Source organism: Pseudomonas sp. GD03862 (assembly GCF_029840855.1).
Classification (GTDB): Bacteria; Pseudomonadota; Gammaproteobacteria; order Pseudomonadales; family Pseudomonadaceae; genus Aquipseudomonas; species Aquipseudomonas alloputida.
Window position 1 is genome coordinate 1 of the sequence record NZ_JAOCDI010000046.1, and the last position, 46,901, is coordinate 46,901.

At 58.5% G+C, this 46,901-nt stretch carries 40 protein-coding genes and 3 pseudogenes; 27 read left to right on the plus strand and 16 right to left on the minus strand.

The annotated features are described in order from the left end of the window. Window positions 1-1,497: PLP-dependent aminotransferase family protein (locus N5D53_RS23020; protein WP_279840889.1), on the minus strand; the 1,497-nt coding region annotated here is incomplete at its 3' end. 89 nt (window positions 1,498-1,586) lie between these two features. Here N5D53_RS23020 and N5D53_RS23025 point away from each other — a divergent pair. The 3 genes from N5D53_RS23025 to N5D53_RS23035 are packed head-to-tail and all read left to right on the plus strand — an operon-like array spanning window position 1,587 to window position 3,353. Then, window positions 1,587-2,216: an FMN-binding negative transcriptional regulator gene (locus N5D53_RS23025; RefSeq protein ID WP_266023963.1), complete on the plus strand. Its 630-nt coding sequence runs from the start codon at window positions 1,587-1,589 to the stop codon at window positions 2,214-2,216. Between the two features lie 11 nt (window positions 2,217-2,227). Then, window positions 2,228-2,674: a GNAT family N-acetyltransferase gene (locus N5D53_RS23030; RefSeq protein WP_003253286.1), complete on the plus strand. Its 447-nt coding sequence runs from the start codon at window positions 2,228-2,230 to the stop codon at window positions 2,672-2,674. 7 nt (window positions 2,675-2,681) lie between these two features. Then, window positions 2,682-3,353, plus strand: coding sequence for a GNAT family protein (locus N5D53_RS23035; RefSeq protein ID WP_266023965.1), 672 nt, complete (start codon window positions 2,682-2,684; stop codon window positions 3,351-3,353). A 121-nt stretch (window positions 3,354-3,474) separates the two neighbouring features. On the opposite strand, the gene oadA is transcribed toward N5D53_RS23035, so the two are convergent. Together oadA and N5D53_RS23045 are read right to left on the minus strand one after the other, a co-directional pair. After that, entirely contained in the window at window positions 3,475-5,283 is a 1,809-nt protein-coding gene (gene oadA / locus N5D53_RS23040; RefSeq protein ID WP_003253282.1) for a sodium-extruding oxaloacetate decarboxylase subunit alpha, read from the minus strand. Between the two features lie 11 nt (window positions 5,284-5,294). After that, a complete protein-coding gene (locus N5D53_RS23045) occupies window positions 5,295-6,710 on the minus strand; it encodes an acetyl-CoA carboxylase biotin carboxylase subunit (RefSeq protein WP_003253279.1) in 1,416 nt (471 codons plus the stop codon). A gap of 189 nt (window positions 6,711-6,899) precedes the next feature. Here N5D53_RS23045 and N5D53_RS23050 point away from each other — a divergent pair, with 189 nt between their 5' ends. Then, window positions 6,900-7,862, plus strand: a complete 963-nt coding sequence (locus N5D53_RS23050; protein ID WP_010955834.1) for a LysR substrate-binding domain-containing protein — start codon at window positions 6,900-6,902, stop codon at window positions 7,860-7,862. On the opposite strand, the gene N5D53_RS23055 is transcribed toward N5D53_RS23050, so the two are convergent. Beyond that, complete coding sequence (locus N5D53_RS23055) at window positions 7,804-8,022, minus strand: hypothetical protein (protein ID WP_061405728.1); 219 nt, start codon at window positions 8,020-8,022, stop codon at window positions 7,804-7,806. The two genes, N5D53_RS23050 and N5D53_RS23055, sit on opposite strands and share 59 nt — an antisense overlap. A gap of 212 nt (window positions 8,023-8,234) precedes the next feature. Then, window positions 8,235-9,101 carry a transcriptional regulator HexR gene (gene hexR / locus N5D53_RS23060; RefSeq protein WP_003253273.1) on the minus strand — a complete coding sequence of 289 codons (867 nt, stop codon included), beginning with the start codon at window positions 9,099-9,101 and terminating at the stop codon, window positions 8,235-8,237. A 103-nt stretch (window positions 9,102-9,204) separates the two neighbouring features. Between hexR and zwf the strand changes: the two genes are divergently transcribed. The 4 genes from zwf (at window position 9,205) to N5D53_RS23080 (ending at window position 14,556) form a co-directional block, all read left to right on the plus strand. Next, entirely contained in the window at window positions 9,205-10,647 is a 1,443-nt protein-coding gene (gene zwf / locus N5D53_RS23065; RefSeq protein ID WP_104962833.1) for a glucose-6-phosphate dehydrogenase, read from the plus strand. A gap of 214 nt (window positions 10,648-10,861) precedes the next feature. Next, complete coding sequence (gene uvrD / locus N5D53_RS23070; RefSeq protein ID WP_010955837.1) at window positions 10,862-13,048, plus strand: DNA helicase II; 2,187 nt, start codon at window positions 10,862-10,864, stop codon at window positions 13,046-13,048. 132 nt (window positions 13,049-13,180) lie between these two features. Beyond that, window positions 13,181-14,035 carry a TIM44-like domain-containing protein gene (locus N5D53_RS23075; RefSeq protein WP_003253268.1) on the plus strand — a complete coding sequence of 285 codons (855 nt, stop codon included), beginning with the start codon at window positions 13,181-13,183 and terminating at the stop codon, window positions 14,033-14,035. 113 nt (window positions 14,036-14,148) lie between these two features. Continuing rightward, the gene (locus N5D53_RS23080; protein ID WP_010955839.1) at window positions 14,149-14,556 is read left to right on the plus strand and encodes an SMI1/KNR4 family protein; all 408 of its coding nucleotides are present in this window, start codon (window positions 14,149-14,151) and stop codon (window positions 14,554-14,556) included. Window positions 14,557-14,711: 155 nt separating this feature from the next. On the opposite strand, the gene N5D53_RS23085 is transcribed toward N5D53_RS23080, so the two are convergent. After that, window positions 14,712-16,472, minus strand: coding sequence for a cation:proton antiporter (locus tag N5D53_RS23085; RefSeq protein ID WP_104962834.1), 1,761 nt, complete (start codon window positions 16,470-16,472; stop codon window positions 14,712-14,714). A 339-nt stretch (window positions 16,473-16,811) separates the two neighbouring features. Between N5D53_RS23085 and N5D53_RS23090 the strand changes: the two genes are divergently transcribed. Further along, entirely contained in the window at window positions 16,812-17,297 is a 486-nt protein-coding gene (locus N5D53_RS23090) for an acyl-CoA thioesterase (protein ID WP_003253263.1), read from the plus strand. On the opposite strand, the gene pdxY is transcribed toward N5D53_RS23090, so the two are convergent. Further along, window positions 17,294-18,166: a pyridoxal kinase PdxY gene (gene pdxY / locus N5D53_RS23095; RefSeq protein WP_129933598.1), complete on the minus strand. Its 873-nt coding sequence runs from the start codon at window positions 18,164-18,166 to the stop codon at window positions 17,294-17,296. The two genes, N5D53_RS23090 and pdxY, sit on opposite strands and share 4 nt — an antisense overlap. 120 nt (window positions 18,167-18,286) lie before the next feature. On the opposite strand from pdxY, the gene N5D53_RS23100 reads away from it, so the two are divergent. Then, window positions 18,287-18,679 (plus strand): DUF3301 domain-containing protein, encoded by a 393-nt coding sequence (locus N5D53_RS23100; RefSeq protein WP_003253259.1) that lies wholly within the window; start codon window positions 18,287-18,289, stop codon window positions 18,677-18,679. Here N5D53_RS23100 and N5D53_RS23105 read toward each other — a convergent pair. The 3 genes and pseudogenes from N5D53_RS23105 to zigA all read right to left on the minus strand — a co-directional run bounded on the left by N5D53_RS23105 (window position 18,680) and on the right by zigA (window position 21,522). Continuing rightward, window positions 18,680-19,650: pseudogene (locus N5D53_RS23105) on the minus strand (CobW family GTP-binding protein). 40 nt (window positions 19,651-19,690) lie between these two features. Beyond that, window positions 19,691-20,317: a DUF1826 domain-containing protein gene (locus N5D53_RS23110; protein ID WP_279840895.1), complete on the minus strand. Its 627-nt coding sequence runs from the start codon at window positions 20,315-20,317 to the stop codon at window positions 19,691-19,693. Then, entirely contained in the window at window positions 20,314-21,522 is a 1,209-nt protein-coding gene (gene zigA, locus N5D53_RS23115; RefSeq protein ID WP_266023979.1) for a zinc metallochaperone GTPase ZigA, read from the minus strand. Before zigA ends, N5D53_RS23110 begins: the two co-directional genes overlap by 4 nt. Before the next feature lie 114 nt (window positions 21,523-21,636). Between zigA and N5D53_RS23120 the strand changes: the two genes are divergently transcribed. Beyond that, entirely contained in the window at window positions 21,637-22,017 is a 381-nt protein-coding gene (locus N5D53_RS23120) for a glutamine synthetase (protein ID WP_104962837.1), read from the plus strand. Window positions 22,018-22,229: 212 nt separating this feature from the next. On the opposite strand, the gene N5D53_RS23125 is transcribed toward N5D53_RS23120, so the two are convergent. Beyond that, the gene (locus N5D53_RS23125; RefSeq protein ID WP_010955846.1) at window positions 22,230-22,757 is read right to left on the minus strand and encodes a DUF3617 domain-containing protein; all 528 of its coding nucleotides are present in this window, start codon (window positions 22,755-22,757) and stop codon (window positions 22,230-22,232) included. Between the two features lie 132 nt (window positions 22,758-22,889). Between N5D53_RS23125 and cls the strand changes: the two genes are divergently transcribed. Continuing rightward, complete coding sequence (cls, locus tag N5D53_RS23130) at window positions 22,890-24,329, plus strand: cardiolipin synthase (RefSeq protein ID WP_279840896.1); 1,440 nt, start codon at window positions 22,890-22,892, stop codon at window positions 24,327-24,329. An 83-nt stretch (window positions 24,330-24,412) separates the two neighbouring features. On the opposite strand, the gene cfaB is transcribed toward cls, so the two are convergent. Next, on the minus strand, window positions 24,413-25,597 hold the full coding sequence (cfaB, locus tag N5D53_RS23135) for a C17 cyclopropane fatty acid synthase CfaB (RefSeq protein ID WP_070095373.1): 1,185 nt from the start codon (window positions 25,595-25,597) through the stop codon (window positions 24,413-24,415). 207 nt (window positions 25,598-25,804) lie between these two features. On the opposite strand from cfaB, the gene lpdA reads away from it, so the two are divergent. After that, window positions 25,805-27,205: a dihydrolipoyl dehydrogenase gene (gene lpdA, locus N5D53_RS23140; protein ID WP_003253243.1), complete on the plus strand. Its 1,401-nt coding sequence runs from the start codon at window positions 25,805-25,807 to the stop codon at window positions 27,203-27,205. A gap of 111 nt (window positions 27,206-27,316) precedes the next feature. Here lpdA and N5D53_RS23145 read toward each other — a convergent pair whose 3' ends face one another. The 4 genes from N5D53_RS23145 to N5D53_RS23160 all read right to left on the minus strand — a co-directional run bounded on the left by N5D53_RS23145 (window position 27,317) and on the right by N5D53_RS23160 (window position 31,306). After that, window positions 27,317-28,324 (minus strand): transketolase family protein, encoded by a 1,008-nt coding sequence (locus tag N5D53_RS23145; protein ID WP_064491864.1) that lies wholly within the window; start codon window positions 28,322-28,324, stop codon window positions 27,317-27,319. After that, window positions 28,321-29,169 (minus strand): transketolase, encoded by an 849-nt coding sequence (locus N5D53_RS23150; RefSeq protein WP_129931818.1) that lies wholly within the window; start codon window positions 29,167-29,169, stop codon window positions 28,321-28,323. Before N5D53_RS23150 ends, N5D53_RS23145 begins: the two co-directional genes overlap by 4 nt. Before the next feature lie 18 nt (window positions 29,170-29,187). Continuing rightward, window positions 29,188-30,489: an MFS transporter gene (locus N5D53_RS23155; RefSeq protein ID WP_104886886.1), complete on the minus strand. Its 1,302-nt coding sequence runs from the start codon at window positions 30,487-30,489 to the stop codon at window positions 29,188-29,190. Between the two features lie 67 nt (window positions 30,490-30,556). Continuing rightward, window positions 30,557-31,306 carry an SDR family NAD(P)-dependent oxidoreductase gene (locus N5D53_RS23160; RefSeq protein ID WP_014754902.1) on the minus strand — a complete coding sequence of 250 codons (750 nt, stop codon included), beginning with the start codon at window positions 31,304-31,306 and terminating at the stop codon, window positions 30,557-30,559. Window positions 31,307-31,501: 195 nt separating this feature from the next. Between N5D53_RS23160 and N5D53_RS23165 the strand changes: the two genes are divergently transcribed. The 14 genes and pseudogenes from N5D53_RS23165 to N5D53_RS23230 form a co-directional block, all read left to right on the plus strand. After that, the gene (locus N5D53_RS23165; RefSeq protein ID WP_029380745.1) at window positions 31,502-32,419 is read left to right on the plus strand and encodes a LysR substrate-binding domain-containing protein; all 918 of its coding nucleotides are present in this window, start codon (window positions 31,502-31,504) and stop codon (window positions 32,417-32,419) included. Between the two features lie 944 nt (window positions 32,420-33,363). Continuing rightward, window positions 33,364-34,690, plus strand: a pseudogene (locus tag N5D53_RS23170) (IS110 family transposase). Window positions 34,691-34,865: 175 nt separating this feature from the next. Next, the gene (locus tag N5D53_RS23175; RefSeq protein ID WP_088512629.1) at window positions 34,866-35,048 is read left to right on the plus strand and encodes a hypothetical protein; all 183 of its coding nucleotides are present in this window, start codon (window positions 34,866-34,868) and stop codon (window positions 35,046-35,048) included. Between the two features lie 29 nt (window positions 35,049-35,077). Continuing rightward, window positions 35,078-35,995: an ABC transporter permease subunit gene (locus N5D53_RS23180; RefSeq protein WP_190869809.1), complete on the plus strand. Its 918-nt coding sequence runs from the start codon at window positions 35,078-35,080 to the stop codon at window positions 35,993-35,995. Between the two features lie 37 nt (window positions 35,996-36,032). Continuing rightward, window positions 36,033-36,860 (plus strand): helix-turn-helix transcriptional regulator, encoded by an 828-nt coding sequence (locus N5D53_RS23185; protein ID WP_088512631.1) that lies wholly within the window; start codon window positions 36,033-36,035, stop codon window positions 36,858-36,860. Between the two features lie 216 nt (window positions 36,861-37,076). After that, window positions 37,077-38,621, plus strand: coding sequence for an ABC transporter substrate-binding protein (locus tag N5D53_RS23190; RefSeq protein WP_088512632.1), 1,545 nt, complete (start codon window positions 37,077-37,079; stop codon window positions 38,619-38,621). Window positions 38,622-38,793: 172 nt separating this feature from the next. Continuing rightward, the gene (locus N5D53_RS23195; protein WP_088512633.1) at window positions 38,794-39,810 is read left to right on the plus strand and encodes an ABC transporter permease; all 1,017 of its coding nucleotides are present in this window, start codon (window positions 38,794-38,796) and stop codon (window positions 39,808-39,810) included. Then, the gene (locus tag N5D53_RS23200) at window positions 39,807-40,691 is read left to right on the plus strand and encodes an ABC transporter permease (RefSeq protein WP_088512634.1); all 885 of its coding nucleotides are present in this window, start codon (window positions 39,807-39,809) and stop codon (window positions 40,689-40,691) included. The genes N5D53_RS23195 and N5D53_RS23200 overlap by 4 nt, the downstream gene beginning before the upstream one ends. After that, window positions 40,691-41,722: an ABC transporter ATP-binding protein gene (locus tag N5D53_RS23205; protein ID WP_088512635.1), complete on the plus strand. Its 1,032-nt coding sequence runs from the start codon at window positions 40,691-40,693 to the stop codon at window positions 41,720-41,722. Before N5D53_RS23200 ends, N5D53_RS23205 begins: the two co-directional genes overlap by 1 nt. A 24-nt stretch (window positions 41,723-41,746) precedes the next feature. Next, window positions 41,747-42,703: an oligopeptide/dipeptide ABC transporter ATP-binding protein gene (locus N5D53_RS23210; RefSeq protein WP_088512636.1), complete on the plus strand. Its 957-nt coding sequence runs from the start codon at window positions 41,747-41,749 to the stop codon at window positions 42,701-42,703. 5 nt (window positions 42,704-42,708) lie between these two features. Next, the gene (locus tag N5D53_RS23215) at window positions 42,709-43,947 is read left to right on the plus strand and encodes a serine hydrolase (protein ID WP_088512637.1); all 1,239 of its coding nucleotides are present in this window, start codon (window positions 42,709-42,711) and stop codon (window positions 43,945-43,947) included. Between the two features lie 247 nt (window positions 43,948-44,194). After that, complete coding sequence (locus N5D53_RS23220) at window positions 44,195-45,376, plus strand: hypothetical protein (protein ID WP_088512638.1); 1,182 nt, start codon at window positions 44,195-44,197, stop codon at window positions 45,374-45,376. 140 nt (window positions 45,377-45,516) lie between these two features. Next, entirely contained in the window at window positions 45,517-46,140 is a 624-nt protein-coding gene (locus N5D53_RS23225; protein ID WP_207238204.1) for a trimeric intracellular cation channel family protein, read from the plus strand. Window positions 46,141-46,574: 434 nt separating this feature from the next. After that, window positions 46,575-46,901: pseudogene (locus N5D53_RS23230) on the plus strand (arsenical-resistance protein); the annotation flags it as partial.

A 46,901-nucleotide genomic window follows, 5' to 3' on the forward strand; every position in this document is an offset into this window, starting at 1 on the left:
GGCTTCGGCTATCTCGCCCTCCGGCACCGCCGCGAAGCCCAGCACCAGCCCCGCCCGCTTATCCACAGGCACCTCGCAGTCCGCCAACCAGAAATTGCTCAGTGGCGTCACTTCCACTCCCACCGCCTCAGCCTTGGCCACCAACTCCTGCTCCCGAGCAAAGTTATCCACATTTACCTTCACATGCAGCCCAGCCGCCACTTCCGGCATTGCACCCAACCCCGGAATATCCACAGGCCAACCGGCCTTGAGCACATCGCGCCGCTTCAACGCCGCCTTGCGCATACGGCGGATATGCCGCTGAAAATGGCCACGGGCCATGAACTCGGCCATCACGCACTGGCTGCTGACCTCCGAATGCCGCACCGCTATAGCTCTGCCCTGGCTGAAGGCCTGCACCAGTTTCGACGGAAGCACCAGGTAGCCCAGACGCAACGCCGGGAAGGCGATCTTGCCGAAGGTGCCGACATACAGCACCCGCCCGTGCCGGTCGAGCGCTGCCAGCGGGGCGAGCGGCGCACCGCTGTAGCGATACTCGCCGTCGTAGTCGTCCTCGATGATCCAGCCGTCACTGCGTTCGGCCCAGGCCAGCAATGCCAGGCGACGTGCAAGGCTCATGGTCACCCCGGTCGGGTATTGGTGTGCAGGCGTGACATAGGTCAGTCGGCAATCGGTCAACTGATCCAGCCGGCCGCAGTCCAGCCCGTCTTCATCCACAGGCACGCCACACACCCGGCCGCCCGCAAGTGTGAAGGCATGAGCGGCCGCCCGATAGCCTGGGTTTTCCACAGCCACACCGTCGCCCGGTTGCAGCAGCAGCTGTGCACAAAGGCTGATGGCCTGCTGCGCACCGCTTGTGATCACAATTTGTTCAGCCGTACAGCTCAGCCCCCGCGAGCGGCGTAGATAGGCCGCTATCAGATCGCGCAAAGCCGGCTCGCCAGCGGGGTCACCATAGCCCAGTTGTGCAGGCGATGGGTTGCGCCAGAAACCCGCCTGTAGCTTGGCCCAGACGTCAAACGGGAACAGGTCGAATGCTGGAATACCAACGCGAAAAGCACGCGGCGCACCGCTTCTGGGCGGTGGCAAATGGTTGTTTTTCAGGCGCTGCAGAGGCGCGCTGAAAAGCCTCCCGCTGGATAAATCCTCAGTATTTTCTTCACGAAATGTGGATAAACCTGTTGATAAGCCCAGGGATAACCCTGTGGATACTTGTGTGGACAGTTTTGGCAGCCGGCTAACGTAGGTGCCATCACCGACCCGGCTTTCGATGAAGCCCTCGGCATACAGTTGATCGTAGGCGCGCACCACGCTGTTGCGTGAAAGCGCCAACATGGCAGCCAAGTCGCGCGTAGCCGGCAGACGAGTACCACTGCTCAGGCGCCCATCCAGTACCCGCGCTCGCAACGCCTGATATAGCTGCTGGCTAAGCCCGCGGCTGCGATCCAGGGCGATCCCGGCAGGGTCGAAAGGCAGTATGAGGGGCGACTCGCGCATGATATTGGACCTATGAAAACAGGCATTAATGGATCTTACCCAGAACCAATAGCCTGCCTAGGATGGAACCATTCGACAAGGATCCTGCCATGTACAACAGTAAGCCGCATCAGGAACACGACCTCACCCGCTTGCACCAGCACATGCTAGACACCCGCTTGGCCGTTCTGGTCAGCCAGGGCGAACAGGGCCTTCTGGCCACGCACCTGCCGGTGCTGGTCGATACCGCCGAGGGCGATTTCGGCACTGTGTATGCCCACCTGGCCCGGGCCAACCGCCAATGGCAAGACCTGCAGCACGGCGGTGAAGCACTGCTGGTATTCCCCGGCGCCGATGCCTATGTCAGCCCCGGCTATTACCCAAGCAAGGCCGAAAACCCCAAGGTGGTGCCGACCTGGAACTACCTGGCGGTGCACGCTTATGGCCCGGCCGAAGTTATCCATGAGGCCGAGCCGCTACTGGCTATCGTAAGCCGCCTGACCGACCGCCACGAACAGGGTCGCAGCGAACCATGGAAAGTCACCGACGCCCCTGCCGACTACATCGAGGGCATGCTCCGCGCCATCGTCGGCATCCGCCTGCCCATCGCGCGCCTGCAAGGTGCGCGCAAGCTCAGCCAGAACCGCTCCGGGCAAGACATCGCTGGTGTGCGCGAAGGCCTGAGCGCCAGCCCCGATCAACTGGACAATCAACTCGCGGCGCACATGCGCCATCTCTGAAGGAATAGCCCATGCCCAACCTTACTCTGCGCCCTGTCACGGCCCAAGATCACGCAGCCTGGCACGCCCTGTGGCAGGCCTACCTGCACTTCTACGAGACCGAGCTGGCCGATGCCGTCAGCCTGAGCACCTGGCAACGCCTGCTCGACCCCAGCGAGCCAACCCATTCGGCACTGGCCTGGGTCGACGGCAAGGCGGTGGGGATGGTCAACTTCATCTACCATCGTTCCAACTGGAGTATCGAGAATTCCTGCTACCTGCAGGACCTGTATGTGGACAGCACGCAACGTGGCCTGGGCATTGGTCGACAGTTGATCGAGCACGTCTACACCACTGCCAAGGCCGACAACTGCATCAAGGTGCACTGGCTGACCCACGAAACCAACGCCACCGCCATCAGCCTGTACCAGCAGGTTGCCGAGCGCTCGGGCTTCATCCAATTCCGCAAAGGCTTGTAGGCCGCACATGACAGACGCATTGAACTGGAAACCCGCCGCAACCCCCCAGGCCGAGCCCATTGAAGGCCGCTTCATCCGCCTGGAGAAGCTCGATCCAGGTCGCCATGGCGAAGACCTCTGGGAGGCACTGCAGGGGCCGGCCTCCGATCCGGTGCTGTGGGACTACCTGCCCTACGGCCCGTTCGCCGAACGCGTCGCCTTCGACCGCTGGCTGGAAGGCAACGCTGCTGGCCGCGACCCGCTTTTCTACACCGTCATCGACCGCGCCAGTGGCCAGGCCCAAGGCATCCTCAGCCTGATGTCGATCGTGCCTGAACACGGCCGGATCGAGATCGGCCACATTGCCTTCGGTGCCGCCATGCAGCGTACGCCCAAGGGTACCGAGGCGGTGTATCTGCTGGGCAAGCTGGGCTTCGCGCTGGGTAATCGACGGCTGGAGTGGAAGTGCAATAACGCCAATGCCCGCTCCAAACGTGCGGCAGAGCGATTCGGCTTCGTCTACGAAGGGGTGTTCCGCAAGCACCTGGTGGTGAAGGACCATAACCGCGATACGGCGTGGTATTCGATTACCGATGATGAATGGCCGGCGGTGGCTGCCGGGTTTGAGCGGTGGTTGAGTGAAGAGAACCAGCAGCCGGGTGGCCAGGTGGAAAGCCTTGAGATGTGCCGCAAAGGTTGAGCGGTGTGCTGAATCAGCTCTCCCACAAGGGATGCGCGTTGTGAGGTGCGGGTGAGTCCGGCACAAAAAAAGGGGAGCATCCGCTCCCCAGAGGTTAACCACTTGTAGATGAGGGCTTAAATCAGCCCTCGATCTCGATCAGGATCTCACCCGGCGTCACGCGATCACCCTTGGCCACATGGATGGCCACGACCTTACCGGCGATGGCCGCCTGCACTTCGGTTTCCATCTTCATGGCTTCGGTGATCAGGACCGCCTGGCCGGCCTTGACCATGTCACCTTCCTTGACCAACACATCAACGATGTTCCCTGGCATGGTGGTGCTCACGTGGCCAGGGTCGGTCGCTTGCTTGCGCTTGCTGCCGCCACCGCTGACGAACTCGTTGAGTGGCTCGAATACCACTTCCTCCGGCATGCCGTCGATCGACAGATAGAAGTGACGCTTGCCTTCGGCCTTAACGCCCACACCGGTGATGTCGACGCGGTAGGTTTCGCCGTGTACGTCGATGACGAACTCGGTCGGCACGCCTTCACCGCCTGGGGCAGCCACGGCACCGGCTTCCGGAATCGGCAGCAGAACTTCAGGCGTCAAGGTGCCAGCTTCGCGTTCTTCGAGGAACTTGCGGCCAATGTCAGGGAACATGGCAAAGGTCAGCACATCTTCTTCGCAACGGGCCAGGGCACCGATGTCGCTACGCAACTTGGCCATTTCCGGCTTCAGCAGGTCAGCCGGGCGCACATCGATCACTTCTTCGCTGCCGATAGCCTGGCGACGCAGTTGCTCGTTGACCACACCCGGGGCCTTGCCATAGCCACCTTGCAGGTACAGCTTCACCTCATTGGTGATGGTCTTGTAGCGCTCACCCGCCAGCACGTTGAAGAAGGCCTGGGTGCCGACGATCTGCGAGGTCGGGGTGACCAGCGGCGGGAAGCCGAGGTCTTCACGCACACGCGGGATTTCGGCCAGCACTTCGTTCATGCGGTTGAGGGCGCCCTGCTCCTTGAGCTGGTTGGCCAGGTTGGAAATCATGCCGCCCGGTACCTGGTTCACCTGCACCCGGGTGTCCACCGCGGTGAACTCGCTTTCGAACTGGTGGTACTTCTTGCGCACGGCGTAGAAGTACAAGCCGATCTCCTGCAGAAGCTCCAGGTCCAGGCCGGTGTCGAACTCGCTGCCCTTGAGCGCAGCAACCATCGACTCGGTACCCGGATGGCTGGTGCCCCAGGCGAAGCTGGAGATGGCGGTGTCGATGTGGTCCGCGCCATTTTCCACAGCCTTGAGCTGGCACATGGCTGCCAGGCCGGCGGTATCGTGAGAGTGGATGAACACTGGCAGCGACTGTTCAGCCTTCAGCGCCTTGACCAGCTCGCCAGTGGCGAACGGGGTCAACAGGCCAGCCATGTCCTTGATCGCCACCGAGTCGCAACCCATGGCTTCCATCTGCTTGGCCTGGTTCACGAAGGCTTCGATGGTGTGTACCGGGCTGGTGGTGTAAGCGATGGTGCCCTGGGCGTGCTTGCCGGCGGCCTTGACCGCTTCGATGGCCACGCGCAGGTTACGCACGTCGTTCATGGCGTCGAAAATGCGGAACACATCGATGCCGTTGACCGCCGCCTTGGCGACGAAGGCCTTGACCACGTCGTCGCTGTAGTGACGGTAGCCCAACAGGTTCTGGCCGCGCAGCAGCATTTGCAGGCGGGTGTTTGGCAGCGCTGCGCGCAGCTTGCGCAGGCGCTCCCACGGGTCTTCCTTGAGGAAGCGCACGCAGGCGTCGAAGGTTGCACCACCCCAGACTTCCAGCGACCAGTAGCCAACCTTGTCGAGCTTGTCGCAGATCGGCAGCATGTCTTCGGTACGCATGCGGGTAGCCAGCAGGGACTGGTGAGCGTCGCGCAGGATCGTGTCGGTTACGTGAATTTTCTTGGACATTATAGGGTTCCTCACAGGCCTGCGTGGGCGGCGATGGCGGCGGCGATGGCCAGGGCCAGCTCTTCGGGTTTGCGCTTGATCGAGTAGTTGGTCAATTCAGGGTGGCTTTCGACAAAGCTGGTATTGAACTGGCCGCTACGGAATTCCGGATTGCGCAGGATTTCCTGGTAGTACGCGGCGGTGGTCTTCACACCTTGCACGCGCATGTCGTCCAGGGCCCGCAGGCCGCGGTCCATGGCTTCTTCCCAGGTCAACGCCCACACCACCAGTTTCAGGCACATGGAGTCGTAGAACGGTGGAATGGTATAGCCGGTGTAGATCGCCGTGTCGGTGCGCACGCCCGGGCCGCCGGGGGCGTAGTAACGGGTGATCTTGCCGAAGCTGGGCAGGAAGTTGTTTTTCGGGTCTTCAGCATTGATACGGAACTGCAGGGCGTAGCCGCGGTGCTGAATGTCTTCCTGCTTGACCGACAGTGGCAGCCCCGAGGCGATGCGGATCTGCTCACGAACGATGTCGATACCGGTGATTTCCTCGGTAATGGTGTGTTCCACCTGCACCCGGGTGTTCATTTCCATGAAGTACACTTCGCCATCGGCGAGCAGGAACTCCACGGTACCGGCGTTCTCGTAATTCACCGCTTTGGCCGCACGCACCGCCAGGTCGCCGATGTAGGCGCGCTGCTCAGGAGTGAGCTGTGGGCTCGGGGCAATTTCGATGAGCTTCTGGTTACGGCGCTGGATAGAGCAGTCGCGCTCGAACAGGTGCACTACGTTACCGAAGCTGTCACCGAGAATTTGCGCCTCGATGTGCTTAGGGTTGACGATGCATTTCTCCAGGAACACTTCGGCCGAACCGAATGCCTTGGTCGCCTCGGAAATGACCCGTGGGAAGTTCTGTTCCAGTTCTTCGCGGCTATTGCAACGACGAATACCACGGCCGCCACCACCGGAGGTGGCCTTGAGCATCACCGGATAACCGATGCGATCACCTTCGCTCAGGGCTTCATGAATATCGGCAACGTTGCCTTCAGTGCCCGGGGTTACCGGCACACCGGCGGCGATCATGGTGCGGCGCGCTTCGGTCTTGTCGCCCATACGGCGAATCACGTCGGCGGCCGGGCCGATGAACTTGATCCCGCGCTCGGCGCAAATTTCTGCCAGTTCAGCGTTTTCCGAAAGGAAACCGTAGCCTGGGTGCAGGGCATCACAGCCGGTTTCCACAGCCAGGTTCACCAGCTTGCGCGGGTTCAGGTAACCGGCCAGCGGCTCGGCACCGATGCTGTGTGCTTCGTCAGCGCGCTTGACGTGCAAGGCATGCCGGTCGGCGTCGGAAAAGATCGCTACCGAGCGAATGCCCATCTCGGCGCAAGCACGCACGATCCGAACTGCGATTTCACCTCGGTTGGCGATCAGGATTTTTTTTATCACTGGAGTCTTCCCAAAGCCGTAGGAACAGTCGAGCCGGTTCTACCGGTCGGCGCGTGACCAGACGTTGCTGGCCAGTCGCGTATTCACCCTAGCGCTGTAGGTCGATAAACAAAAATCAATATTTGTTAGAGGCTGTATTAGCAAAAGCTTATAGTTGGGTAACAAGGTGTTGCCGAAGAGCAGATTAAAATGCGTAAGTCCTTGATGCGTATGACATTGCGTCAACTCCAGATCTTCAATGAGGTGTGCGATTTGCGGTCGTACAGCCGTGCTGCGGAGGAGATGGCGCTGACGCAACCCGCCGTTAGTCTACAGATCCGTCAGCTTGAAGAGCTGATCGGTCAGCCATTGTTCGAGTACGTGGGCAAGAAGCTCTACCTGACCGAGGCGGCCGAGGCCCTGCAGCGCGCCAGCCACGATATCTTCGGGCGCCTGGAGAGCCTGGACATGCAGCTGTCGGACATGCAGGGCTCACTGCAGGGTCAGCTGAAACTGGCGATCGAGTCCAGTGCCAAGTACTTCGTGCCACACCTGTTCGCCGCCTTCAAGCAGCGTCACCCGGAAGTCAACCTGACCCTGACGGTAGTCAACCGTGCCCAAGCCATCCGCCGCCTTTCCGATAACCGCGACGACCTGATCATCATGTCGATGGTGCCGCAAGACATGGGCCTGGAGTTTCTGCCGTTCCTCAACAACCCGATCGTTGCGGTTGCGCCGCCACAGCATCCGCTGTGCAAGCTGGAGCAGTTGCGCATGCAGGACCTGGAGCCACATACCCTGCTGGTCCGCGAGCAAGGTTCGGGAACACGCAAGGCGTGCGAAGAGTACTTCAAGGACAAGCGCGTGCATTTCGCCCAGACGCTTGAAGTAGCCTCGGCCGATGCCCAGCGCGAATGCGTGATCGCCGGGCTGGGGATCGCCCTGTTGACCCGTCACGCAGTCAACCTGGAATTGGCTACCGGGATGCTGAAGGAATTACCGGTCGAGGAGCTACCGCTGTACCGTAGCTGGTGCGTGGTGCAGGCCAAGGCCAAGCGGCAGTCGCCGGTGGCCTTGGCGTTTCTTGCATTCATACGCGGCGAACGTGCTCTTATCAGCGCGCTTGTTGAACGTTTTTCGGGGAAGTTGCCGCCGACGACTGCCATACCGTGAGTGCTTGCAGCTCGGGGTAGTCCGCCAGGTCGCGGAGCAATTGACGTTGGTCGCAATAGCTCTCGATCGCGCGGCGGTATTCCATACGGCGCTGATCCTTTTCCTGCTGCTTGCGAGCCTTGGCGTTGGGTTGGTACGTACCGTCGAAGTCACGAGCCATTGCCTGTCTCCCAGATAGTATGCGGGAGTTTCAGACTGGCCTTGATGGTTTACCGTTTGGCGGTGTAATGGTGACAGAATCGTGAATTTTCACTGCCTGTACCGGCCTCTTCGCGGGCTTGCCCCGCTCACACAGGAATTGCACCGATTTATAGAAGTGCACAGTACCTGTGGGAGCGGGCAAGCCCGCGAAGACGCCAGTACAGGTTGAATTCAGTCGTCGGTAGCCTTGATCGACTTAGGCGACAGACGCAAGCTGCGCAAGCTGCGTTTCACGCTCTTCAGGTGGTTGACCAGGCTAGGCCCGCGCGCCATGGCAACGCCCATGGCCAGCACGTCGATCACCACCAGGTGGGCAATACGCGAGGTCAGTGGGGTGTAGATCTCGGTGTCTTCATGCACGTCGATCGCCAGGTTGACCGTCGATAGCTCGGCCAGCGGCGTCTGGCTGGGGCACAGGGTAATCAGGTTGGCGCCGCTCTCACGCACCAGGTTGGCAGTGATCAGCAGGTCCTTGGAACGGCCCGACTGGGAAATACACACCGCCACATCGCCCGGTTTCAGGGTAACGGCCGACATCGCTTGCATGTGAGGGTCGGAATACGCTGCCGCGCTGAGCAGCAGGCGGAAGAACTTGTGCTGGGCATCGGCCGCAACCGCACCGGACGCGCCAAAGCCATAGAACTCTACCCGCTGCGCCTGGGCCATGGCGCTCACTGCTTGTTGCAGCGCCTGCGGATCAAGGTGCTCGCGTACTTCCATCAGGGTGTGCAGGGTGGTGTCGAAGATCTTCAGGCTGTAGTCGGCGACCGAATCGTCTTCGTGGATGGCGAACTGACCGAAGCTGGCCCCGGCAGCCAGGCTTTGCGCCAGCTTCAGCTTCAGGTCCTGGAAGCCCGAGCAGCCAATGGCCCGGCAGAAACGCACGATGGTCGGCTCACTGATACCCACGCTGTGCGCCAAATCGGCCATGGAGCTGTGCATGACGGCAGCCGGGTCGAGCAGCACGTGGTCGGCCACTTTCAGTTCCGATTTGCGCAGCAAGTGGCGCGATTGGGCGATATGTTGCAACAGATTCACAGGCGGGACTCGGTTATGATCGGCTTGCCGGGTTGTAGCTTTCTTGTAGTTATACTACATGGACGCCAACCCGCCCAGTTAAACGAACGTGGAGAGTGGTGGTTTGACTATTCCTTGCGACATTCTGGTCTTCGGCGGCACCGGTGATCTGGCCCTGCACAAATTGCTTCCGGCGCTCTACCACCTGTTTCGCGAGGCCCGTCTGAACCCTGCCGTGCGGGTCATCGCACTGGCCAGACGCAACCTGCCACGCATCGACTATCTGAAGCTCGCCGAACGCCATTGTCGGGCACAGATTGCCCGCAGCGACTTCGACGAAGAGGTATGGCGGCGGTTTTCCGCACGGGTCGACTACTTCCCGATGGATGCTTCACAGAGCGCCGACTTCGGCCGCCTGGCACGCTACCTGGGCGAACCCGGTGGGCTGACGCGCATCTTCTACCTGGCCACTGCTCCAAACCTGTTCGTGCCGATTGCCAACCACCTGCGCATTGCCGGACTGGCCGACACCGAAGCGCGCATCGTGCTGGAAAAACCGATCGGCCATTCGCTGGAATCGGCCACAGCCATCAATGAAGCGATTGGCACGGTGTTCGAAGAAAGACAGGTGTTCCGCATCGACCACTACCTGGGCAAGGAAACCGTGCAGAACCTGATGGCCCTGCGTTTTGCCAATGCCCTGCTGGAGCCGGTATGGCGCAACAACCAGGTCGACCATGTCCAGATCAGCGTTTGCGAGACACTGGGCGTAGAAAACCGCGGTGCCTACTACGATCGCGCCGGGGCTATTCGCGACATGCTGCAGAACCACCTGCTGCAACTGCTTTGCCTGGTGGCCATGGAGCCACCCGCGCAGTTCGAGGCCGAAGCGGTACGCGACGAAAAGGTGAAAATCCTGCGCGCCCTCAAGCCGATCACCGGCCAGGATGTGCAGGACAAGACGGTACGCGGCCAGTATGGTGCCGGGCGTATCGGCGGCCAGGAAGTGCCGGCCTACTACTTTGAAAAGGACGTCGACAACGACAGCGATACCGAAACTTTCGTGGCCATCGAGGCGCACATCGACAACTGGCGCTGGGCGGGCGTGCCTTTCTATCTGCGCACCGGCAAACGCATGGCGCGGCGCGCTTCGCAGATCGTCATCCAGTTCAAGCCAGTGCCTCACGAACTGTTCAGCGGCGGCCAGGTCAACCAGTTGCTGATACAGCTGCAACCGGACGAACGCATCAGCCTGCGCATGATGACCAAGAGCCCAGGCAAGGGCATGCGCCTGGAACCCGTGGACCTGGACCTTAATCTGGCCCAGGTGTTCAGCCAGACTCGCCGCTGGGAAGCCTACGAGCGTCTGCTGCTGGATGTGCTCGAAGGTGATTCGACACTGTTCATGCGCCGCGATGAAGTGGAAGCAGCCTGGGCCTGGGTAGATCCAATCATCAAGGGCTGTGAAGAGCACTTCCAGGCGCCCCGCCCCTACCCGGCTGGCAGTTTCGGGCCCGAGCAAGCCAACAGCCTGCTCGCCAGGCATGGCAGGCATTGGCATGGCTGAAAGACCTGCGCGATGGCGCGACCCTCAATCTGAAACAGCAGCAGATGAAGTTCGAAGGTGCGAAATCCATAACGTGAAGGCCATCGCCTGACCATGCCTCAGCCAGCTTGCGCAGGCCGTGACCTGGCCCCGGACCGATGAGCGGGATGCCGCCAGGTGAATATTCATACAGTAGATATTTGCCCCTTACCCGGCATCGCCCTAGAATGGCCCGATGCGCACAGACGACCTCTCTCTCCTGCTGAACTCCCTCAACGATGCCCAACGCCAGGCCGTAGCGGCCACGCTCGGGCGTCAACTGGTGCTTGCCGGCGCCGGTTCCGGTAAAACCCGCGTGCTGGTACACCGCATCGCCTGGCTGATCCAGGTCGAGCAGGCGTCGCCGCACTCGATCCTGTCGGTGACGTTCACCAACAAGGCCGCAGCAGAAATGCGCCAGCGGATCGAGCAACTGCTGGGCATCAACCCGGCAGGCATGTGGGTCGGCACCTTCCACGGCCTGGCCCATCGCCTGTTGCGGGCCCACTGGCAGGAAGCGCGGCTGGTGCAGAACTTCCAGATCCTCGACAGCGACGACCAGCAGCGCCTGATCAAGCGGGTCATGCGCGAGTTGGGCCTGGACGAGCAGAAGTGGCCGGCACGCCAGGCCCAATGGTTCATCAACGGACAGAAAGACGAAGGCCTGCGCCCGCAGCATATCCAGGCGGGGGGCGACCTGTTCCTGGCGACCATGCGCGAGGTCTATACGGCCTACGAGCAGGCTTGCGAGCGCGCCGGTGTCATCGATTTCTCCGAGCTGCTGCTTCGCGCCCTGGACCTGTGGCGTGACCACCCGGGCCTGCTGGAGCACTATCAGCGACGCTTCCGCCACGTGCTGGTGGACGAGTTCCAGGATACCAACGCCGTGCAGTACGCCTGGTTGCGCCTGCTGGCACGCGGTGGCGACAGCCTGATGGCGGTAGGCGATGACGACCAGTCGATCTACGGCTGGCGCGGCGCCAAGATCGAGAACATTCACCAGTACACCGCCGACTTCCCTGACGCCGAAATGATCCGCCTGGAGCAGAACTACCGCTCCACCGGCGGCATCCTCAAGGCGGCCAACGCGCTGATCGCCAACAACAGCGGGCGCCTGGGCAAGGAACTGTGGACCGACATGGGCGAAGGCGAACCACTGACCCTGTACGCGGCCTACAACGAGCACGACGAAGCGCGCTATGTCGTGGAAACCATCGAGAGCCTGGTCAAGCAGGGCAATGCGCGCAACGAGATCGCCATCCTGTACCGTTCCAACGCCCAGTCGCGCGTGCTGGAAGAGGCCCTGCTGCGCGAGCGCATCCCCTACCGCATCTATGGCGGCCAGCGCTTCTTCGAGCGCGCCGAAATCAAGAATGCCATGGCTTACCTGCGCCTGATCGAAGGGCGTGGCAACGATGCCGCTCTGGAGCGGGTGATCAACGTGCCGCCGCGCGGTATTGGCGAAAAAACCGTCGAAGCCATCCGCGAGCACGCCCGCCACAGCCAGCTGTCCATGTGGGAGGCCATGTGCCAGCTGATCGCTGCCAAGGCCCTGAAAGGCCGTGCCGCCAGTGCCCTGGGGGCCTTTATCGAGCTGATCGAGGGGCTGGCTGCCAAGGTTGTGGACATGCCGCTGCATACCATGACCCAGACCACCATCGAACAGTCCGGCCTGATCACCTATCACCAGGAAGAAAAGGGTGAAAAGGGCCAGGCACGGGTAGAAAACCTTGAGGAACTGGTCAGTGCGGCGCGCAACTTCGAGTCCACCGACGAAGACGCCGACCTTTCCCCGCTCTCGGCCTTCCTTGGCCACGCCTCACTCGAAGCTGGCGATACTCAGGCTGACGAGCATGAAGACAGCATCCAGCTGATGACCCTGCACAGCGCCAAAGGCCTTGAGTTCCCATATGTGTTCCTGGTGGGCATGGAAGAAGGCTTGTTCCCGCACAAGATGAGCCTGGAAGAACCCGGCCGCCTGGAAGAGGAACGACGCCTGGCCTATGTAGGCATCACCCGCGCCATGCGCCAGCTAGTCATGACCTATGCCGAAACACGCCGCCTTTATGGCAGCGAGACTTACAACAAGGTGTCGCGTTTCGTACGTGAAATTCCGGCAGGCCTGGTTCAGGAAGTACGCCTGTCCAACAGCGTCAGCCGCCCGTTCGGCGGGGCCAAGACGGCCACCAACAGCAACCTGTTCGCCAATGCCAGCATTCCGCAGACCGCGTTCAACCTTGGCCAGCGTGTGCAGCATGCGGTATTCGGCGAAGGTGTGATCCTCAACTTCGAGGGTTCTGGCGCTCAGGCGCGGGTGCAGGTGAATTTTGCCGAAGGTAGCAAATGGCTGATGCTGGGGTATGCCAAGCTCGAGGCTGTCTAAAGCCCGCAAGGGTCGGGCCTGCCAACTTTGTAACATTCAAGCAAAAGCTCGAAACACTATGTCGCTGGTCATGTGCCCGGGAACCTGTGCACCATGACGCGCGTGCAATCCACAACAGGGGATATCCCACTTATGCAACGTTTTCTTAGCATCGCACTGGCGCTCTGCGTCGGCCTGACGCTGAGCCTGGACGCCAGCGCCAAGCGTTTCGGCGGCGGCAAGAGCTCGGGCTCCGCGCCTATCCACCAGACCCGCCAGGCTACGCCTACCACGCCTGCTGCCGCGCCGACCGCACCTGGCCGTGCACCGGCTGCCGCCAGCGGTGCTTCGCGCTGGTTGGGCCCACTGGCCGGCCTCGCCGCCGGTGGCCTGCTGGCTTCCATGTTCATGGGCGACGGTTTCGAGGGCTTCCAGATCATGGACTTCCTGATCGTGGCGCTCATCGCCTTCCTCGTGTTCCGCTTCATCGCCGCGCGCCGTCGCCAGCAGCAGCCGCAAATGGCTATGCCAGGCCATGCGCCGATGCAGCGTGAGGCTCACGCGCAGCCTGCGCAGCCGTCGATTTTCGGTGGTTCGGCCGCACCTGCTGCCGCAGCCGCACCGGTGATCAACGCGCCGGCCTGGTTCAACGAGCAGAGCTTCCTGGCGGCAGCCCGTAACCACTTCCAGTCGCTGCAGCAGCACTGGGATGCCAATGAAATGGACAAGATCAGCGAGTTCGTTACCCCGCAAATGCTTGAGTTCCTCAAGCGTGAGCGTGCTGAGCTGGGTGATGGCTTCCAGTCTACCTACATCGATAACCTGGAAGTGCAGCTGGACGGTGTCGATGACCGCGCCGACCGCACCGACGCTACCCTGACCTTCCGTGGCGTGTCGAAGAATTCGCGCTTCGACCAGGGCGAAGTGTTCAGCGAAAGCTGGCACATGGTTCGCGCCCAAGGCGAGAACCAGCCTTGGTTGGTAGCCGGTATCCGTCAGAACGGCTAACCGCTGCGTGCTAAACAGAGAACCCCGGGCTTGCCCGGGGTTTTTGCTTTTGCCAAAGTGGGCTACTAGGGTATAAGGCGCAGCGTTGTCATCTAGGTCAGAGGAAGTGAACCGTGGAAGAAGTGATCGAACAACTCCGTGAAGCGAATGAGCCGGTACCGGTGCCCTTGGAGCTTCCCGACGAAGACCAGCTGGTAGAAATCGAAGAGCAGCTGTTCATCAATATTCCATTCGTGTTCAAAGAGTTTCTGCTGACCGTAAGTGATGTGGTTTACGGCTCCCTTGAGCCAGTTACCGTCACTGATCCGCACTCGCACACCTACCTGCCAGATGTGGCCTCCAACGCTTGGGATGCCGGCGTACCGCGCGACCTGATTCCGCTGTGCCAGGACGGCGACAATTACTATTGCGTGGAAGAAGATGGCACCGTGGTGCTGTGGGATGCCGAAGAGGAAGGTGTCGGCGAAGACAGTTGGGAATCGGTGTGGCACTGGGCGCGAGATGTTTGGCTGGAGAGCTGATCGCTAACGCCCTTATAGATGCGCGATTTGAGGCAGGAAAATGACGTCTTAGCGACTCAAGGTCGTTAAAATCGCCAGGCTTTTTGCGCCTGGCGACATCGCTATAGCCCCACCTCCTCGGGCGGGCGAGATACCTTGCCCAGGGCGGAACCCCCTCAGTGCGAGTTCTCGCGACTGTTCTCCAGCGTCTCCAGCAACGCGATCTGCATGCGCGTGTGCACGCGGATGAGCCAGCGCCACAACAACGCCACCACCACCGCAGCTACCACGGCAATCACCAGCAGCAATTCGCTGGTGGGCAGAATGCTGGCGGACAATGCCGACAGCAGCAGGAAAATCACCAACAGCGACAACAGCGGGATCACTTCGGCGATCACACGGCGCACGCGCTGGGTATGTCGCCCGGCCATTTCCGGCTTCACGCCCATCTCTGCCAGCAGCATCGAGAGTGCTTTTAGCTTGCGGTACGCGGCGATCAGGAATGGCAGTGACAGCAACAACGCTGCCCCCCAAATGACGGCCTTCTGATGGCTGACATCGCTGACCCACTCGCTGAGCCAATTGCCGAGACGCCCTGCAAAATAACCGCCACTGAAGAAGATAGCGATCACCAGCGCCAGGTTCACCCCCACCTGCAACAGGATGCGCCGGATCATCGCCGCCAGCATGGCACTCTCGCCCTGCGGCTGGATGTTGCGCAACCACTCGCCATACAACGACAGCACGCGCGCGAGGCGGGCGGGCACCACATTGCCCAGTTTCTGCGACAACGGGTCAGCCGCGCGGATCAGGTAGGGTGTCAGCAACGTAGTGATTGCCGATACTGCAACCGCCACCGGGTAAAGGAAGTCGCTGGTCACCTGCAGGGTCATGCCCAGCGCGGCGATGATGAAAGAGAACTCGCCAATCTGCGAAAGCCCCATGCCCACGCGTAAAGAGGTACGCCCGTCATTGCCGGCTATGAACGCCCCCATGCCGCAAGACAGCATCTTGCCCAGTACCACCGCCAGGGTGATGACTACGATCGGCCAGGCATAGTCGATGAGCACCTGAGGATCAATCATCATACCGATGGCGACGAAGAATATGGCGCTGAACAGGTCGCGTACGGGCTCAATCAAGCGTTCAATCTTCAACAACTGGCGTGATTCGGCCATGATCGCGCCAATCAGGAAAGCGCCCAGAACCATACTGTATTCCAGCTTCACGACCAGCAGGCAGAAGCCGAAACACAGGCCCAGAACGGTGATCAGCAACATTTCGTTGCTTTCGAACCTTGCGACGTAGGCCAATAACCGCGGCACCAGCAAAATACCGATGACCAGAGCGACGACCATGAACAGCGACAGCTTGCCGACTGTGGAGAACACCTCGCCCGAGCTGACCGTGCCGCTGACCGCGATGCCCGACAGCAGGGCAATGATACCGATACCCAGAATGTCCTCGACGATCAGCACGCCGAAGATCAGCTGGGCAAAGCGCTCGTTCTTCATCTTCAAGTCGTTGAGCGCCTTGACGATGATGGTGGTGGAGGAAATGGCCAGGATGGCGCCCAGGAACAGTGAATCCATGGTACTCCAGCCAAACCAGCGGCCAATCTCGAAGCCGATCCAGATCATCAGCACGATTTCCAGGAACGCTGCGATGAACGCCGTGGCGCCAACCTTGAACAACTTGCGCAGGCTGAACTCGAGCCCCAGACAGAACATGAGGAATATCACGCCCAGTTCAGCGAGGATCTTGATGGTTTCTTCGTCATGAATAAGGCCGAACGGGGGAGTATGTGGGCCAATGATGAAGCCGGCGACAATGTAGCCCAGCACCACCGGCTGCTTCAGGCGGTGAAAAAGAATGGTGACGACGCCAGCGATCAGCATGATGACTGCCAGGTCCTGGATGAAGCTGATGGCATGCATGGCGTGATACTCCTTATCTCGTCTTTTTATGGATGCCTGGTCAGACCGCTCCTGCCGAGGCAACCCTGAGCGAGCAGCAAGTACATACTGCATTGAATGCAGCAACGCCCATGTTGCATGGGCGTACTCAGGTTAACATCGCACCCCGCCGCTAAAAGTCGGTGCAATATGCAGAAACAGATCGGCCGGAAAAGCGCTCGTGATGGCATGATCAGCGTGACGACAGCGCGCCAGCCAACGTCCCGTATCAGCAAGGCAAATTCAAAGAGGGGAACAGAAGTGTCAGCAGATAACGCCCTCCATTCGCCCGATTCAGCGCAACCTCACCGTGAGCACACTATGGAACCTGGAAACGCCCAGCTGAGCATGACCGTCCTGATGACCCCGGACATGGCCAACTTTTCTGGCAACGTACATGGCGGCACCCTGCTCAAGTACCTCGACGAAGTGGCTTATGCATGTGCCAGCCGTTACGCCGGCAGTTATGTGGTGACCCTGTCGGTAGACCAGGTGATCTTCCGTGAACCCGTGCACGTGGGTGAACTGGTGACCTTCCTGGCGTCGGTCAACTACACCGGCAACACTTCGATGGAAGTTGGCATCAAAGTCGTGACCGAGAACATTCGCGAGCGCTCGGTGCGCCATTCCAACAGCTGCTTCTTCACCATGGTCGCGGTCGACGACAACCGCCGTCCGGTGCCGGTGCCACCACGCCAGCCGCACAGCAGCGAAGAAAAGCGCCGCTTCCTGCAGGGCCAGCAGCGCCGGCAGATCCGCCAGGAGCTGGAAAAGCGCTACCAGGACCTGAAAACCGACGCCATTTAAAGCGCGAGCAACTGCGCTTCGAAGCGCACCCGTGGGTGCGCAATGCGGTCCTGGGCCCGTACCAGCTGCAATTCGTAGCTGGCGCAGGCCTGGGTTTCCAGCAGCACTTCATGCACTGCCGCAGCCGTGAATTCGAATGCCTGCACCCAGCTGTCGCCGAGCAGCACACGCGCCAGGAACAGGCCTGAGGTCAGGTCACCCACCCCCACCGGCTGACGCGGAAACGCCAGCAGTGGGCGGCGCAAGTGCCAGCTGTGCTCGGCGGTCACCAGCAACATTTCGAACTGTTCTTCGGCCCGCCCGGGGTACGCCAGGTGCTTGACCAGTACAACCTGTGGTCCACGCTGCAGCAGGCTGCGCGCCATGTTCACGCAGTCCTCCAGCGACTGGGCGCGGCGCCCACAGAAGCTGTCCAGCTCCAGCTGGTTGGGGCACAGGATGTCCGCCCTGGCTGCCGCCTCATCGAGCAGGAACTCACTGACTTCGGGCGGCACGATGCAGCCCTTTTCCGGGTGCCCCATGACCGGGTCGCACAGGTATAACGCTTTTGGGTTTACCGCCTTGATCCGCTCGACACCGGCCAGGATCGCTCGCCCTTGTTCGGCACTGCCCAGGTAGCCGGAAAGCACCGCATCGCAATGGCCCAGCTCGCCGATGTTGGAAATGCCTTCCACCAACGCAGGAATTTGCGCTGGAGCAAGCACTTCACCCGCCCACTGGCCATACTGTGTGTGATTGGAGAACTGCACGGTATTGAGCGGCCAGGCATTGACCCCGATACGCTGCATGGGGAATACCGCGGCGCTGTTGCCGGCGTGGCCGAATACCACGTGGGACTGAATGGCGAGCAGGTGCGGGGTACGTTTCATGCGGGAGTTTTCCAAAGCTGTTTCAAGGATTGTGCGCAGCGCAGTATGAACTCGATTGCCACCTGTACGACAGGCCAGGAACGCAGTTAAGCTGGATCTACCTGTTTGGAGCATATGCAAATGTTGACCCTGGAGAACCTCTTCGTCCTGATGCTGGTAGCCACGGCAGGCGCCTGGTTGTGGCACAACCATGGGTTACGTGAAAAGGCCTTGGAACGGGTCAAACAGCATTGCGCCAAACTCGACCTGGAGTTGCTTGACGATGCCGTAGCGCTCAAGCGCATCGCCTTTGTCCGGGATGCCAATGGCCGCAAGCGCCTGGCACGCGTCTATGCCTTCGAATTCACCGTCACGGGTGAGCAACGTCACCCCGGCACCGCGACCCAGTTCGGCGCCCACAGCGTGCAAATCGAACTGGCGCCCTACCCGTTCGAAATCAAGACCCCACCACGCGCCGACAACGTCATAGAGATGCAGCAATGGCGCCAGGAGCACAACCGCTGGCGCAACTGATCAACTGACGCGACATTCATTCAATCCGGCTTGCAACGCGGGTTGCGGTTGCGGCTGATCGAAAATCAGCTCGATACGGCTGTCCCTGCGCCAGTCGCTGGGCTGCCAAGCGGGCATATCCCCATTCAGCCCATTGAATGACCACCAGCCCTCCATGCTGTGGATAACTCCCTTGGCCCGTCGCCATGGCAAAGCACACAAGAAAGCCTTCAGCCGCTGTGGATAAAACTCTTGGCCAGGGTGCCACCGCCAGCCAATACTCCAACCGCCCTCCCCTTGCTGGGCAAGGCAGATAGGCTGACGGGGGTCTGTCCACAATACTGCGGGGGCTATTCCAAGATGTCGACAATCTGGTTTTCCAGTAATGAGCTGTCAACAATCTGTGGAGATGCCGTCGGGAGGCCGGATAGCGGCAGTTGCCCTTGCACGGTCCACATGATGCTCTTTTCTTTAAATTTATTAGTTATCAACAACTTATGTTGTTCATCCACAGCCTCTGATTTATTGAAAACCACGTGTTCAGAGGCATTGAAAGCCTGCTGTTGAGCCTCTGGAAGCGGCTTGTTTCGAGCCATAGCCTGGGCATCCACAACCATCAAGAGTGGCTGAATTGTCAGCACTCCAACCCAAGGCGCTTGTTGCAACTGAGCCAGCAGCTGCAACGGATGGCCCAAGCCGGAAGGTTCGATAAACAGCCGGTCAGGCCGCGATTTGCGTAGCAATCGGCCCAGGCCCACCTGGAACGGCATGCCGTTGACGCAGCACAGGCAGCCGCCTGCAACCTCGCCGATGGCGATGCCGTCCTCGTCACGGCTAAGTAAGGCTGCATCCAGGCCGACAAGGCCGAACTCGTTGATCAATACCGCCCAGCGCTCGTTTGCAGGGCGCTGGGCCAGCAAGTGGCGGATCAAAGTGGTCTTGCCAGCACCCAGCGGGCCAGCAATTACATGGGTGGGAATGTTCTGCAACATGGCGTGGCTTCAGGCGGCGGTGATGCCTCACTATGCGCTGTCAGGCCAGCCAGTCAAGGCTGAGCAGCAAACGCCCCTGCTGTGCCGAAGGGGACCGATGAACCAGGCCTGCCCCTTCATTACCCTGCCATTTTTCACCTTTGAGTATCGCCACCTCACCGGCTTGCAGTTGCTGGATGTTATCCACAGATGATTCAGCTGTGTGTAACTCACCACGACCGCTATCCCGTTCCTGCAACCATTCGCTACCTGGGCCGACGTAGGTGGTGAGCAGGCGCAAAGGTACGTTATCCACATGGAAGCGTGGACACATGGGACCGTCCAGAACGCGCAAGCGCAAACCGACCCGACGTGCGCCAACCAGGCAGGTATAAGCCGCCACCAACCAGGTCACATCAGCAACGAAAGCTTCATATCCATGCAAATCCGCCGCTTCACGCAGCAGATCTGGCAATACCGGCTTCTGCTCCTCGTCCACATCAATTACCCGCTGATCAGCCAAGGGCTGGCCAAGGCTGATCACCAGTGCGGCAAAGTCCTCCAGTTGGGCCGGCAAGCGCCGCCGCCATACGGCCAGGTTCACGCCATCCTGCAGCACTTCGGCCAGCACCTGGGGCGTCTCGCCAAACACCTGAAAGATATCCACAGGTCGGTGCGCCAGGTTCATGCTGCCGCCTCCTCATGCCATGGGCCAAATGGGTCAGGTAGGCGCAACCAGCCCATGTGGCCCAAGTCCATTTCTTGATCCGTCAACAGGCATGCATCGAGGGCTGTGGATAATTTTTCGAAGTCGATATTCTGCCCGATAAACACCAACTCCTGTCGGCAGTCACCGGTCTCAGCGGTCCAGTGTTTCAAGATCTCGCTGGTGTTATCCACATCCTGTGGCCACTGCTCGCGTGGCACGAAGCGCCACCAGCGGCCAGCCAGACCATGGCGCATCATGCCGCCCGCTTGCGACCAGCTGCCAGCTTCCTGATATTTGCTGGCCAACCAGAAAAAGCCTTTTGAACGCAGCAGCCTTCCGTTTTCCCAGTCCTTGTGGATAAAGTCGTAAAAGCGCTGTGGATGAAGCGGGCGTCGGGCCTGCCAGGTCATGGCCGCGACACCGTACTCTTCGGTTTCTGGTACATGTTCACCGCGCAGCTCCTGCAACCAGCCTGGTGCCTGGGCCGCCTGATCGAAGTCGAACAGCCCGGTGTTGAGGATACGTGCCAACGGCACTTGGCCCATGACCATGGGTACGATCTGCGCTCGGGCATTGAGACTGCGCAAAATAGCGATGAGTTCTTCGCGCTGATGTTGGCTGATCAGGTCGATCTTGCTCAGCAGCAGCACATCTGCGAACTCGACCTGCTCGATCAGCAAATCACTGATCGACCGCTCGTCTTCTTCGCCCAACGTTTCACCACGGCTGGCCAGGCTGTCTGCTGCTTGATAGTCGCGCAGGAAGTTCAAGCCGTCGACCACGGTGACCATGGTGTCCAGTCGCGCCATATCGGACAGACTGCGACCCAGCTCGTCACGGAAAGTGAAGGTCTCAGCCACTGGCAGCGGCTCAGAGATACCGGTGGATTCGATCAACAAATAGTCGAAACGTCCCTCTTCGGCCAACCGTGCAACCTCCTCAAGCAGGTCTTCGCGCAACGTGCAGCAAATGCAGCCGTTGCTCATCTCGACCAGTTTCTCTTCAGCGCGGTTGAGGCTGACATTGCGCTGCACCTCACTGGCATCGATGTTGATTTCACTCATATCGTTGACGATTACCGCCACCCGCAGGTTGTCGCGGTTGCGTAGCACATGGTTGAGCAGCGTGCTCTTGCCGGCGCCCAAAAAGCCGGACAGCACGGTGACGGGAAGACGATTGGACATGGCGAACCCCTTCAGGCAGACGCATTCGAAACGATGCATTGCACAATGTTATAAAGTAACAATACAATTTCGCCAAGTGGTTCTCGACGGACGAGTGCTCACAGGGGATGAAAAATGAATTTGCCACGCGTCATGGCATTGCTGTTACTCACCATGCCTGCTTCGCTGTTGGCCATGCCACAAAACCAAACACTGGCCCTTTGTACGCGGAGTGCGACGCTGCTCGCTTGCCAGGACGGCAAAGGCAGTTACTACAGTGTGCGTACTGAAGGCAGCACCTTCTACCTTCGCGGCTACGACTTCAGCAGCCGTCGGCTGTGGGCACAAACCAACAGCCGCTATGGCACATTGACTTTTTTTACCGGCCTGGCCAGCGATGGTGAGGCCTGGGTGGGTTACAGCCGCCGCGTAGGCTGGACCACCTTGAACCGCGTATCCAGTTCCAGCGGGGAGCGCTTCAAGCTGCATTGCAGCTTGATCGAGGGGTGCCGTTGACGCCTCCTTTCATTTTGAACGCTTTTTCTCTGCTGCCTATTTTGTAAGTCAGCTTCGAGCACGCGCTGAAAACACCAGCCTTGACCAGCCCTTTGTCAGACCGAAAAGCTATGCCGTAACCGCGTCGAGGCAAGGATCGAAATGAAATGTTCCACGTGGAACTATCCGAGCCTGCATGCCCACGACGCGGTTGCCACTCACCAATGGGAATTTCAGCTGCGCGGTTTGACCGCCCCGCAGTCATTGCCTAACCACACCGCACGCGTGTTCATGCTGCCTTGCTGCTGCACACCCGAAGCGTTGAACGTGCCACTGACCTGGGTGGTGAATTCCCGATCACTGAGGAATGTAGCCTGGCCACTACCCTGTGCCTTCGGGCAGCTGAACTGGAATTTCCACACGTTACCGGTACGGTCGGTAATCTTCTGCGTGCAGCCCGATTTCGGGTCCTGCAGGGGAATGTCATTCGTTGCCACCTGTTCAGGCGTCAGGCACGAACGCACACCCTTACCACCTACACTGACCCCTTGTTTGGCCAACACCCCTTCCATCATTGCGCGTTGCTCTGGCGGCAGGTTCTTCAACTGACCGAGCATGAATTCCATGTCGGGTAGCGGCTTGCCATCGACCTGCATGTTGCTGGTGGTCAGCTCCCACAACCCCGGTTGCAGCATCTGGGCTTGTACCAGTGGACTGCTCATGCCTAGGGCCAACGCCAACAGTGGCAGACGAATCTTCATGGACGAACGCTCCTGGAAAAAAGCCGGTCAAACGGGCCGGACTGAGCCTTAGACGCCAAATCCGCCTGCGGGTTGCAGGCGGACCGGGAACGTGTTCTGTTAACTCAAGTGTACTCGGCAAGCAGGATGCATATGGATTACCACAGCCCCTACTTCTTTGGTTACCTACTCGGCCTGATCCATCTGCTGGGTATTGTCGCCGCACTGCATGCGCTGTTCACCGTGCGGACAGCCCAAGGCGCCATTGCTTGGGCGATGCCCTTACTCTTCATCCCCTACCTCACCTTGATCCCCTACCTGATCTTCGGCGCCCGCTCGTTCTATGCCTACATCAAGGCTCGGCGCCAGGCCAACCAGGAAATGCACGTGGCCATGGCCAACCTCAACTGGCGGCTCTGGGTTGAAGAAGCCCTTACCGCCCGCGAGTCGGAAAGCTACACAGCCTTGCGCGCCATGCCCAAGCTGGGTCGCATGCCATGCCTGGCAAATAACCAAGTGAAACTGCTGATCAATGGCAAAGCCACCTTCGATGCCATCTTCGCAGCCATCGAAAAAGCACGCGATGTGGTACTGGTGCAGTTCTTCATCATTCATGACGACACCCTCGGCAAGGCACTGCAGCAACTCTTGCTACGCAAAGCCGCCGAAGGCGTGCAGGTGTTCGTGCTGTACGACCGTGTCGGCAGCCATGCCTTGCCGTCCAGCTATAGCCAGGTGCTGCGTGACGGCGGTGTGCAGATCCACGCATTCGCTACCCGTCGCGGCTGGTTCAACCGCTTCCAGGTGAACTTCCGCAACCATCGCAAGATTGTGGTGGTGGATGGCTTGCTCGGCTTCATCGGCGGCCACAATGTGGGAGACGAGTACCTGGGTGAACATCCACAGCTTTCCCCCTGGCGTGACACCCACGTACAGATCAGCGGGCCGGTACTGGCCTGCTTGCAAGAGTCGTTCGCCGAGGACTGGTACTGGGCCACGCGCCAGCTACCGCCGCTGATCCTGCCCGATACGTACCCGGATAACGGCGTGCTGTGTCAGGCCCTTGCCAGCGGCCCGGCAGACCCACAAGAAACCTGCTCGCTGTTCTTCCTTGAAGCGATTCATTCGGCCACCCGCAGGGTGTGGATCACCAGCCCCTACTTCATCCCTGACGAGGCCGTGTTCGCCGCCTTGCGGCTGGCGGTGCTACGGGGAGTCGATGTGCGGGTGCTGATCCCGTCACGGCCTGACCACCGCATCGTCTACGCCGCCTCCAGCCTGTTTGCCTTCGAAGCAGTGCGCGCGGGGGTACGTATGTTCCGTTACCAACCCGGGTTTCTGCATCAGAAGGTGGTGCTAGTGGATGATGACGTCAGCGCGATTGGGAGTGCCAACCTGGACAACCGATCGTTCCGCCTGAACTTCGAGATTACCCTTCTGACAGTCGATCGCGGCTTCGCCGACCAGGTCGAGCACATGCTCCAGGAAGACTTCGAACAAGCGCGGGAAATTACTGCAGAAGACACCCAAGATACCCATCGACTGCAGCAATTGGGGATGCGGATTGCGCGGCTGATATCGCCGATTCTTTAGCGTGAACACGCCCGTTGAAAGCGGCCTTTTCGCGCTAAAGGCCGCTCCTGCACAGCCTTATCAGTGCTGTGATACTTACGATTTCAGCGGTACAAGTCTTCCCGCGTCCAGGGCAGGTCATGATGCCCGTCGGCGTATGGCTTCACTGCCAATATCTGGTGCAGGTTGATCCAGCCCTTCTGAAAGGCGTAGGCACACCCGGCCAAGTACAAACGCCAGATCCGCAGGGTCTTCTCAGGCACCAGCGCTGCCGCCTTGTGCAACTGGTTCTCCAGGTTCTCGCTCCAGTGGTGCAAGGTTTTAGCGTAGTGCAGGCGCAGGCTCTCCACGTCCACTACCTCCAGCCCGGCTTCACAGATACTGGCGCTGATCATCGACAGGTGCGGCAGCTCGCCGTGGGGGAATACATAGCGATCGATGAACTCACCCGCCCCACGCCCGACCGGTCGGCCATCGACGTGCTTGGCAGTGATGCCGTGGTTCATCACCAGCCCCCCTTCCCTCACCGCCCCGAACAGCTTCTGGCAGTACAGCGCCAGGTTGGCATGCCCGACATGCTCGAACATACCCACGCTGACAACCTTGTCGAAGCGACCATCCTGGGGTAGATCGCGGTAATCGAGAATCTGCAGGTCGACCTTGTCGGCAAGCCCTTCCGTTTGCACACGCTTGCGGCCGAGCTTCAATTGCTCCTTGCTCAGGGTAATACCGAACACCTTGGCGCCATATTCACGGGCAGCGAACCGCGCCAGCCCGCCCCAGCCACAGCCAACATCGAGCAGGTAGTCACCGGCATCCAGACGCAGCTTGCGGCACAGGTGGTCAAACTTGTCCTGCTGCGCCTGGTCGAGCGTATTGTCCGGCTCACGGAAGTAGGCGCAAGAATAGGCCATGTCCTGGTCCAGCCAAAGCTGGTAGAACGCGTTGGACACGTCATAGTGGTAGGAGATGGCTTTGGCGTCGGTGCTCTTGTCATGAGACAAACGGGGCGGCGGCGTTTCATCCTCATCCGCCAGCAGCGCTTCGCTCAGCTCGTCGCACACGCGGATGGCCTCACCGATATCGCCTTCCAGCTCCAGCTTGCCTTCGACGAATGCGGTGCCCAGTTGGTCCATGCTTGGGTGGGTCAACTGGCTGATCAGCTGCGGTTCCTTCACCAGAATGGTGACCTGAGGACTAGGCCCAAGATCAATCTGGTTACCGTCCCACAGCTTCAGCCTCAGCGGCAGATGCAAGCTCTGCAATGCAGGTGGAAGTTGAGCAAGCATGAAACACCCCTCCTGTCCGTAATTAGCCACGACGCCTAATATTTCGAACGTCGCCGGATCAGAGTAGTTCATCTGTGGGATGTTTCCTCTAAACAAGACCATGGTCTAGAACCAACTGATCTTATCCATACAGCAGATTGTATACAATCTCTGCATCTCAGCTTAACCTTGTGCCCTCTCGCGCTTCTACATCCTGGAGTTGAACCCATGAAATCCTATGACGTGGTGATCATCGGCGGTGGCCCTGGTGGCTATAACGCAGCCATCCGCGCTGGCCAGTTGGGCCTGAGCGTTGCCTGCGTGGAAGGCCGCTCGACCTTGGGCGGTACCTGCCTGAACGTCGGCTGCATGCCATCCAAGGCACTGCTGCATGCTTCGGAGCTTTACGAAGCTGCCAGCGGTGACGAGTTCGCCCACCTCGGTATCGAAGTAAAGCCCACCCTCAACCTCGCCCAGATGATGAAGCAGAAGGATGAGAGCGTGACAGGCCTGACCAAGGGCATCGAATACCTGTTTCGCAAGAACAAGGTCGAGTGGATCAAAGGCTGGGGCCGCCTGGATGGCATCGGCAAGGTCGTGGTCAAGGCCGAAGACGGTAGCGAAACCGCGTTGCAGGCCAAGGACATCGTCATTGCCACCGGCTCTGAGCCCACCCCTCTGCCAGGTGTGACCGTCGACAACCAGCGCATCATCGACTCGACCGGCGCGCTGTCGCTGCCGCAAGTGCCCAAGCACCTGGTCGTCATCGGTGCTGGCGTGATCGGTCTTGAGCTGGGTTCGGTCTGGCGCCGCCTGGGTAGCCAGGTCACTGTCATCGAATACCTGGACCGCATCTGCCCCGGCACCGACACGGAAACGGCCAAGGCCCTGCAGAAGGCGCTCGCCAAGCAAGGCATGGTGTTCAAGCTGGGCAGTAAAGTGACTCAGGCTACCGCAGGTGCCGATGGCGTCAGCCTGACGCTGGAGCCTGCCGCCGGTGGTACCGCAGAATCGCTGCAAGCCGATTACGTGCTGGTGGCTATCGGCCGCCGCCCTTATACCAAAGGGCTGAACCTGGAAAGCGTGGGCCTGGAAGCCGACAAGCGCGGCATGCTCGGCAACGAGCACCACCGTACCTCAGTGCCGGGTGTCTGGGTGATTGGCGACGTCACTTCGGGCCCGATGCTGGCGCACAAGGCCGAAGACGAAGCGGTGGCCTGTATCGAACGCATCGCCGGCAAGCCCCACGAGGTCAACTACAACCTCATCCCTGGGGTGATCTATACCCGCCCGGAGATGGCCACTGTGGGCAAGACTGAAGAGCAGCTCAAGGCCGAAGGGCGTGCCTACAAGGTTGGCAAGTTCCCCTTCACCGCCAACAGCCGTGCCAAGATCAACCACGAGACCGAAGGCTTCGCCAAGGTCATCGCCGATGCCGAAACCGATGAAGTACTGGGTGTGCACCTGGTGGGCCCAAGCGTCAGCGAGATGATTGGTGAGTTCTGCGTGGCTATGGAGTTCTCGGCCTCGGCAGAAGATATCGCCCTCACCTGCCACCCTCACCCGACGCGCTCCGAGGCCCTGCGCCAGGCGGCGATGAATGTGGATGGCATGGCCATGCAAATCTGACGAGCCCCATTCGCTGCGTCAGGCCATGCCCTTGCCTTCGGCATTCGCTTTGCGGGCATACAGGGATAGAGCCGCCTTCAATTCCGGCCGGCTCTATCTTCAGGTATCAAGTCACAGCCAAGCCTTGATCTGCGCGCTCACTGCATCGGTGGAGATACCGTAGCGGTCATGCAGCGTCGGCAGAGCGCCGGCATCGAGGAAGGCATCGGGCAAGGCGATCTGGCGGAATGTCGGCGTTACCCCGTTGCGCAGCAGCAGGCCCGCCACCGCTTCGCCCAGGCCGCCGATGATCGAATGGTTTTCGGCGGTGACCACCAGCCGTCCAGACTTGCGTGCCTCAGCCAGAATCGTCTGTTCGTCCAGTGGCTTGATGGTGGGTACGTGTAGTACTGCCACATCGACGCCATCCTTCTGCAACTGCGCTGCGGCCTCTAGCGAGCGCATGGTCATCAGACCGGTGGAGATGATCACCACGTCCTTTCCGGTGCGCAAGGTCTTGGCCTTGCCGATCTCGAACTTGTAGCCATATTCGTCCAATACCAGCGGCACGTTGCCGCGCAGCAGGCGCATGTACACCGGTCCCTGATGGGCGGCGATAGCGGGCACCGCCTGCTCGATCTCCAGAGCGTCGCATGGGTCGACGATCATCAGGTTCGGCATGGCGCGGAAGATTGCCAGATCATCCGTAGCCTGGTGGCTGGGGCCGTAACCGGTGGTCAAGCCCGGCAACCCGCAGACGATCTTGACGTTGAGGTTCTCCTCGGCAATGGCCATGCAGATAAAATCATAGGCCCTACGCGAAGCGAATACCGCGTACGTGGTGGCGAACGGCACGCAGCCTTCGCGTGCCAGGCCAGCGGCTGCACTCATCAGCAATTGCTCGGCCATGCCCATCTGATAGAAACGGTCCGGGTGCGCCTTCGCGAAAATATGCAGATCGGTGTACTTGGACAGGTCCGCCGACAGGCCAACGATGTCCGAACGCTGTTCGGCCAGTGCCGCCAACGCATGACCGAACGGCGCTGAGCGGGTGGCCTGGCCCTCGGCAGCGATCGAAGCGATCATGGCCGAGGTTGTCAGGCGCTTCTTGCCGGTTTCGGTGGTGTTTACGCGGCTCATACAGTTCTCCCGACCTGAAGGTTTTGCAATGCCAGATCCCACTCGTTTTCATCGACGCGGATGAAGTGGGTTTTTTCACGTGACTCGAGAAAGTCCACACCCTTGCCCATCTTGGTATCGCAGATGATGACCCGCGGCTGTGCCCCTTGATGGTTGCGTGCGGCGTCGAACGCGGCGACCAGGGCGCCGATGTCGTTGCCGTCCACGCGCTGGGTAAACCAGCCAAACGCCTGCCAACGGTCAACGATGGGCTCGAATGTCAGCACTTCGCTGGAGTAGCCGTCGGCTTGCTGGTTGTTGACGTCGATGATTGCGATGAGGTTGTTCAGTTTCCAATGTGAGGCCGACATCGCGGCTTCCCAGGTTGATCCTTCGTTCAATTCGCCGTCCGAAAGCAGGTTGTAGACAAACGAATCCGAGTTCTTGCGTTTCAGGCCCAGGCAAGCGCCGACCGCTATGCCCAAGCCGTGGCCGAGCGACCCCCCGGTTATTTCCATGCCCGGCGTGTAGGCGGCCATGCCCGACATCGGCAGGCGGCTGTCGTCCGAACCATAGGTTTCCAGTTCCTCCAGGGGGATCACGCCGGCTTCGATCAGCGCTGCATACAGGGCGATGGCGTAGTGACCGATGGACAGGTAAAAGCGGTCGCGTTGCTCCCATTCGGGGTTGTGGGGCTGATAGCGCAGCGCATGGAAGTACGACACGGCCAGCAAGTCAGCGGCGCCGAGGGCCTGGCCGACATAACCCTGGCCCTGGACCTGCCCCATGCGCAGGGCATGGCGGCGAATGTTGTACGCGCGTTCGGCGAGCGCCGAGAGCGAAGTGTCGGGTGCGTTGACAGTCATGGTGACTACTCCAGCGAGTTAACGATTGACCGATGCGGCGGGAATGCGCAGGACCAACGTGGCCCCCGCGAGCAGCACTGCGGTGATCAGGTACATGCCGATGGCACTGGAACCGGTGGAAGTGGTGATCCAACCGATCAGGTAAGGCGAGCAGAACCCGGCAAGGTTGGCGAAACTGTTGATACCGGCGATACCTGCTGCGGCTGACACACCGCCGAGCAGCGTAGTGGGCAGCATCCAGAACAGTGAGGAAGCCGAGAGCACGCCAGCTGCTGCAAGGCACAGGCTGAGTACCGACAGCAGCAGGTTGCCACCCAGCAGCGCCGCCAGTGTCAGGCCGATGGCGCCTGCGATCATCGGGGCAACCAGGTGCCAGCGACGTTCGCGATGCTTGTCGCCGCTACGGCCCATCAGCAGCATGGCGACGATGGCGCACATGTAAGGCAGGCTGGTCAGCATGCCGATGTGCAGTGGGTCCGATACCCCGGCATTGCGGATCAGGGTCGGCAGCCAGAAGGTAATCGCGTACTGGCCCATGACTACACAGAAGTAGATGCAGGCCAGCAGCCATAGGCGGCGATCGCGGATGAATTCCCGAGGTGAGGCATGAGTGACCTTGTGGGCGTTGTCCTCGGCGAGCTCCTTGGTAACCAGTTCCTTTTCTTCATCGGTCAGCCAGGTGGCCTGATGCACGCCATCTTTGAGATAGGTCAGTACCAACAAGCCGACGATGACGGTTGGAATTGCCTCGATGACGAACATCCACTGCCAGCCCGCCCAGCCATGAAAACCTGCGAACTGATTCATGATCCAACCTGACAGTGGGCCGCCAATCATCCCCGACAATGGAATCGCGACGAACCAAAGCACGGTCATCTTTGCGCGACGGTAGGACGGGAACCAGTAGGTCAGGTACAACAACAGGCCCGGAGCCAGACCCGCTTCAGCGATGCCAAGCAGAAAACGCAGGGCATAAAACTGCCAGGCGGTTTCAACGAAGGCAAAGAGGGCGGAAATGATCCCCCAGGAAATCATGATCCGGGCGATCCAGCGGCGTGCGCCGACCCTGTGCAGGATCAGATTGCTGGGCACTTCGCAGAGAAAGTAGCCAATGAAGAACATGCCGGCGCCCAGGCCATAAACGGCCTCGCTTAGGGACAGGTCGCTCATCATCTGCAACTTGGCGAAGCCCACGTTCACCCGGTCCAGATAGGCACACAGGTAGCACAGCATCAGGAACGGCATCAGTCGCCAGGCAGTCTTGCGGTATGCGTTGGAGCGCACGGCCGAAACCGCGTCCAATGACAGGGTGGTAATCATGATGGTCTGATCTCTTGTTTTTATCGATTCAGAACAGCGTCAGCCGCACGGGCTGACGCAATGTGCATCAGTGAATGAGCATGCCGCCGTTTACATCCAGGGTGATTCCGGTCAGGTAGGTCGACAGATCGCTGGCCAGGAACAAAGCGGCGTTAGCGACGTCTTGCGCTTCGCCCAGACGGCCCAGTGGAATACCGTCGATGATTGCGTGGCGACGATCGTCCTGCATCAAACCGCCAGTGATGTCCGTGTGAATCAGACCCGGGGCGATGGCGTTCACGCGCACGTTATCCGGCCCCAGCTCTCGTGCCATGGCCTTGGCCAGGCCCAGTACCCCGGCTTTCGCTGCGCTGTAGTGCGGGCCACCGAAGATGCCGCCGCCACGCTGTGCCGATACCGAGGACATGCAGACAATGCTGCCCGAACGCTGCTCGCGCATCAGGGGAATGACGGCCTGAGACATCAGCAGAGTGCCGCGCAGGCTGACGTCGAGCACCTTGTCGTAGTCGCTGTGCTTGATGTCCAGGGTCTTGAGGGGTTGGGTGATGCCAGCGTTGTTGACCAGCACGTCGATGCGGCCAAAGTGCTCGATGATCTGCGCAACGGCCTGGTTTACCTGTGCCTGATCGGCGACGTTGGCGGCCAGGCCGAGATGTCCTTCGCCAAGAGACGCTGCGGCATCGCGGGCAGCGGCTTCATCCAGATCGAGGATCACCACGCGGGCACCTTGAGCAGCGAATGTGGCCGCAGTTGCCCGGCCGATCCCGCGTGCCGATGCGGCGCCAGTGATGATTGCGACTTTGCCTTGAAGAAGCATGGGTGTGACCTCTGATTGTTTTTATAGGGTCGATTCAGCGGAATCGATGGGCCTACTTTGGTCTCGGCCCAGGCCCTGAGCAATAACGCAAAAATCATTGGGTGCTGAAAAAAATTCAGCACTCGTCACCCTGATTGCTAAATGATTGAATGAAGGTCCCCAATAAAAATATGCGCTGCGAGCGAAGTGACTGATATGCGATCTGTTGACGATACCGCGCCGGCCCTTCCACCCCTGAGAGCGATTCAGGCCTTTGAGCAAACTGCTCGCTTCGGTAATGTTGCCCGCGCAGCGGAAGTGCTAGACCTCACCCCTTCGGCTGTCAGTCATCAATTGGCCAAGCTCGAAGCAATGATTGGTCGACAACTGTTCTTTCGCGCGGCGCGAGGCGTCAGCCTGACCCCCGTTGGCGAGCAGTATCTGAAAGACGTTTCCGGCATTCTGCACAGTCTTTCCGTCGCCACAGAACGGGCCAGCAGCGACGTCAGCCTCGATTGCCTGCGTTTGCATTCGTCACCGAGTTTCGGCCTGCTGTGGCTAATGCCAAGGCTGGAAGCATTTCGGATGGCGCACCCGGATATCCAGATCAACTTGTCGTGCTCTTATGAATCTCTGCATTTCAGTCGAGACAAGATTGACGTAGACATTCGCCATGGCGAACCCAATTGGCCTAGCTACGAGGTGCGCACTTTAGGCAATGAGGCATTTGCCGTGCTGGCCTCACCGAAACTGCTGGCCCGGCATAGGATCGACGACGCGTCGGATCTACTGCGTCGGGACTTGATTCTCTCCGAAGCCACATTGTTGAAATGGCCGGCCTGGTTCGCTCGACACGGTCTCGCCCGCCCGGAAAAGCCCTACGCGTTGAGCTTCGATCGTTCCTACATGTCCCTGGAGGCCGCCAGTCACGGGCTGGGTTTTGCACTCGAAAGTACGTTGTTAGCGCAGAAGTACCTTGCGTCCGGAACACTGGTGGAAGTCGTGCCACACATCTTCAGCGCGCCTGTGGCGGCCCATCATCTGGTGTTTCCGAAAGCGCATTCAGGGTTCGAAAGGGTCAGGCGTTTCTTGGCGTGGATGGAGAGAGAGCTCGGGCATGGCTTCGTGTTTTAGGCATGCTGATGATCGCGTGCATGTTGACGTCATTGCCCAAAAGCCAGCGTCGAACGAGTGAGGCAACTTCAAGGAGCAGGAACATTGCAGGCGGCGGCGCGGTGGACTCACCGCCTCCTGCGACAGTTTTAATTATCCTGCGTCAGCTTTAATTCTCTAAATCCACAAGCTGTGGATTTAGAGAATTAAAACTGTCGCATTGGGTCCACGATTCTCGGGCCTTGCAGCCCATCTCAGAGAAAGCGCAAAACTGTCGCAACACTCAAAAATATTGGTTTACTCAAATGCGTTAGAGAATTAAAGCTGTCGCAGCCAGCAACGGTGCGGGCTGGGACGCTTTAACGTGGCATTGGGATTTGGGATAGGAGCTTCTTGGAGCCTCGGGGCGAAGGCCGTCGTCACCGAAATCAAACCGCCAGCACAGCAGCGCTGCTATCGAACCGTTCGATGGTGGCCAGCGGTGAAATCTCGGTCATGCCCCAGCCACGATGGTTTTGACGCCCTCTACGTCACTCCAACGCTTCGTGGAGCTGATCACGGCGAACAATAGGTGGTTATTGCTGATCGGCGTTGCATCGATAGCAAAGCGCCTGCCCAACGTTGGCTCCTGTAGGAGATCACCCAGCCCTTCCGGGCTGCGCTGTCGCGCAGCAAACATGAGGTGTACGGCTTCAGTTCCGCAGCGACGCTGACATTTTGAAAAAGAAAAGGCGGTTGGCCCGGTAGGGCCAGCCGCCTTTTGCTTTGTTAGGGTTCGTGTGCGCGGGACAGAGATCGTAGCCAGCACTGGTGTGTGTCCGCACACCCGCGTAGGAGAGTGATCCGCACGGTATCGGCGTGAAGTCCCTGTAGGCATCAGCTGATTCAGCTGTGACCACGTATGAGAGAGTGAACCCTTTCGCCACCGTGTGCCCCGCGCGCCCTTTATCCTGCGAGGATTCATCATGACGCGCAAGCCTTCCAAGCAACGCTTTACCGCCGTCCATCCCGATTGCGCGGCGATCGATGTCGGTGGTCGAGAGCATTTCGTGGCGGTCGATCCCCCGCACGAAAATCCCGTCCAGTCGTTCACGTCCTTTACTGACGACCTGCTCAAGATGGCTAACTGGCTTGAAAGCCTGGGGATCAAGGTCGTTGCCATGGAATCCACGGGGGTTTATTGGATTCCAATTTACGAGATTCTCAGCGAGCGCGGTTTTGAGGTGTATCTCGTCAATGCCAGAGCAACTCGGCAAATCGCGGGCCGTAAATCAGATGTGCTGGATTGCCAGTGGATTTGGCAGCTGATGACTCATGGACTGCTCAGAGGCGCATTCCGCCCCGATGATCTGACCTGCTGCGTCCGGTCATTGGTCAGGCAGCGTGCTTCCAAAGTGAAAGACCAGGCGCAGACGCTGAACCGGATGCAAAAGGCCATGAGCCAAATGAACATCCAGCTGGCCAATGTCATCAGTGATATTTCCGGTGTAACTGGCATGAAGATTTTGCGAGCCATCTGCGCAGGTGAACGGGACCCATCGCAATTGGCTGAACTAACCGACCGCCGCATCAAGGCAGGCAAGGAGGCTGTCGCTCGGAGTCTTCATGGCAATTGGCGGCGCGAGCATTTGCATGCGCTAACTCAGGAATTGGCTGCCTATGACTTCCTGGAGCAGCAAATTGCTGATTGTGACGACGCCATAAAAGCCGCGCTAGAGCAGTTGCCGGTGCTGCAAAACAAGCCAGAGCCATCCAATAAGCCTTTACGGAGCCCACACCGAAACGGTGCCCAACAGACTGAATTGCATCAGACATTGGAAAGTTCTTGGCGTGGACCTAACCGCAATTCCAACCATTGGGGTGGACACTGCATTAGTGCTGGCAGGGGAGATCGGTACAGATCTATCACGATTCCCGTCCTCACAGCACTTCTGCTCTTGGTTGGGATTGGCTCCCCCTACCCGAATTTCCGGCGGTCATCGACTGGCAGGTGGCGGGCCCAAAATAGTCAATCGAGCAGCTCAAGCACTCAAGCAGGCCGCATCCAATGCCCGTAACGACAAGGGTTTCATTGGTGCATCACACCGAGCCAGACTGACTCGAATGGATACCAGCTGCGCCATCAAGGCCACTGCGCATCAGTTGGCACGTCTGGTGTACAACCTGTTAACCAAGAAGCAGGCTTATGTTGAACAAGGTCTTGAGGAGTTCGAAACCAGAAGCCAAGACCGGCAGGTCCGGGCTTTGCTTCGCAAAGCCCGGAAACTGGGGTATCAACTGGTGGCCGCTTGAGTGTTTAGAAAACAATGGGTTGCATTTTGTTTGATAGAAGCAGGCGGCGGCCTATGCAGGTGCATTTCCCTAGGTCAATCAATGAAGGGGCTCGGACGGCAGTCCAGAGGGCTATGTCTCCATCGGCTCGGCGGAATACGAAGCTGGGCACGGCGCGGCCATTCGCCAGATCCCCATGGGTGACCTGGTTCCTTCGACCGCTTCCATGGCCTCAGGGCAGTATGCGATCAGCCGTGACCTGAATCTGGTCTACAAGACGCCGTTGAATGAGCAGGTCCAGGACTTCGTGGGCTATGCGCAATCGAAGCAGGCCGATGACTTCGTCACGCGGATGTACTTCATCCCGGTCGCGAAATAACGACCGGCGTTGCTGCCCAGGGCCGATTCATGACACTACCTATCGTTGAGTCCATCTCACCGCCGCCATCGGCGCTGCGCGGATGGGTGTTCTGGTCGGCGATGACCATGCTGGCCTTGCTCGGGGCGGCGATCGTGTTCCTGATCGTTGCGTTTCTCCTGGGTGAGGCGCTCCCCTTGATCAGCAAGGGTGGCTTGACCCGGTTCTTCACTGACGAAGGCTGGTGGCCGAGGGATGCCAGTTTCAATATGACGCCGATGGTCGTGGCCAGCCTCTACCTGACGATCGGGGCGCTGCTGGTGGCTACGCCGTTGAGCCTGGCGATATCGCTGGTCACCACGTTCAAGGCACCCACCGGACTGGCGCGGTTGATGCGCAATCTGGTGGAACTCAGTGCGGCGGTGCCGACGGTGGTCTACGGCCTCTGGGGCGTGAGTGCCATCGTTCCGATCATCAACCTGTGGAGCCCTCCGGGAGCCAGCCTGCTGGCTGGTGTTCTGGTGGTAGCCCTGATGATCATCCCGACCATTACCGTCCTGACCCAGTCAGCCCTCCAGGGGGTCCCGGTCGCCTATGTGCAGGGCGCTGCGGAACTAGGTGTTTCCGAGAATCAAACCCTGCTGCGCATTGTCGTGCTTGCAGCGAGGCAAGGCATTTTCTCCGCCATGGTGCTCGGTGCAGCCAGGGCCATTGGGGAAACCATGGTGGTCCTGATGGTCTGCGGCAGTATTGTGCAGGTCCCCACTTCGTTGTTCGAACCCGTTGGCATGTATGCGGGAAGCGGTGTGGCGCTTCATGAGGAGGCTTTCAATACCGGCCAAGAGAGTCCACGGCCCGCGGGGGGGACGCGCTTGAAGCTCGCATCGATCACGGGATGGCAAAGCGGAGCCTCTGCACCAAGTGTCTTACATTCGTTTTTTGAACCCGTGACCCCAAGCGGGGAATAGTATAGCGTGTTGTCAATGTGGCGTGAGGGTATTCTTAGTGGCCAGTTCCAACTCATCTCAGTCGATGCAGGACTTCAGTCAAAATTTGCGACTTCTCTGCGGATATTATAAGTCGGTGGCAAAGGTGTGTCGCTCACTAGATATAAATCGTCAGCAGTTTAATAAGTATTTGGGGGCGCAAGCGACTCCCTCACCTTTTACGCTGCGTAAAATCTGCAATTTTTTTGGCGTGGATGAGGAAGAAATATTTTCCGAGCATGAATCCTTTCGTGCTCTTCTCACCACACAAAATACAGTGCGAGATTCAGACGGTGCAGTACCAGTAGATTTTTTTCCCAGCTCTGCGCACGAGTTGTCGAAGTATCAGGGTTACTACTTTGTTTATTTGATGTCTCCCGCCGCGCCGGGAGAGGTGATCAAATCGATTACCCGCTTGACTCGCTCGGGCGAAAAGATCCTTAGCAAAACCTTCGAGAGGATGAGGTTGGGCGATGACCAAGCGAAGACTTTTGGTATTAATAAGTACCGTGGGTTCTGCTTTGCCTCCTCCGATCTGATCTACCTCGTCGAGCGCGAGTATCTGTCATCCCGGGGCTATATATGGTCGGCAATCTATCCCTCCTACCGAAGTCGTTTTCGTTTTCTCAACGGCTTGGTAATCGGCGTTTCGGGTGACAATTTCCGGCGTCCTTTTGGTGCCCATGTAGTATTTGAGTACCTAGGCGAGTCGATCGACCTGCGTAGCGCTCTCAGCAGCTGCAGCTGTTTTCCGATTGATGCTCCTCAGATTCCCGTCGAGGTGAGAGCGCGGCTACTGGTTCATCCATCAGAAGGTGAATTCAACCTTATCCCTCCCCTGTTCTAAACCTCCAAAGGTGACGCTAGCTGACGCTCATGGGCGTCACCTAGCGTTTTTTTTTTCGTGTTCGCGAAATTGAGATGGCCTTCAGGCAGATCGATAATTCATACACCATCCAGAAGTCAGTTTCGTTAATGGCCAACCACACGTGCATTCCACTTGAAGGAATGCTGGCTTTACAAACGATTCGCTGTGCCCACCATAAAAATAAGAGGAAAATTTATGAAAGTAAGAAGAGCATTAATGGCGGGCTTGATGGCGCTGTCTGTGACTGCGTCATTAACCAGTGGTTCGGTGTGTGCGGCAAACAATACCTTGGTTGTCGCTGATCGAGCCTCATTCAAGGATTGGGATCCAGCTTCGGCTTTTTCGGAAGAAGTACGAGTGCTGGGGAATATCTACGAGACACTAGTTTTATATAACGCGCCAGGCAGTGCAGAGGAGTTTTCCCCCGGTCTCGCGACGTCGTGGGAGAGCAGCGACAGTGGCAAAACCTGGACCTTCAAACTGCGGCACGGTGTGAAGTTCCATGACGGTTCGGCCTTTAACGCGGCAGCGGTCAAAGTCTCCATTGATTACGTCAAGCAGCTGAACCAGGGCGCTGCATTTGTATGGAAAAATCTGGATGCCGTCGAGGTCCTCGCTGACGATACGGTAGCGCTCAAGTTTAAAAGTCCCACGCCGGCCAATCTGATCGCGGCAGGTCAGTATGCCGCTTATATCATTGCCCCGGCGGCAGTGGAAAAAGGGCATAGTTGGATGATGGCTCCCAACGCCATCGGTACCGGCCCCTACAAACTTGGGCAGGTCGAACAAGGCCAGCAAGTAGTGCTTGAGCGATTCGATGGATACTGGGGTGGGTGGAAAGAAGGGCAGTTTGATCGGGTCATTGTGAAGGTTGTATCCGAAGCCTCCACCCGTACTCAAATGATCAAAAATGGCGAGGCTGGGGTCGCCTGGGATATTCCTCTTGATCAGCTCAAGGTGTTGGGAGAAGACCCCTCAATCAAGGTGAGCACCGCGCCTTCTTGGAAAAATTTCCAGTTTTTGATCAATACCCAGAAGTATCCTACGAATAACCTGAAGTTTCGTCAGGCATTGCAGTATCTCTGGGACTATGAAAGTGTCACCAAAGACATTTTGCATGGCTACGGCAGTGTTCCCAAGGGGCCTTTGCCCACCAGTATTTGGGGGCATGCCAGCGTGCCTATGGCCACTTACGATCCGGACAAAGCCCGACAATTGTTGGAGGCCTCCGGTGTGCCTAAGCAGGACTGGAAGGTCTCGATGCAGTATATCAGTGGTGTCTATTCAAACGCAGCCGAACTGTTTCAGGCTACTGCGTCTCAGGTAGGCGTTGAGGTTGAGTTACGCCCCGGCGAGTGGGGCGTCCTTTGGGATCGGGCAAAGAAGCTGGAAACCGCTCCCAACATGCAATCTATGGCATGGTGGCCGACATATTCGACACCTGGCGATTGGCTTGTAAGTGAATTCCATACAGAGAAAACGACGCTGTTCAATCTTTCTCACTACAGTAATAAAAAATTTGACCAGTTGATAGAAGAGGCGGGAGATCTAGAGGGCAGTGATCGGGCCAAATCAACTGAAAAGTATGTGCAGGCACAGCAGTTATTAGCCCAGGACGCTCCTGCGATCTGGTACGCCGACGTTCAGCAGATACGTGTCTCCCGCAAAGACATAAAGGGTATGGAAAAAAGCCTGAATCCAGCTTACGAAGCAGTTCTCTACTACAACCTGAGTCATTGAGCGTTGACTCGTACTTGTTGAAGTGGAGCGTGTCGTAGCTGATATGCCAAGTAAATATATGGCCAGATATTTAATCTGTCTGGTCAGATCACCAAGGGTCAATCCGCTTTTGGGTGTTTACGTAAGGTGTAAGCGGTTCGGGTCTAGCTTTTAGCCACAAAGGGTGTTCCAAATGGTGAATTATATAACCCAGCGATTGATAGTGATGTTCTTCATTCTTCTAGGAGTGTTGACTATCACCTTCGTTCTGAGTCGAGCTCTTCCGGGTTCCCCGGTGGAAATGATGCTAGGGAACCACCCCACGGTGGAGCAGATTTCCGTCGCACGTGAAAAACTCGGGTTGGATAAACCTCTGCCAGTCCAGTACTTAAATTACATCGGCGATCTTCTCCGAGGTGATTTTGGCACTAGTCTGCGCACCGGACGGCCGGTCATGGAGGAAGTGGTCAGGCGGGTTGGAGCGACCTTTGAACTGACATTCCTCGCGATGTTCTGGGTTGTAGTGCTAGGTGTGCCGATCGGTGTTATCTCAGCTGCGAGGCAAAACCGGGTGGTCGACAATGCCGCACGAGCGGGGTCCATCGCCGGGACGGCGTTTCCAGTGTTCATCCTGGCCATGGGCTTGCAGTTGCTGTTCTACGGGAAGCTTAACTGGCTACCCCTGCAAGGTCGTATCGATGCCTCCATTCTTCTCGATAGCCCGTTTGAGCGAGTGACGGGCTTTTACCTGATTGACACGCTGCTGGCCGGTAATTTCGTAGCACTGTGGAGTGCCATTAAGCATCTGACGCTACCCGTGCTCACCTTGGTCATAGTGACCTTGGCCACTGTCACCCGGATTACCCGCAACATGATGGTTGAGGTGCTATCTGAGGAGTACATCCGTACGGCGGTTTCTTACGGTGTACCCAAGTGGCGTATCCATTACGCCTATGCACTCAAGGCGACAATGATTCCGCTCCTGACGGTGGTGGGCCTGACCTTCGGTTACCTACTCGGTGGTGCGGTAGTTGTTGAGTTTATTTTCGATTGGCCAGGCCTAGGCGGCTTCGTGGTGTTTTCGATTGCCCAGAATGATTTCCCCGCTGTTATGGGAGCCACTCTGGTGCTGGCCACGACATATCTGTCGATCAACCTAATCGTTGATCTCTTGTATCACCTTGTTGATCCGAGGCTGCGAGTCCAATGAGTACCCAAGACATATCACAGTCCATGCCTTCACGAGCCCCATCATGGCGTATCAAGGCCTTGGCTTTTGCCAGCGAAAACAAACTATTCGTATTCGGTGCGCTGTTGTTACTGCTGATCATACTGGCAGCAGTCTTCGCGTCCTGGCTTGCCCCTTATGAGCCGAACAAGATTGTCTTTTCTCAGAAATTGCTGGCGCCCAGCTGGGCACACTGGATGGGCACCGACGAGTTTGGGCGTGACATTCTTTCACGGGTGCTTTATGGCGCACGCACCTCACTGGTTATCGGGGTGAGCGTAACTTTGATCGCGATGCTAATCGGAATTCCTATTGGGCTTGTTTCCGGTTACTTCGGTGGGCGAGTTGATACGCTGCTGATGCGTTTATCAGATGTGTTTCTGGCCTTTCCGCCGTTGTTGCTACCGATCGCTATCACCGCTGCTCTGGGATCGGGATTGGCCAATGCCATGTTAGCGCTCGCTGTGTCTTGGTTTCCCTGGTACGCGAGGATCATGCGCGGTGCAGTAGTACGGGTTCGTTCAGAAACCTATATCCAGGCAGCCCGTTCTATGGGCGTCAGTCACGGACGTATCTTGCTGCGACATGTACTGCCAAATGCCACCACCCCTGTAATCGTGCAGGGCTCCATGGATTTTGGTTACACCATTCTCGCCGCTGCCTCGTTGAGCTTTATCGGGCTGGGGGCCAAGCCGCCCATGATCGAATGGGGGCTGATGGCCGCGGCGTCGCGCTCGCAGTTGCTCGAGAACCCCTGGACTGTGTTGTTCCCCGGAGTGGCGATTTTTGTCCTGGTGCTGGCCGTCAATCTGGTGGGTGACGGGCTGCGCGATGTGCTCGACCCAAAGAAGGGGACACGCTGATGATCGATGAATCCTTGCAATATTCTGCCGTCGAGCGTCTCGCCGCTTCGAGTACAGACGCAGCGCAAGCTCTAGTGCTAGAAGTGGAAGGGCTGACGGTGTCTTTCCCTGGTTTGTTCAAGACCGTAAAGGCCGTACGTGGCATCGACCTCAAGTTAAAGCGCGGCGAAATCCTGGGCTTGGTGGGGGAGTCGGGCTCGGGTAAGTCAATGACCGCTATGTCCTGCCTTGGATTGGTGCCTGAGACCGCTCGGCTGGGAGGCACTATCAGGGTCGCCGGACAGCAGGTTAACGGCGCATCAGCCACGCAGCTGGCGGCGTTGCGTGGCGGTGGCGCGGCGATGGTCTTCCAGAATCCGATGAAGGCGCTCAACCCGTTCTTCACGGTCGGGCGGCAGATGTTCGATGTCATCGGCTGCCATCGGCAACTGAATAAGGCACAAATCCGCGCCGAGGCGCTGAGCTCCCTGGAAGCGGTCAGCATGCCAGACCCTCCTCTGGTGTTGGCTAAGTATCCGCACCAGTTGTCTGGCGGCCAGTTACAGCGAGTCGTGATTGCCATGGCGCTGGCCTGTCGACCGAAACTGCTGATCGCCGATGAGCCGACCACGGCGCTAGACGTCACAGTGCAGGCGCAGATCATAGCCCTCCTGCGCAAACTGGCACGGGAGCAGGATCTAGCGATTCTGTTTATCACCCACAACCTTGGGGTAGTCGCTTCGCTCTGCGACCGGGTGGCGGTTATGTATGCCGGCGAAGTGGTGGAGAGCGGCCCGGTGGGCCAAGTGTTCAAGCAACCTGCACACCCCTACACCATGAAGTTGATGGGTACCGTGCCCACGTTGGGGCAGGGGCCTCAGCCGCTGGGTTTCATCCCGGGGCAAGTGCCGAACATGGCGGCTCCCCCAGCGGGCTGCGCATTCCGCCCACGTTGTGAGCGTGCCACGGGACGCTGCGTTCACGCTGCGCCAAGGGTAGAAATTGGCGAGGGACATTGGGCCGCTTGCCACAACACGTTAGTCAAGGTGTGAGGCTTTTTTGAAAGGTAAACGGCTATGAATAACAACAAACAGCCCGCACTGCTGAGTGTTAACCAGTTGCACAAGACCTACGCCAGCCGCGACGGCCTCGTGACTGCCATTGACCACATCAGCCTGGAGGTTCAGGTAGGTGAAACGGTCGCGCTGGTGGGAGAGTCCGGTTGTGGCAAAAGCACGGTTGCCGCGACCTTGCTCGGCCTGTTAGCAGCCGATAGTGGGCAAATTTTAGTCGAAGGTCGGCCGTTGCCCACTGATGCCAAGGCGAGGGGCCGGAGCTTGAGTATGGTGTTCCAGAATCCCTACGCCTCGCTGAACCCGAAAATGAAAATCAAGGCGATTGTTGCCGAGCCACTGAAGGTCGCCTTTGGTTTGCACGGGAGCGCCTTGCACGAGCGTATTCTTCAATTGCTTGGAAATGTGGGGATGGGCGAGGAGCACATGGATCGCTATCCCCATGAGTTTTCCGGTGGACAGTTGCAGCGTATCGCTATCGCTCGGGCCCTGGCGTTGGAGTCGAAACTGCTAATTCTCGATGAACCTACGGCTGCGCTCGACGTGTCGGTTCAAGCCCAAGTGCTGCAATTGCTCAAGACGCTGCAGGCCGCTAATGGGCTGAGCTATCTGTTTATCAGCCACGACCTGGCGACAGTCGAGTATCTGGCGCAGCGGGTGCTTGTGATGTATCTGGGGCGCATCGTCGAGGCAGGGCCTGTGGAGCAAGTGTTCGGCCAACCGCGTCATCCCTATACCCGCGCGCTGCTCAACTCAGTGCCCTCCATCGACCCGGACCGTCGGGACCAGTTGCAGATCCTTAGCGGCGAGATCCCCAGCCCCTTGAACCGACCTGCTGGGTGCCACTTCGCGCCCCGTTGTCCGCGAGCCAGTGAGCGTTGTCGCCGAGAGGTGCCAGCCGAGACTCGGGAATACGGCCATCGTTTTTCTTGCCATCACCCACTGAACGACGAGATCTGAACCCCATGTACGACAAAAAGGACATGACTGCTCCCGGCATTAGTTATCAGGACTTAAGGCTGATGCAGGGCTATCCGCCCTCCCGCGAAAAGCAAGTCGGCCAGCATAACTGGGACAGTCCGCCCTATAACCGCTGGTCGTTCCAGCACATGAGTCAGCTGTTTCCGGTAGCAGCTATTCATCGCGGTCCCGGGCCGGTCAGCGAACTTGAGCGCAATGAACGCTCACTGGACGCCGTACTTTTCCAGCGGGTCGACGGCGGGCAAACCGACCTGGCGACCTTCTTGAACGATAGCTACACCGATGGCTTTTTGGTGCTTCATCAAGGCAAGGTGGTTACTGAGCAATATTTTAACGGTATGCAGCCGTACACGTTGCATCTGCTGCAGTCGGTATCCAAGACTATTATCGGCAGTCTGGTCGGCAGGTTGATCGGCCAAGGCAGAATCGATCCCCAAGCGCGGGTCAGCACCTATGTGCCCGAGCTTTCGGAAAGCGGATACGGCGACGCCCGTGTACAGGATCTGCTGGATATGCGCACGGGCGTAAGATTTAGGGAGGATTACACCGATCCGGATGCTGAATTCATCCAGTTGGATGTCGCCTCGGGTTGGCGTGAACGGGGTGAGCTGAAGTCCCCCGACAGTATTTACGGTTTGTTGAAGTCGCTGGGTAAAGACCGTGAACATGGGAAGTTCTTTGAGTATCGCTCAGTGGATACCGACATGTTGGCCTGGGTCTGTGAGCGGGCTTGCGGCGAGCGGCTCCCCGTTTTACTAAGCCGGGAGATCTGGTCCAAACTGGGGGCAGAACAAGACGCGAATATCACCCTCGATTGCGTTGGAACCGCATTAGCCGATGGCGGGATGAGTGCCACGTTGCGTGATCTGGCGCGCTTTGCTCAGATGTATCTGCAGGGTGGATATTTCAACGGCCAGCAGATTGTTCCGGAGGAATTCGTACGCGCATGCGGCAGCGGTTCCACACCGGCGTTTGAAGTCCTCTATGGTTTCTATGTCAAGCACTTTCCTAACGCAGCCTACAGCAATCAGTGCTGGGTGCTAGATAGCGAACAAGGTAATTATTCGGCGCGTGGAGTGTTTGGGCAGAGTATTTATTGGCATCCGGCTTCTGAAGTAGTCATTGTAAAACTCTCTAGTTGGCCGGACTTTATCAATGCGGAATGGACGTTGAATACCTTCCGTGCTTGTGACGCAGTGGTTGAAGAACTGCAACGCAGTTGACCCGGGAATGTGAATGACTGCGGTTTTTTAGGTGCCTCCTAACTTGGTGGAGAAGTGCTAGGTTCAGCCTCGGACAACTTCACCCAGACCCAACAGACCGTGTTCCATTTAGCCTATTGGCCCTCAGTTTGACGCTGTTCGCAGCTTTCGTTCTGGTGGGCCCTACCCCATTCATCTAGACCGCGATTTTATCGTGGCCGAGATGACTGTTGCCAACAATAAGATCTAGAAAAGAGACGGAGCGACTATGAACTTTAAGACTAACCGGCCCTTGCGCACATTGGCCTCTCTTGCGCTGTTGTGTGCACTTTCCACTCCCGCGATGGCGATACAGGTTACCGACAATCTCGATCTCGGTGGCGCCGTCCGGGCGCGTTGGGACTATGATCCAGATCGCGATATCCAGAAGTTTAACTTCGACACCGCGATCCTCTCCGCCAAGTACAAATCCGACACCTGGATTGGCGAGGCCAAATACCGGTTCTACGGTCGAGCTTACCCTTACCAGTACACCAAGAACGTCGGGGACATCCAGTTCGCCGAACTTGCGTGGATCGGCTACAAGTTCAACCCCGACCAGCAGGTCCAGGTGGGCCTGAACCAGCTACCGTTCGGGTTGCAGCCGTACTTCGGTAGTACGTTCTACCAAACTCTGGGGGCCGTCATGGGACTCGAAGACGTGGAAGAAGTCGGCGCCAAGTACATCCACCAAAGCGGCGACTGGAATATTCAGGCCGGTTACTACCTGCGCCCGGCGTGGCAGGGCAAAGGCACCAGCAACGGTGAAACCTACTCCACCGTGGTCTCCGAAGCGGACAGCTATGTCACCGACGGCAGCAACAACCAGGAACGCAACACAGTGGTCCTGCGGGTGGCCAAAGCGCTGGACCTGGGGCCGTGGAAGTCCGAAGTCGGGATCTCAGGCCTGACCTCGTCCCTGGAGAACCGCGACACGAACAATGATGGTCGGCGCAATGCCATGGCGGTGCACTACATCGGCAAAAACGGCCCGTGGGAAGTGCAACTGCAAGCCGCGCGACAGCAGATGTCTCCGCGCAACCCCGGTACCGATGAACTGGTGACTTTCGGAGGTTACGACGGCACCTTCAATGTCGCCAGTCGCGGTAACTTGTACGTCGCGGATGTGAGCTACGATGTAAGCGGTAAGTATCTGTTCGATCTGATCAGCGGTGTGAAGCTGTACGCTAACTACAGCGCTTTCGACAAAACCGCTGATGATTTCAAGACCTCGCAACGGATGATTGTCGGCACATCGTTTTCCCTCAGTAAACTGTGGATCGCCACGGAATGGCTGCACGGAAAGAATGATCCGGTCATCGGTGGCAGCAGCCTCACCCAGAGTTTGGGCGCTGGAGGAAGTAATCAGTGGGAAAACCAGTTGTACATGAATATCGGTTATTATTTCTGACCCAGATTCATTTGCTGCCGCTCTAACAATCACGTCATAAGCGGGCTCGCTTCTATTGGTTTAGCGCATAACCTTTAGGAACGAGCCCGCTCGCGATTAGCCGAAGCAGTACCTTCATGAGCCCGGATAGGAGTTTCATCTTGTACGATCTTACCGCTGTGGTGAATGTCATGGGGCTCTGCGCGGTGGCAGTCTTTGCCGTTTCTGGTGCACTGAGTGCGGCGCGCCTCAAGATGGATATATTGGGGTTTATACTGATTGGAACAGTCACAGGGCTCGGGGGCGGCACGCTGCGTGATGTGCTGATAGGGAATCTACCTGTTTTCTGGATCAGGGAACCTACTTGGATTGTAATCTGCCTTGTTTCCTCTGCCGCGACCTATTACATCGCCCCCAGACTTACGTCGCTTGCGGGAGCTCTTCTTTGGATGGATGCAATTGGCATAGCATTATTCGCGGCAGTTGGTACTGAAGTGGCTCTACTTGCTGAAGCTTCACCCCTGATCGCAATTTGTATGGGAGTGGTGACAGCCACATTTGGCGGGATTACGCGTGATGTGTTATGTGGTAGCAATCTGACTCTCATGAATGAAGAGCTGTACATCACCACGACCTTGGGAGGTTCTATTGCCTACTACGCTCTAAGCACTCTGGGCTATTCGAATAGCTACGATTTGCTTGGCGGTTTTATTGTCGCGTTTACACTGCGCGCATTGGCGATCAGATTTAACATCAAACTGCCTAACCGCTATCGAGCGAGCTAATCTGGTGCTTATTCTGTGTCTAATCCAATTACCCGTAGCGCGTGCACCTGCGACAGCCTAGCGACTGAATATCTTCATTTACGCAAAAGATGATTTTCGCGCCAACGAACTTGCAGATGATGTGGAGGTCACCAGTCCTGATTCGACCGCAGCTCGCAAGAACACCACTCTACGCCTGACCAGCCCTATACCGTTCTCCTGCAGTGGTTCCCCGCCAAAAAGTCTCGCTCTTCCGTCACGCGCTTGAGTTCAGCGCGTAGCTTGCGCAGTTCGGCCTGCTGATCGTCGTCTTGCTGACGCTGCTCTTGGGGCTTGCTGTAGACCTTGATCCGCCCGAGTAAATACCTTCCCCCAAAAGGGGCAATTTTTGAGCAATACTGTGTTGTGCTTGTAGCAGACAGACACATTGGCCCTGACGTTTAGGGAGATCCACCATGAGCAAAAGCCGACTTTCCTTTCTAGACCGCTACCTGACGGTGTGGATCTTTCTGGCCATGGGCCTGGGCATTGGTCTGGGCAGCCTGTTCCAGGGATTGCCTGCGTGGCTGAATAGCCTGTCGGTAGGCTCGACAAACATCCCCATCGCCATTGGCCTCATCGTAATGATGTACCCACCTCTGGCGAAGGTGAAATACGAGGAGTTGCCACAGGTATTCAAGGACAAGCGCATCCTTGCCCTGTCGCTGATCCAGAACTGGGTGTCGGCCCGGTCCTGATGTTCGGGCTGGCCGTTGTCTTCCTTTCCGACAAGCCTGAGTATA

Excerpts from the sequence above, each read along its gene's own strand:
- N5D53_RS23195 (WP_088512633.1), top strand. The coding sequence starts at position 38,794 with ATGGTGAATTATATAACCCAGCGATTGATAGTGATGTTCTTCATTCTT.
- N5D53_RS23090 (WP_003253263.1), top strand. The coding sequence starts at position 16,812 with ATGGAACCTGGAAACGCCCAGCTGAGCATGACCGTCCTGATGACCCCG.
- N5D53_RS23160 (WP_014754902.1), bottom strand. The coding sequence starts at position 31,306 with ATGCTTCTTCAAGGCAAAGTCGCAATCATCACTGGCGCCGCATCGGCA.
- N5D53_RS23110 (WP_279840895.1), bottom strand. The coding sequence starts at position 20,317 with ATGAACCTGGCGCACCGACCTGTGGATATCTTTCAGGTGTTTGGCGAG.
- N5D53_RS23200 (WP_088512634.1), top strand. The coding sequence starts at position 39,807 with ATGAGTACCCAAGACATATCACAGTCCATGCCTTCACGAGCCCCATCA.
- N5D53_RS23155 (WP_104886886.1), bottom strand. The coding sequence starts at position 30,489 with ATGATTACCACCCTGTCATTGGACGCGGTTTCGGCCGTGCGCTCCAAC.
- N5D53_RS23120 (WP_104962837.1), top strand. The coding sequence starts at position 21,637 with ATGAATTTGCCACGCGTCATGGCATTGCTGTTACTCACCATGCCTGCT.
- N5D53_RS23055 (WP_061405728.1), bottom strand. The coding sequence starts at position 8,022 with ATGGCTCGTGACTTCGACGGTACGTACCAACCCAACGCCAAGGCTCGC.
- N5D53_RS23220 (WP_088512638.1), top strand. The coding sequence starts at position 44,195 with ATGAACTTTAAGACTAACCGGCCCTTGCGCACATTGGCCTCTCTTGCG.
- N5D53_RS23035 (WP_266023965.1), top strand. The coding sequence starts at position 2,682 with ATGACAGACGCATTGAACTGGAAACCCGCCGCAACCCCCCAGGCCGAG.
- N5D53_RS23145 (WP_064491864.1), bottom strand. The coding sequence starts at position 28,324 with ATGAGCCGCGTAAACACCACCGAAACCGGCAAGAAGCGCCTGACAACC.
- oadA (WP_003253282.1), bottom strand. The coding sequence starts at position 5,283 with ATGTCCAAGAAAATTCACGTAACCGACACGATCCTGCGCGACGCTCAC.
- N5D53_RS23100 (WP_003253259.1), top strand. The coding sequence starts at position 18,287 with ATGTTGACCCTGGAGAACCTCTTCGTCCTGATGCTGGTAGCCACGGCA.
- N5D53_RS23190 (WP_088512632.1), top strand. The coding sequence starts at position 37,077 with ATGAAAGTAAGAAGAGCATTAATGGCGGGCTTGATGGCGCTGTCTGTG.
- cls (WP_279840896.1), top strand. The coding sequence starts at position 22,890 with ATGGATTACCACAGCCCCTACTTCTTTGGTTACCTACTCGGCCTGATC.
- N5D53_RS23150 (WP_129931818.1), bottom strand. The coding sequence starts at position 29,169 with ATGACTGTCAACGCACCCGACACTTCGCTCTCGGCGCTCGCCGAACGC.
- N5D53_RS23180 (WP_190869809.1), top strand. The coding sequence starts at position 35,078 with ATGACACTACCTATCGTTGAGTCCATCTCACCGCCGCCATCGGCGCTG.
- N5D53_RS23175 (WP_088512629.1), top strand. The coding sequence starts at position 34,866 with ATGGGTGACCTGGTTCCTTCGACCGCTTCCATGGCCTCAGGGCAGTAT.
- cfaB (WP_070095373.1), bottom strand. The coding sequence starts at position 25,597 with ATGCTTGCTCAACTTCCACCTGCATTGCAGAGCTTGCATCTGCCGCTG.
- uvrD (WP_010955837.1), top strand. The coding sequence starts at position 10,862 with ATGCGCACAGACGACCTCTCTCTCCTGCTGAACTCCCTCAACGATGCC.
- pdxY (WP_129933598.1), bottom strand. The coding sequence starts at position 18,166 with ATGAAACGTACCCCGCACCTGCTCGCCATTCAGTCCCACGTGGTATTC.
- N5D53_RS23210 (WP_088512636.1), top strand. The coding sequence starts at position 41,747 with ATGAATAACAACAAACAGCCCGCACTGCTGAGTGTTAACCAGTTGCAC.
- N5D53_RS23050 (WP_010955834.1), top strand. The coding sequence starts at position 6,900 with ATGCGTAAGTCCTTGATGCGTATGACATTGCGTCAACTCCAGATCTTC.
- N5D53_RS23030 (WP_003253286.1), top strand. The coding sequence starts at position 2,228 with ATGCCCAACCTTACTCTGCGCCCTGTCACGGCCCAAGATCACGCAGCC.
- N5D53_RS23125 (WP_010955846.1), bottom strand. The coding sequence starts at position 22,757 with ATGAAGATTCGTCTGCCACTGTTGGCGTTGGCCCTAGGCATGAGCAGT.
- N5D53_RS23085 (WP_104962834.1), bottom strand. The coding sequence starts at position 16,472 with ATGCATGCCATCAGCTTCATCCAGGACCTGGCAGTCATCATGCTGATC.
- N5D53_RS23165 (WP_029380745.1), top strand. The coding sequence starts at position 31,502 with ATGCGATCTGTTGACGATACCGCGCCGGCCCTTCCACCCCTGAGAGCG.
- N5D53_RS23205 (WP_088512635.1), top strand. The coding sequence starts at position 40,691 with ATGATCGATGAATCCTTGCAATATTCTGCCGTCGAGCGTCTCGCCGCT.
- N5D53_RS23025 (WP_266023963.1), top strand. The coding sequence starts at position 1,587 with ATGTACAACAGTAAGCCGCATCAGGAACACGACCTCACCCGCTTGCAC.
- N5D53_RS23075 (WP_003253268.1), top strand. The coding sequence starts at position 13,181 with ATGCAACGTTTTCTTAGCATCGCACTGGCGCTCTGCGTCGGCCTGACG.
- lpdA (WP_003253243.1), top strand. The coding sequence starts at position 25,805 with ATGAAATCCTATGACGTGGTGATCATCGGCGGTGGCCCTGGTGGCTAT.
- zigA (WP_266023979.1), bottom strand. The coding sequence starts at position 21,522 with ATGTCCAATCGTCTTCCCGTCACCGTGCTGTCCGGCTTTTTGGGCGCC.
- N5D53_RS23215 (WP_088512637.1), top strand. The coding sequence starts at position 42,709 with ATGTACGACAAAAAGGACATGACTGCTCCCGGCATTAGTTATCAGGAC.